Origin of the sequence: Aeromonas sp. L_1B5_3 (assembly GCF_963866575.1) — a bacterium.
GTDB lineage: Bacteria > Pseudomonadota > Gammaproteobacteria > Enterobacterales > Aeromonadaceae > Aeromonas > Aeromonas jandaei.
Window position 1 is genome coordinate 1 of record NZ_CAWMDN010000139.1, and the last position, 56,675, is coordinate 56,675.

A 56,675-nucleotide genomic window follows, 5' to 3' on the forward strand; every position below is an offset into this window, starting at 1 on the left:
TTCGAAGTTGAATTCGCGGTTTACCCAGGGCTTTGCCGAGCAGGAGACCCGCAGCGGTACTGCCGTGCTCAGCTTCAAGCCTGACGACCATAACCGCTTCGATCTGGAAGCCAGCCGCAGCTTGCAGGATCGGGATCGCACGGCAGGCAACTCGCTGGATGCCAAGGCGAAGGATAGCCTTAACCGCTACGAGCGAACCAACTATGCGCTGACCCATGATGGCCAGTATGATTTTGGCTCTTCCAGCAGCTATCTGCAGCAGGAGACCAACACCAACCCCGGCCGCAAGATGGAGCTCACCAACACCATCGCCGATACCCACACCCAGTTCATTCTCGGTGATCACTACCTGAGCGTCGGTGGGCAGTATCGTTATGAGGATCTGCATGATCAGGGTAATAACCTGAAAGTGGCCAACCCTGCCGAGCAGCTTACCCGCTGGAGCTGGGCGATGTTTGTCGAGGATGAGTGGTCACTCACTGACAGCTTTGCCCTGACAGGGGGCGCCCGCATGGATCGGGATCAGAACTACGGCTCTCACTGGAGCCCGCGCCTCTACGGTGTCTGGCATCTGGATGATAGCTGGACTCTGAAAGGGGGGGTATCGACCGGTTATCGCTCGCCGGACTTGCGGATGTCTGCGGCCAACTGGGGTCAGGTTACCGGCGGTGGCAGTCTGGATGGGATGCTGGTTGGCAACCCGGAGCTCAAACCCGAGACCAGCGTGAGTGAAGAGATTGGCCTGCTGTGGAATGGCCATCAGGGCTTCAATGCCGGGGTGACCCTGTTCAACACCGACTTCAAGAACAAGATCTCCGAAGTTCGTCGCTGCACCAGCAAGAGCGATCCGGCCTGTACTCTCAATGGCCACAGCTATGACTTCATCAGTGATCGGGTCAACGTCGACAAGGCTAACATGCGTGGCGTCGAGAGCATGATGGATTGGGCGATCAACGATAAGTGGTCGGTCAGCGGCAGCTATACCTTTACCCAGTCCGAGCAGAAGAGTGGCCCGCTGGCGGGTAATGCCCTCAACCAGATGCCACGCCACATGGTCAACGGCAGCGTCGACTGGCAGACCACCGAGGATCTCAACCTCTGGTCGCGGGTCAACTTCCGTGGCGAGACTTCCGAGTACCTGAGCCGGGTCAAGATGGCGGAGGGGACTCCTTCCTACACCTTCTTTGACATGGGGCTGGTCTACAAGGCCAACAAGCATCTGGATCTGACCGCCGGGGTCTACAACCTGTTCGACAAGACGGTGGATTACAGCAGCTATGGCACAGTGCTGGATGGTCGCCGCTACAATCTGGGTGTCACCTACAACTTCTGACAGACATAATGCCTCACGGCCGCCATCATCCGATGGCGGCCGTTTTTATTGGGCATCCATCGGGTTGGCCGTTGCCTGATATTGTGCCGCCTGCCAGGTGTTGCGACCATTGGCTTTGGCTTGATACATCAGCTGGTCTGCCTGTCGCAGCAGCTGATCGGTGTCGATACTCTCCCCGGCTGAAATCCAGACTGCTCCTGTGCTGATGGAGAGGGTGACCTCACCAAGTGTGGTCTCCAGCCGCTCTTTATTGGCTTCCTGACAGAGGCATGCCGCCCACAATCCGGTCGCCTGCAGGTTATCGCTCGGCAGCAGGACGCAAAACTCCTCACCGCCAATGCGTGCAAACAGACTCTGCTCCGGCAAGATGATGGCTATGCTTTCGGCCAGTTTTTCCAGCAGTTTGTCGCCCACGTTGTGGCCAAATTTATCGTTGGTCTCCTTGAAATGATCCACGTCGAACAGCAGCAGAGCGCAGGGTGTGCCGCTGGTCAGCCGCTGTTCCAGTGACGGGATAAAGGCGCGCCGGTTGAGGAGGCCCGTCAGCGGATCAGTGCTGGCCAGCTTTTCGAGCCGGGCATTGGCGCGGCTCAGCTCTGCCGTGCGATTGGCGACGGCCCGGCGCAGCTGCACGATATAGGCCACCATGACGAGGCCCGCCGCCAGCAGTAGCCAGGGGCCGAGATGGATGGGGTAGACGGTCTCGACATGCATCCATTTGCGGATGATCCGCTCCCGGTCACTCTCCTTTATCCTGGCGAATCCCTCTTCGAGCTTGGCCAGCAGGGCGAGATCCCCTTTCTTGACGGCAAAGCGGATCTGGTCGGTATAGAGGTGGCGCACCGGAATGAAGCGGGTCGGATCTGCCGAGGTATAGATGTAGAAGTTGGCGACCTGCAGATCGGCGATAAAGGCCTTTATATCGCCCCGAAAGGCCGCTGCCAGCAGGGTGTCGTTGTCATCGAAGGTCTGCAGTTTGGTGCTCGGGAAGTAGCGCTTGGCGTAGTACTCTTCATAACCGCCAGCGACGACGCCGACGGTCTCATGGAGCAGGTAGTAGTGGACATCGGTGCCACGCAGCTCGTTGGAGAAGAAGAGTTGGGAGTCGAGCTGGGCGAGGGGCAGGCCATAGTCGAACAGCTTGTCGCGCTCCGGTGACCAGAGCAGCCCGGCATGCACATCGGTCTTCCCTTCGTGCAGCAGATCGAGGGAGTGTTGCCAGTCGACCAGCCGGAATTCGATCTTCTGACCGGTGACGCGAGCATATTCGCGCCAGAGGTCGATCAGCAGGCCATCTGGCTGGCCCGACTCATTGATATAGGAGAAGGGCTGCCACGCCTTGGAGTTGGTGATGACGAGGGGCCTTTCAGGCTCTTTTCCCGAGGCGTGCAGGGCAATAATGAGCAGCAGAAAACCGCACCCTGCCCTGAACGTTTGTCCAATCCGAGAAGAAGCCATCCCTGCTCCAATCCATTGCCAGCCACTGTCTGTAGACGCCGATTATTACTGCCTTCAACGAGGAAGAACAAGGGATCTGGCGATGAAGTTTACATGATGGCAGCATTGCCGTAACGAGCAGGACTCATACTGTGACGGCTTACAGCGGCAGGCTGATTTTGGCCTCCAGTCCGCCCTCAGGCCGGTTGAGCAGGGTGAGCTCACCGCCGTGTTGATGTACCAGAGTGCGGGCGATGGAGAGGCCCAGCCCAACGCTGCCAGACTCGGTATTGCGCGCCTCGTCGAGCCGCACGAACGGCTTGAAAACATCCTCCAGTCGCGCCGGATCGATCCCCGGGCCGCGGTCGCAGACCCGGATCAGCAGCTCGCTGCGGGTGCGTTCCAGCGAGACCTCGGCGCTGCCGGCGTATTTGATGGCGTTGCCGATGAGGTTCTGCAGTACCCGGCGCAGGGTGTTGGCGCGGCAGGCGTAGACCTCTTTTCCTTCCGCCAGACAGGTGACCGGCTGGCCGGTATCGGCATAGTCATCGCACAGACTGACCAACAGGCTGACCAGATCCAGTTCCCGCGTTGCCTCCTGTTGCCCCTCTTCGCGGGCAAAGCTGAGGGTGGCGGCCAGCATCTGTTCCATCTGTTGCAGGGTCTGCTGGATGCGATCCTTGTCCTCGCCATCGGCCAGAAACTCGCTGCGCAGGCGCAGGCTGGTGATGGGGGTACGCAGATCGTGGGAGATGGCGGCCAACATCCGGGTTCGGTCCTGCACGAAGCGGTCGAGCCGGGTGTGCATCCGGTTGAAGGCCTGGATTGATTCGCGGATCTCGGTCGGCCCCTCCTCTTTCAGGGGCTCGATATCTTCCCCTCGCCCCAGTCGTTCGGCATTGCCTGCCAGTTGCTTGAGGGGGCGGGTGGCGCGACGAAACAGCAGCACCATCAGCCCGATCACCAGACTGGCGACCAGCATCAGGTTGAAGGTGGTTTGCCATGACCAGCTGCCGGCCTCCTTGTCGACCAGCGAGCTGAACTGCAGCCAGCCACCCTGTGGCAGTTCGATGGATCCGTAGAGCCGCATGTCCCGCGGTGGCGGCGGCCCCTTGCGATCCCGCATCATGCGGGCATGGTGCTCCCAGGCCTTGCTGCGCTGGGCATCCTCTTTCAGCTCGGCACTGATCTCGATAGTGAGCGCGGGGGGATAGCCAAGGCGCGAGCGCACCAGCTGCTCGAAGCGGGGGCTGCGGTTGTCGGGCTGCATCGGCTCGTCTTCAATTCGCAGCAGCAGGGTTTCGCTGCGGCTCGCCTTGAGGATCTCGTCGTAGAGCGAGGGGGGAGAGAGGGAGAGCAGCCGCACCACCGAGATGATCCGCTGCATGGCGTTGCGGCTATTGACGAAGCCGAGAGCCTCCTCCCGATCCGAGCGGTAGATCTGGATGCTGAGCAGCTGGATCAGGATCAAGCCCGCCAGCGCCACCAGAATGATCTGGCCGGTCAGCCCCTTGGGCCACATGCGAGCCCATAGCCGTTTCAATGCATTCACCGCTTATACCTGCGTCACATCGGCCGAGAACATATAGCCGCCACCCCAGATGGTCTTGATCAGCTCCGGGTTCTTGGGATCCCGCTCCAGCTTGCGGCGCAGCCGGCTCACCAGGGTATCGATGGCGCGATCGAAGGCCACCGCCTCGCGGCCGCGTGCCAGATCCAGCAGTTGATCCCGGCTCAGCACCCGCTGCGGGCGTTCCAGAAAGACCTTGAGCAGATCGAATTCAGCGGTGGAGAGGCTCAGACCCACCCCATCCTCATCGACCAACTCGCGGCGATTGATATCGAGCAGCCAGCGATCGAAGCGCAGATCCCGGGTCAGGGTCTCGGCGGCGGGTTGGTTATCCGCCTGGGTGCGGCGCATCACCGCCTTGATCCGCGCCAGCAGCTCGCGCGGGTTGAAGGGTTTGGCCAGATAGTCATCGGCCCCCATCTCCAGCCCTATGATGCGGTCGGTCTCTTCCCCCATGGCGGTGAGCATAATGATGGGCAGGCTCGATTTGGCGCGTAGTTCGCGGCAGAGAGTCAGACCGTCCTCGCCCGGCATCATCAGATCCAGTACCAGCAGATCGAACTCCCGCTCCTCCAGCAGCCGTTTCATCTCCTTGCCATCCCGGGCGCAGCTGACCCGCAGGCCGTGCTGTTCCAGAAAGCGCTTCAAGAGATCGCGGATCTCGCTGTGGTCGTCGACCACCAGAATGTGGGTGCTGCCCTGATTCATGAATACCTCCCCTGCTTGGCGTTGGCACGAGTATACGAAAATACGCTGCGTGGTTTGTGTCAAAGTGTGCCAGATCCGCCTGATGCCACACTCTGCTACAAAAAAGGGCGATGCTGGCAAAGTTCAGACACCGGTCGGGTGTTTACTTGAGGGCAAGGCGAGAGAGCCGAACCCGAATCATCCGACAGGAGATAGACCATGAAAAAGCTGACCAAAACTCTGATGACCGCCACCCTGATCCTTGGCCTGCCGCTGGGCGCCTATGCCGCCACGCAAACTGCCCCGGCTCCCGAGCCCGGTGCCATGGTGGATTGCCCGATGGATGGTGGCATGATGGGCGGCAAACACCACGGTGGCCGTCACGACAAGATGGCGCGCATGAAGGATATGACGCCGGAACAGATCGAAGCCAACCTGAAGCAACGCTATGATCGCATTCAGGATCCGGCTAAAAAAGCAGAGTTCATCAAGAACCTCAACGAGCGTGCCGACGGCATGACCAAACACGCAGAGGCGATGAAGAAGTTTGCCGAAGCGAACCAGTAAGCCATACCTGACAAGGTGTGCCGAAGATGAGAGAGGGGGAGCATGTAGCTCCCCCTCTTTTTTTGTCATGGCGAATGGCGCTGGCAAAACGACGCTTATTCATTGCCGCTGTTTTGAAACAGCTTTGGGATTTCCCGCACCAGCCAGCTTTTGGCCTTGCCCATGGTATCGCGGCGCCAAGCCAGCACCACCTGCAGCTGATGACGGTACTCGGGGCTGATCACCTTGAGCCGACCGGCCTTGATGTCCTCCTCAATCCAGCTCTGCGGCATGGTGCCGATGCCTAGCCCGGCCAGCAGGGCATCGCGCTTCTCCGCCATGGTGCTGACGGTGAGGCGTGGCTGCTTGTCGAGCAGGCGGTAGGTCAGCACCGGCTTGCGCAGGGCGGTATCGGCGACGGCGATGGCGCGATAGCGGCGCAGGGTCTCGTCGGCGAGGGGCTCCGGCTCCTGATGGAGAGGGTGGTCGGGGTGGGCGACATAGAGCATCACCTCCTCTTTCAGCACCTGATGCTTGATGCCGGTCATCACAATATCCGGGTTGAGGGAGGAGATGAGCAGGTCGGCGCGGCCATCCTCCAGACACTCCCAGCTGCCCGCCAGCACTTCGGCGCGCAGTCTGAGCCGGGTATCGGTCTGCTCGGCCAGCCGATCTACCAGCGGGTAGAGCGCCTGCAAGGGCACCAGCGCATCGACGGCGATGGTGATGTCGGTCTCCCAGCCGCGGGCCAGCGCCCGGGTCTCGCCCACCAGATGTTCGGCTGCCTCCAGCAGCACCCGCCCGCGTTCCAGCAGCATGCGCCCCGCCGGGGTGAACTTGGTGCGGTGGCCGCTGCGGTCAAACAGCATGGCGTCCAGCTCGTCTTCCAGCTTTTGTACCGTGTAGCTCAATGCCGAAGGTACCTTGCCCAGCTCGTCGGCCGCCGCCGCGAAGCTGCCACGGCGGTCGATGGCATCCAGCACCCGGATTGCCTCCAGGGTGAGTGCGCGTTCCTTGTTCGACTCCTTGGCCATCTTTCACCTTCAATTTTTTTGAATATGTTCGCCAGATTATCTCGCTAACAAGTTAAGCCAAGCACCTTTAATATTCAATCATCGCTTAGGCAGGAACGTCTGGCGGCCAAATATGCGGGAAGTTCCGCACTGTGACAGGCCAAATCGGCATGTCTGATGTCGGTGAAAGAACAACACACTATTTGAATGACCTCTTGCATGGATGCATTGATTCTGGCCGAGCTGGCCTTGGCAATGACATATAAAACAAGAGAGTGAATGAACATGAAAAACGTAATCAAGATGCTGGCCGTTGCAGGCCTGATGACCACAGGTTTCGCCCACGCTGCCGTACCGGCTGACTTCAACGCCACCCCGGGTGTGCTGTTTGTGAAGTGGCACTCCACCGCAGCGCTGGATGGCAAAGCCAACCCGATGCTGGAAGTGCGCGACGAGTCTGGCGATCTGCTGGCATCGGTCCACGCCAACCTGATGGGCACCCAGCAGGTGAAGATCCCGGGTCGCACCCAGGGCAACCTGACTGTCAGCCTGGCTGGCGAGAGCAGCGAGTATCGCATTCCGTTCGGTCTCGGCGGTGGTAAAGATCGCTAAACCGAACCCCGGATAGATGAGGAGCACACCATGATGAAATTGAGAGCCGCAGAGGCGCGAGGCAAGGCCAACTTCGGCTGGCTGGACGCACGCCACAGTTTCTCCTTCGGTCACTACTACGACCCGGAGTGGATGGGACACTCGGTGCTGCGGGTGATCAATCAGGATCTGGTTGCGCCGGGTGGCGGATTCGCCACCCATCCTCACGCCAATATGGAGATCCTCACTTGCGTGCTGCAAGGCACCATTGAGCACAAGGACAGTCTCGGCCATGTCGAGCAGATCCCGGCAGGGGATTTCCAGCTGATGAGTGCAGGCAGCGGGATCCGTCACAGCGAGTACAACCCCTCGCAGACGGAACCCCTCTCCCTGTTGCAGATCTGGATCGAGCCGAATGAAGTCGGCACGCCACCCGGATATCAGCAGAAGAAAATTGAGTCCAGACCGGGTATGACGCTGGTGGCGTCACCGGATGGCGAGGCGGGATCCTTCGTGATCCGCCAGCAGGCCCGCGTATGGCGGCTGGAACTGGCCCCGGGCGAAACGCTCGACTGGGCACTGGCTGGCCGACACGGCTACCTGCAGATGATTTCAGGGGAGCTGACCGCCAACGGTCTGGCTGCCCGACCCGGCGACGGGGTACTCAGTCGTGATGAATACCGGTGGGAGTTGGTTGCGACAAGTGCCACTCAGGCCCTGTTATTTGACCTGCCCTGATTGGTCAGTGGCGATACGAGTTAAACGAGGAAAGTGAAATGGACAAGATGAAAGATGTAGCGCTGCTGGCGGGTCGTGTACTGCTGGCGCTGATGTTCGTGATTGCGGGCTGGGGCAAGATCGGTGGTTACGCCGGCACCCAGGGCTATATGGAAGCGATGGGGGTGCCGGGTTTTATCCTGCCGCTGGTGATCCTGCTTGAGCTGGGTGGTGGCCTCGCCATCATGCTGGGCCTCTTTACCCGCAGCCTGTCGGTACTGATGGCCGGTTTCACCCTGATGGCCGCCTTTATTTTCCACTACCAGCCTGCCGAACAGATGCAGATCCTGATGTTTATGAAGAACGTCTCCGTCGCCGGTGGTTTCCTGGCGCTGGCAGCAGCCGGAGCAGGGGCTTTCAGTGTGGATGCCCGTCTCGGCAAAAACTGGTAACAGCCAGTCAGTTTGAGTTTTCCAATGCCTTTTGGCCGGTGCCCTGCACCGGCTTTTTTCTGTCTGCGTTTTCCGGGTCGATGAGGCTGCTGCACAAATCTGCGGCCCCCCTCATGGTTCAGCGGTTTGCCCACCAGCTGGCCACAAGTGCCTTTTGCATCTTATCCCCCGATCCCCGACAATTCCCTCTCTTGTGAAGTGACGGAAATGGCTCGCCTTTTCCCTCGCCCCCTCTCATCCACAGGCGGGAATTGCTCATGTTTACCCTCTACCACTCCAATCAGCTGGATCTGCTCAAAGAGCTGCTGGTGAGCCGCATCCGGCAGGCCCCTCTCTCTCACCCCTTCGATCGGGAGCAGATCCTGGTGCAGAGTCCGGGCATGGCCCAGTGGCTCAAGCTGGAGCTGGCCAAAGCCTTCGGCGTCGCCGCCAATATCGACTTTCCGCTGCCCGCCAGCTTTATCTGGGAGATGTTCACCCGGGTACTGGCGGACGTGCCGCGCCAGAGCCCCTACAACAAGGGATCCATGAGCTGGCAGCTGATGACCATTCTGCCTGCCTTGCTGGATCGCCCCGCCTTTGCCCCGCTCGCCGCCTATCTGGGCGGTGGAGAGGACGAGGATCCCGCCCAGGATCCAGAGCAGGTGCGGCTGTGGCAGCTCTGCCAGAAGGTGGCGGACCTCTTTGACCAGTATCTGGTCTATCGGCCGGACTGGATCGCCCGTTGGGAAGAGGGGGAAGGATTGAGTCAGGAGCTGGCTGGGGTGAGCGGTCAGGATTGGCAGCCCGAGCTGTGGCGCGAGCTGGTGGCCTGCACCCTGGCGCTCTCTCCGAGCGGCTACCACCGCGCCAACCTCTATGAGGAGTTTATCCACGAGCTGGAGCGTACCGCCGATCTGCCGGGCAAGCTGCCGCAGCGGGTCTTTGTGTTCGGTATCTCGGCGCTGCCGCCGCGCTATGTGGAGGCGCTGCTGGCCCTCGGCAGCCGGCCGGAGGTGGAGGTGCACCTGTTCGTCACCAACCCCTGCCGCTACTACTGGGGGGATCTGCTGGATCGCAAGACCCTGGCGCGCCTCGAAAACAAGCTCAAACCCGGCACCGATATCGAGACATTGCAGGGCCCCGCCAACCCGCTGCTCGCCTCCATGGGCAAGCTGGGGCGCGACTACCTGCATCAGCTGATGGAGCTGGAGGTGCCGCAAATCGAGGCCTTCGTCGATATCGACGAGGTGGATGGCAAGGGCAATATCAAGCTGCTGCATGCCATCCAGAAGGATGTGCTGGAGCTGGCAGAACGGGGTGCCGGCCAGTTCGATCTCGACAGCAGCCATCACAAGAGCCCGATCGATCCGGCGGATGGATCCTTGCAGATCCACGCCTGCCACGGCCCGATGCGCGAACTCGAGGTGCTGCACGATCGGCTGCTGGCGCTGTTCGAGCAGGACCCGACCCTCACCCCGAAAGATGTGGTGGTGATGATGCCGGATGTGAACAGCTACGGCCCCTACATTCAGGCGGTGTTTGGCGCGCGCGGCCAGATCCCGTTTGCGGTATCGGATCGGGCGGCGAGTCAGGAGAGCCCGCTGCTGCAAAGCTTCCTCGCCCTGCTCAGGCTGCCCAACGCCCGTTTCGGGGCAGGGGAGCTGCTCGCCATTCTCGAGGTGCCCGCCGTGCTGCGCCGCTTCGAGCTGGATGACGACGAGTTCAACCAGCTGCGGGTCTGGGTGCAGGAGACCGGCATCCGCTGGGGGCTGGATGACGGCTACCCCGTCCGTTTCGATCTGCCGCCCATGTCCGGCAACAGCTGGCTGTTCGGCCTGCGCCGCATGCTGCTCGGTTTTGCCATGGGGGATGGCGAGCCGGTGGCGGGCATTCTGCCCTATGCCGATATCGAGGGTCAGCAGGGCTTGGCGCTCGGCAAGCTCGCCTGGTTCGTCGATTCGCTGGCCGAGTTTTTGCCCCGCCTGCAACAGGCGCAGCCGCTAGCCGAGTGGAACGCCTGCCTGCTGGCGCTGCTGGAGCGCTTCTATCTGGCCGACGAGGATGAAGAGCGTCAGCTCCAGCTGATTCGCAGCCAGCTGGCCGAGTGGCAGACCCGGCTCTGCGAGGCCCGCTTCGAGCAGCCCATCACCGCCGATCTGCTGCAGGATTACCTCGGCAGCGTGCTGGGGGAGTCCCGCTCCAGCCAGCGCTTCCTCGCCGGTCAGGTCAACTTCTGCACCCTGATGCCGATGCGCTCCATCCCCTTCAAGCAGGTCTGCCTGCTCGGCATGAACGACGGCGTCTACCCGCGCACCCTGGCCCCCATGGGGTTCGACCTGATGGCGGTAGCTTCGCGGCGTGGGGATCGCTCCCGTCGCGATGATGACCGCTACCTCTTCCTCGAGGCGCTGCTCAGCGCCCAGCAGGGGCTCTATATCAGCTATCAGGGCTTCAGCGCGCAGGACAACAGCGACAAGGTGCCGTCTGTACTGCTGGCGGAGCTGATCGACTATGTGCGGCAGGGCTTCGTGCTGGCGGGGGATGAGGCTCTGGACGATGAAACCTCCGGCAAGCGGTTGCTCAACCACCTGATGGTGGCGCATCCGCTCACCCCCTACAGCCGCAACTACTTCTACCCGGAGGCGGGTTCGCGCCTCTTTACCTATGCCGCCGACTGGTTGCCCGCCCTCAATCCGGTGCGTGGCGCGGCCAACTTCCAGAGCGGCGAGCTGCCGCTGCCTCCCGAATGGGGCAAGGAGCAGGGGCTGGAGCTGGCGGAGCTGCTGCGCTTCTATCGCCAGCCCACCAAATATTTCCTCAACCGCCGCCTCAAGGTGTGGTTTGAGCTGAACGAAGCCAACATCGAGGACAGCGAGCCGTTCGAGCTGGATGGCCTGCAACATTATCAGCTGAAAGATCTGCTGCTCGATGCCCATCTGGCGGAAGGTGAAAGTACCGAGCGTCGCGAGCGGTTGCAGCTCACCGGCCTGTTGCCGCAAGGGTGGTTCGGCAGCCTGCTGCTGGACGATCTGGATGCCGAGATGGGCAAGCTGGCGGATCGGCTGCGGCCATGGGTTGCGGCCAATGAGTCAGAAAAGCAGGCGGTGGAGATCGATATCTCCCTCACTCAGGGCCAGCTGCAAGGGTGGATCGACACCCAGAAGGGGCGCTTGCTGGTGGTCAAACCCGGCAGCTTCAACGGCAAGGATCTGCTGCTGGGCTGGATCCAGCACCTCTGCCTCTCATTGAGCGGCGCCCCCGGCGACACCCTGCTGTTCGATGCCAAACAGAGTCTGCGACTGCCTGCGCTCGCTGCCGACGAGGCGCGGCCCAAGCTGGCGGCGCTGGTGGCGTGTTGGGCACAGGGGATGAAGCGGCCGCTGCCCTTCTTCCCCAACACCGCCTGGGATTGGCTCAAGGCGATCGAGAAGGATCCCGACAAGCCGGAGGCGGCCGACAAGGCGGCCCTCACCCGTTTCAACGGCGGCTGGATGATCAACGGGGAGGGGCAAGACGTTTATGTTGCCCGCTGCTTCCCCGAACTTGATGACGAGGTGCTGGGGCAGTTGCAGGCGCTGGCCCGCGAACACCTGACCCCGCTGCTCAAGACCCTGGAGGAGCTGAAATAATGGCTAACCCGCTCAATACCTTGCGTTTTCCCCTCCATGGTGAACGACTGATCGAGGCCTCCGCCGGTACCGGCAAGACCTACACCATCGCCGGTCTCTACCTGCGCCTGCTGCTGGGCCACGGCCCGCTCATTGAAGAGGGTGCCGATGCCGGTCAGCCGAGCGCCCATGAACGGCCGTTGTCAGTGACCGAAATTCTGGTGGTGACCTTTACCGAAGCTGCCACCGCCGAGCTGCGCGGGCGGATCCGCGGTCGCATCCACGAGGCGCGCCTCGCCTTTATGCGCGGCCATAGCAATGATGACTTGCTGGCCCAATTGCTGGCCGAGGTGGATGATCACGAGCTGGCGGCCCGCCGCTTGCTGGCCGCCGAGCGGCAGATGGACGAGGCGGCGGTCTTTACCATCCACGGCTTCTGCCAGCGGATGCTGAAACAGAACGCCTTCGAGTCGGGCGCCCTCTTTGAAACCGAATTTCTTACCGACGATAGCCAGCTCAGGCTGCAGGCGGTGAGCGACTACTGGCGATCCGAGTTCTATCCGGTGGATAAAGCTCTTGCCAGCGCGGTGCGCGCGCTCTGGCCGAGCCCCGCCGCCCTGCTGCGGGAGATGGGCAGCTGGCTCGACAACAGCGAGCTGGAGATCCACCCCGTGCTGGGGGACGAGACCCTTGCCGCCCGCCATCAGGCGGCCATGAGCCGCATCGCGGCGGTGAAGAGCGAATGGCTGGCGCAGGTGGACGAGATCCGCCGCCAGACCGACGGCCAGATCAGCCGCTACACCGGCAAGAACTACGAAGGGTGGCTTGCCAAGATAGCCGACTGGGCGCAGGACGAGGGCAGCGGCTACGCCATTCCCAAGGAGCTGGAGCGCTTCGGCCAGACGGTGCTGGAGGAGAACCTCAAGAAGGGGGGCGTTGTGCCGACCCTGCCGTTGTTCAGCCAAATCGATGAACTGCTGGCGAGCCGCCCCAGTATTCGCGATCTCATCCTGCAACGGGCGGCCAAGGTGGTACGCAGCCGGATGCAGGCCAGCAAGCGGCAAGCCCATCAGCTCTCGTTCGATGACCTGCTCAAAGATCTCGACGGGGCGCTCGGCTCAAGCCTTGGCGAGCGGCTGTGCGAGCGCATTCGCGCCACCTACCGGGTGGCGATGATCGATGAATTTCAGGATACCGATCCCCAGCAGTACCGCATCTTCCATCGTCTCTACGGCGGCCACACAGACACGGCGCTGCTGATGATCGGTGACCCCAAGCAGGCCATCTACGGCTTTCGCGGCGCCGACATTTTTACCTACATTCAGGCGCGGCGAAATGTGAGCGCCCACTACACCCTCGGGCGCAACTGGCGCTCCAGCAGTGCGCTGGTGGGGGCGGTCAACGGCTTGTTCGAGCGAGCCAAGGATCCCTTTATCTACGAGGCGGATATCCCCTTCCTGCCGGTGGAGGCGCAGGGCAAGAGCAAGGCGCTGCTGCTCGATGGCGCTACTGCGCCGGTGCTCCACTGCTGGCAGCTGACCGGCCAGCCCACCTTCAATCGGGGGGATTACCAGAGCAAGATGGCCCGCGCCACCGCCGCCGAGATCCACCGCCTGCTGACGCTGGCCCGCGAGGGCAAGGCATTGATCGGTGACAAGGCGGTGAAGGCTGGGGATATCGCCGTGCTGGTGCGCACCGGCGCCGAGGGCAAGCTGGTGCAGCAGGAGCTGGCACGGCTTGCCATCGCCTCCGTCTATCTGTCGAACCGTGAGAGCGTGCTGGAGCAGACGGAGGCGCGGGAGATTTTGCTGATTTTGCACGCCTGCCAGAACCCGAGCGAAGAGCGCAGCCTGCGGGCGGCGCTGGCGACCGGGCTGTTTGATCTCGACGCCAAGGCGCTTGATGGGCTGGCCAGCGACGAGCGAGCGTGGGAGAGCGCGGTGCAGGAGTTTATGGAGTACCGCAAGATCTGGCACCGCCGCGGCGTGCTGGCGATGCTGCGGGCCCTGCTGCACCGGCGCAATCTCGCCTCTTCGCTGTTGGCGAGTCCCTATGGCGAGCGGCGGCTGACCAACTTCCTCCATCTTGGCGAGCTGCTGCAACAGGTGAGCAGCGAGCTGGACGGGGAGTATGCCCTGCTGCGCTGGCTGGGGGAGGCGGTGAGCCGCCCCAACGGGCAGGATGCTGAGCAGGTACTGCGGCTCGAATCCGAGCGGAAATTGGTGCAGATCGTCACCATCCACAAATCCAAGGGGCTGGAGTACCCGCTGGTATTCCTGCCCTTTATCTGCAGCCACAGAACCGCCGAGACCCCGCTCTATCACGAGGCGGACGAGGCGGGCAATCGCACCATTCTCGATCTGACCGGCGCCGACTCGTCGCTCGCCGAAGCGGACAGGGAGCGCCTTGCCGAAGATTTGCGGCTGCTCTATGTGGCGCTGACCCGGGGTGTCTACGCCACCTGGCTGGGGCTGGCGCCGGTGCGGGCGGGGGCGGGCAAGTCGGAGAAGACCGACCTGCACCACACCGCCATCGGTTACCTGCTGCAAAAGGGCGAAGAGGGGGATGCACAGACGCTGGCGACCGCGCTGACCGAGCTGGCGCAGGCGCTGCCCGGAGTGGCCGTCGGTGAGCCCTCGCTCACCCGTCCGGCCCCGTTGCCGCCAGAGGAGGAGCAGTTGGGCGAGCCGCAGGTGCGCCACTTTACCGGTTCCCTTGAGCGGGACTGGTGGATCAGCTCCTACTCCGGGCTGGCGGCGCAGGGTCACGGCCACAGCAAGGGGGTCTTGGCCAATCCCGGCTTCGATGACGAGGTGGTGACCGAGGCGGCTGCGCTGGCGGCGGAACAACCGGACGAGGCGCCCCAGCCCTCCATCTTCACCTTCCCGAAAGGGGCGCGCCCCGGCACCCTGCTGCACAGCCTGTTCGAGACCATCGACTTTCAAAGCGCCGCTGGCGAGCCGCTGGCAGAGCATATCGCCAGTTTGTTGCTGCAAGACGGCTTCGACGAGAGTTGGGCTCCCGTGCTGCAACAGCAGGTGGAGGCGGTGCTGGATACCCCGCTGGAGACTGGCTTTGGCGAGCCGGTGCGGCTACGGGACTTGAGTGCCGAGCGCAAACAGGTGGAGCTGGAGTTCTTCCTGCCCATGGGGCGGGTGACGGCACCGGCGCTGACCGCCCTCTGCCAGCAGCACGACCCGTTGTCGCGGGGCAACAAGCCGCTCAGTTTTGCCACCGTGCAGGGGATGCTCAAGGGCTTTATCGATCTGGTGTTCGAGTGGCAGGGGCGCTGGTATCTGCTCGACTACAAATCCAACCACCTCGGCATGAGCCCCGCCGATTACAGTCGTCCGGCGCTGGAGCGGGCGATGGCCGAGCACCGCTACGACCTGCAATACCAGCTCTACTCGCTGGCGCTGCACCGGCTGCTCACCCTGCGCCTGCCGGGTTACGACTTCGAGCAGCACTTTGGCGGCGTTTTCTATCTGTTCCTGCGCGGCATGCCACAGGGGGGGATTTTCCATACCCGCCCGAGCCGTGAACTGGTGCTGGGGCTGGATGAGTTGTTTAGAAACGGTGATCGCTCAGGCGGTGTTTCATCAACAGAATTAAACGAGGTAGAGGCATGAGCGGCACCATGATCAGCACCGCAGCCAGCGCAATGATGGTTGAACGGTTGAAAACACTGGCGCTGGCTGGCCGCATCCGCCAGCTGGATCTGCAATTTGCCCGGCTGGTGGCCGACCTTGGCGGCAGCCCCGAGCTGGTGCTGGGGGCGGCGCTCACCTGCTTCGAACTGGGGCGCGGCCATGTCTGTCTGCCGCTGGAGATGCTCGCTGCCGGATCACTGCGCCCGTTCGGGCTGGATCCCCAGCAGAGCCGGGAGCTGTTGCTGGATCTGGCGGATCCTGCCCGCTGGCCCGCCTTGTTTGCTGCAAGCCCGCTCGTGGGTACGGAACAGGATGAGGGGCTTGCCCCGCGCTGGCCGCTGCGGCTGTGGCACGGGCGGCTCTACCTCACCCGCTACCACGATCATGAGCAGGGGGTAGCCCGCCATCTGCGCGCGTTGAGCGAGCGAGCCGAATGGCCGGAGATAGCCCCGGCTCTGTCGCGGCTGTTTGCCCGCGACTACGGGCTGGTGTTCGCGGCGCTGCTCAAAGCCCGCCTCGCCCCCGACTTCTCGGCTCGCCACTTTATCGAAAAGTATCTGGATCTGGTGTTCCCCAATGAAGTGGATTGGCTCGCTATCGAGGGGCTACTGGCCAGCGCCCAGGCTGCGAGCGACTTAAGCAAGCTGGATACGCTGGTGCCCGAGGCGCTCTGCTGCAACGGCCAGAAGCTGGCGGCGGCCACCGCGGCAGCGCGCCCCTTTGCGGTGATTTCGGGTGGCCCCGGCACCGGCAAGACCACCACGGTCGCCAAACTGCTCGCCATTCTGGTGGAGACCGGCCTGCAAGCGGGCAAGGCGCCAGCGATCCGGCTGGTGGCCCCCACCGGCAAGGCGGCGGCGCGCCTCACAGAGAGTATCGGCTCTGCCCTGCAGGCCCTCGATCTGCCCCCCGAGTGGGTCGAAGCGATCCCGACCGAAGCGGGCACTCTGCATCGGCTGCTCGGGGTCATTCCGGGACGCAGCCAGTTCCGCCACCACGCGGGCAACCCGCTGCACCTCGACTTGCTGGTAGTGGATGAGGCCTCCATGGTTGACCTGCCGATGATGGCGCGGCTGCTCGATGCACTGCCGAGCCACGCCCGCCTGATCCTGCTCGGCGATAAGGATCAGCTCGCCTCGGTGGAGGCGGGGGCCGTGCTCGGCGATATCTGCAGCTTTATCGAACAGGGGATCAGCCCAGCGCAGGCGGATTGGCTCTCCCGTCAGACCGGTTACCGCTTGCAGGGCACGCCCGCGGGGGCACCGGTGCGTGACAGCCTCTGTTTGCTGGCCAAGAGCTGGCGCTTTGATCAGCACTCTGGCATCGGTCAGCTGGCGCGCGCCTGCAACAGCGGCGATGCCACGGCGGTGGAATCGGTCTGGGGTATGGGCTTTGCCGATATCAGCCTGCACCCCTGGGCGGGGGAGGCCTACGACGCCCTGATTGCCCAGGGGGTCGCCGGTTACGGCAGTTACCTGACGGCGGCCCGCGCGGGTGAAGCGCCCGCCGCCGTGTTCAAGGCATTCAACAGCTTCCAGATCCTCTGCGCCCTGCGCGATGGCCCGTTCGGGGTGCTGGGTCTTAACGAACGGCTGGAACTGGCCCTGTCACGGGCCGGGCTGATTGCCCGCGATGGCGACTGGTATGCCGGTCGCCCGGTGATGGTGGTTCGCAACGACCACGGGGTCGGCCTCTACAACGGCGATATGGGGCTCTGCCTGCCCGACGAAACTGGCCGGTTAAAGGTATGGTTTGAGCAGCCGGACGGCACATTGCGCGCCCTGTTGCCCAGTCGGCTGCCTCCCCACGAGACGGTTTACGCCATGACCATCCACAAATCCCAGGGCTCCGAGTTTGCCCATACCGTGCTGGTGCTGCCCGACAGCCCCAGCCCGCTGCTGACCCGCGAGCTGGTCTATACCGGCATCACCCGCGCCAAGGCCCGGCTCGATCTCTATGGCGATCGCGCCCTGCTGGCACAAGCGGTCAGGAAAAAGACCGAGCGTTATTCCGGATTGGCGGAGAGGTTGGGAGAGTGAGCGATGGCGGCGGTAAGGTGATGGCTAAGTTTTTATGGGTTTAATCCTTTAGGGGAAATTTTTACTGGGTTGGGTTATTTATAATTTTTGTTGGTTGGTGGGGGGTTAAATATGGTCGAATTATCTCATATAGGTGAGGGGTTAATTTGCACATTATTAAACAAAAATGTGGCCATGCAGGCTATTTTAAAAGAAATCTCCGGGGTGGATATTGAATTCTCTATAGCTATACCAGAACTTCGCCTTAATCCTTGTGCCGGTTTGATTTTTGATGGTGTTCATAAGGTCGATATATCTATATTAGATTTAAAGTCCATGAGATGCTTTCCTATTGAGGCTAAGCTAGGGCTGGATCGGCTATCCAAAAACGAATTTACGAAACGGTTTACTCAAACTTGCACAACTTCTCATTCAGGTAGACGAATTGCTGGTAGTATGATTTCAATTTTGGACAGAAAACTGCCGTCTCAGTGTGTTGGTGAGCCACTATCAGTCACTTACCAAGACCAGGAATTCACTCTTTCTAAAGAATGGGGATTAATATCTCGCCAAAGAGTAAAAGCAAACTGGCATCAACATGGTTATCCAACGCTCACAAAATACTGTAAGCATCTTTGCTTTGAGGAATTAGTAAGCTCATGTTGCTCAAAAACTGAATTCAATGAGTTGGTTGGACAGCTGTTAACCATTGACTACTATGAATGTTGGGTCAATGATAAGAAGTAATAATACTGGATGGACTTAATTGAAAAGTGTCAAACATTTAACCACATAATATCTTTTCTATTCCCTTCTATCTGGCAATGGGAGAAGGGGGGCTTTTTATATTTCACACTACTGATTTATTGGGCGTTGGTAGATACCGTCTGTGTTAGTAAGATACTTGGCTTTAGTCTTTGTTATACGGCTGGCGGTTTTTAATTACGTCAAAGCACAGGTGTACCTGTTTGCACATTGCCGCACCTAATGCCGACATTTTGCTTTTTCCTTCCCCTCATCCCCGACCCTTCTCCCGCAAGGGGAGAAGGGAGATTTGGTCCCGTGGATATACACTCGATTGCCAACGCCATATCCCCGATGCTGCTTTATTCCCTCTCCCTCCGGGAGAGGGCTGGGTGAGGGGAGCATTCAGCGGGTAGGGTGCAAAGAACGAAGTGAATTGCACCGCTTATATTGAGCTGGCAAAAGGTGTAATGCGCTTCGCTTATTACACCCTGCGCAGACGCTCTGCCTATTTCCCTTCTGTCTCTTCCCCATCACGGCTGCCTCTGGGTATTGGTCAGCAAATGGGCTGCACTTGAGCCACACTTGCTGACGCCCTGAACGGCCCATTTATCATGCAGAGCGAGCAGCCGATAACCGGACAGCAGGGGGAGAGTGGCATTCTGGCTGACAGGATTTTCGCCGTGTGCCAAGGTAGCGCTTCACGCCGACTCGACAACGCCGTTTGGTGGGCAAGCAAGAGTGACGCAGGCAAGAAGAGAGGATGACCTCATATGGGCAAAGAGAGTGATCCGGTCAGGATTTCAGACCTCAGCGAGTCTGTGGTACACGGGATTCTGGAGGTGATCAGCGACGGCATCTGGGATTGGAATGCCAATACCGGCTTTGTCTATCGCAATCCCGGCTGGTATCAGATGCTGGGCTATGAACCGCACTCCCTCGGCAATACCGTCTTTACCTGGGAGAGCGTGATCCATCCCGACGATATGGCGGCGGTGATGGCGAAGTTCGATCTCTGCCTCAATGGCAGCGCCCATGAGTATCGCGCCGAGTATCGTTGCCGCACCCGCGATGGCGATTACCTCTGGATTGAGGATTGCGGCCACATTATTGCCCGCAATCCCGATGGCTCGGTGGCGCGGATGATCGGCGCCCATCGCAATATCCACGCCAGCAAGCTGCTGCAGGAGCAGCTGGAGCGGCGCAACCACTCGCTGGAGCAGCTGATCGCCGAGCGCACCGCCGAGCTGGCGCGGCTCAACGAGGAGTTGCAACGCAAAGTGGACGAGAATCGCCTGCTGGCGGAGACCGATGCGCTGACCGGCGCCGCCAGCCGTTATCGGCTGGAGCGGGCGTTGCAGCTGGAGTGCGAGCGGGCACGCCGCTTCCATCAGCCCTTCACGGTGATCGCCATGGATGTGGACAACTTCAAGCAGATCAACGACAGCTATGGCCACCACACCGGGGATCAGACCCTGATCAACATAGTGGCGCTGATCCGCCGCCATATTCGCGAGATCGATCTGCTGGCCCGCTGGGGCGGTGACGAGTTTATGGTGGTGCTGCCCAATACTCGCCATGCCGAGGCGCAACTGGTGGCGAGCAAGTTCCAGCTGCTGTTGCAGCGCGAGACGATCTGCCCTCACGGCCCGGCGACCCTGAGTTTCGGGCTGGCGGAGTATGAGCAGGATGAGCAGAAGGAGAGCCTGATGGTGCGCGCCGATCGGGCGCTCTATCAGGCCAAGCTGCAGGGCAAGAACCGGATCTGCTGAGGGCGGGATGGCAAATGGAAAGGGCCGCAGGCGTGAAACCTGCGGCCCTTTTGCATAGGAACGCGGCCGCTTTAGAAGTGGTAGCGAATGCCCAGCTTGAGGGTGTCGAGGGAGTAGTGATCGTCACCCAGGGTCATGGCGTTGAACTGGCGCTCGTAACCAATCCCGGCGGAGATATGGTCGTTGAAGGCGTAGTCGATGCCCACTTCCAGATTGGGGTGAACGGTGCCCTTGGTCTCGCTGCGGCGACCCTGAACACTCATGCCGAGGATGGTGCCGTTGCCGATCATCTCGACTTCGGTGCTGGTGTAAGCCACGCCCGGCTTGGCGTAGGCGCTGAAGCCCCAGGCCAGCGGCTGGCTCAGCTTGGCGGCCAGGCTGATGCTGCGGGTGTCGATGGTGGTGTCGGTGAAGCCGGTCAGGCCCGGGCTGGTGATCCACATCAGCTGGCTCATGCGCTGGGCATGCAGACCGCTTTCGATGGCCAGCCAGTCGTTGAGGTGGTAGCCGACGATCAGGCTGCCACCGTCGAGCTGGTCGTCGATGATGTTGGCGTCGTGCGCTCGCTGGGCCACGCCATCCAGATCCATTTTGGAGGTGGTGAGATCCAGACCGAGATACCAGCCCTCGGCACACGCGGCGCCGCTGAGGGTGAGACCGAGCAGGGAGAGGGCAACTGCACTGTTAAACTTGTTCATGGATTATCTGTCCTGATGTGTGAACTGCGTGTGATTGAACTCTTTCATCCATGAAAGTTATTAATATTTCCTGCACTCCTGTATTCGAGGCGGCGCAGTATAGTCAGCTCGTTTTTCAATAACAACCCGTGTGCCGGCTGTGATTTGCTGCAAATAAAAATCGGCACAAACAATAACTTGGTAATTAATGATTAATTTAGAGTTATCACTTTATTTATAAATTACCAAAATAAACGAAATAACCGTAACCGGGCTATTTGCTGGCCGATCGGCCGGAGGGGGTTGATATCCCTTGGGTTTCTTTTTCGCTCCGCAAGGGGCATCTGATTGCAAACTGAATGATGATTAATCAGTTGTAAATGAGGCCGATTGCCAACTTTTTGTTGTTATTTTGACCGGTCTGATCTCGTCGCTGGTGGCCAAAATTTTTTGGCTGGTTGCATTTTTTATCTGCAAAAGGCGATGTTTGACTCTCTTTGTTGCTGTCTTTTTGCTCGCTAATGGTCGCTTTTGCTGCAGGTCGTTCATCTGCGCTCTGGCTGCCCCGGGAGGAACAAGGGACGACCGGGCTGAACCCGACCGGCCGGTTGGCCACGGCGCCGTTTGCCGATGGGTGAGACGAAAAAAGGGGGCGGGCAGGGTGAGTCGCTATTTTATGAGGGGGCGCACAGCGGCCTGACGACAACTTTGAAGGGCTCCACATTCTGATTATCCGGAGTGTGTTAGGGCAATATTTTTTCGAGCGATTCGCTATTGATTAAATCTTTATTATTGCGGTGTTGGTCACACCGACCAATTCAATTTGCCGGGGGCGGCTGATACGCTGCCGAATCCCGATTATGAGAAATAACAATCAGATGTAATCGGGTCGTCACGGGTGCTGCAACAAGGATAATAAATATGTCGACAATATTGATTCTGGTGGTGGTGGGGCTGGTCGCCTACGCCATGCTCAAGCGGTTCAATCCGCAGGCGACCTTGCTGACCGCGGGTCTGGTGCTGCTGGCGTATGCCCAGTGGGCGGGGATCAATCCGATCCTGCCCGCCGAGAACAGTCAGGGCTTCTGGTTCTTCGATCTGTGGGAGAAGTTCGCCATGGTGACCAACTCCCGCCTCGCCTCCACCGGTCTGACCCTGGTGGCGATTGCCGGGGTGGCCACCTACCTCAACCAGATCGGCGCCTCGGCGGCGCTGGTGAAGGCCACTTCCCGCCCCATCATGGCACTGAAGAACCCCTATGTATTGCTGGCGATCATCCTGCTGCTGGTCTCCATCCTCTATGTCTTTATCACCGGGGCGACCTCGCTCTCCCTGCTGTTGATGGGCACCCTCTATCCGCTGCTGCGCAACGCCGGGATCAGCGCCAAGACGGCGGTGGCGACCATCGTCATCCCCACCGCGTGGGAGTTTGGCCCCGGCCAGATCAATGCGGTGATCGGTGCCAAGGCGATCAATATCGAGGTGATGCCGTTCGTGGTGAACCATCAGCTGCTGTTCCAGATCGCGCTGCTGGTGATCATCCCCTTCGTCAATATCGCGTGGCAGCGCTACTGCGACCGCAAGGATGGCCATGATACCGCCGCCGAGCGGGGCAAATATCTGCACGAGCTGGAGGCAAAACACGAGAACACCCCGGGCTACTACGCCCTGCTGCCGGTGATCCCCTTCGTCTTTTTGTTCGGCTTCTCCGAGCTGTTTGTCAGCGCCATCAAGATGACCATTCCGGTGGCCATGATGTCGACCATGACCCTCTGCATCATCATCGAGGCGCTGCGCTACCGCTCCCTCAACAAGGCGTTCGCCAACTTCGAGGCCTGGCTGACCGGCACCGGGATGATCTTCGGCAGCGTGCTGACCCTGATGCTGGCGGCAGAGTTCTTCTCCGCCGGTCTCACCAATATCGGCGCCATCACCCAGCTGATCGATCTGGCCAAGTCGTTCGAGCTCAACCCGCTCGGGCTGTCGCTGGTCTTCTCGCTCTTTATCCTGCTGACCGCCTTTATCACCGGCTCGGGCAACGCCCCGGTGATGGCGTTTATTCCCATCGTGCCGCTGGTCTCCAGCCAGTTCGACATCAACCCGCTGTTGCTGCTGGTGCCGATCCTGTTCGCGGCCGGCATTGGCCGCACCATCTCGCCGGTGGCGGGGGTGATCATCACGGTCTCCGGCATCGCCAACCTGAGCCCGGTGGATGTGGTGAAGCGCACTTTCGTCCCCATGATGGCGAGCATGGCGGTGGTGATGGCGCTGACGGCCATTCGCTATATCTGATTGGGTTGCCATCTGCTGACGCCTGCCCTGTGGCAGGCGTTTTTCATGGCGCAAAAAAGAGTAGAGCGGTGCTTTTGCAAGCGCCGCTCAAGATCAGGAAAAAGGAAAAACCTTGCGGTTTAAAAAATACAAATTTGGAAGCAAACAATCGATTTCTAAACCAGGAAGGGTCTTGAATTCGATACGACAAAAGTATGCGTGATGAGCTATGCAGCACTAGCAAAATGTTTTCCGGTTCAAGGATATGCGCTGGCAGGTATCAGATTTTGCGACCGTTGACCGGAACTGGTCAGGCCTCGGCGCCATTTCAGCCGGTTATGGGCGACCACCATCTTTTTGGTGTCAATATCTGAGCCTTGGCGGTAAAAATAGAGGCGACCCCGCTGCGGCATAACCATGCAGTCACGATGCAACTACAAGGATGAGTCCCGTGAGCTACAGCCAGACCCTGGCCACCCAGATCCTCGATACCCTGAAGAAGACCCTGACCGACAAGGGGATCCGCTATCAAACGCTGGCGGAGGCGATGGGGGTCTCCATTGCCACCATCAAACGGATGATGAACAAGCCCTCCCTGCCGTTCGATACCCTGCTGGAGATCTGCCATCTGGTGGGGCTCTCGTTCGAGGAGCTGCTGGAGCGCACTCAGGATGCCCAGAGCCGGCGCGCCGTCTTCACTCAGGAGCAGGACGAGGCGTTTCACAACGAGCCGGGCCTCTACGCCTTTCTGGCCAACATCTTCTGGCGCGACAAGACGTTGATCGATCTCAAGAGGGAGTACGGCCTGACCGATGCCTCCTGCTACCTCTATCTGCGCAAGCTGGAGAAGCTCGGCATCCTGCAGCTTGGCATCGACAACAGCTACCACTTCCTCATCAGCGAGCGGATCAGCTTCGAGCAGCACAGCCGCTTCGCCCGCCAGCAGGCGCGCCAGGCGATGTCGATGCTGGGGGAGTATCTGGTGGAGAACATGCACAAGTCGAACAACTATCTGGCGCTCTGCCAGCTCCATCTCAACGAGAGCGAGGCGATGGGGTTGATCGAGCGGATGAAGGAGTACTGGCATCAGGAGCTCAAGCTCAACCGCCCCGCCATCGGCCAGCAGGAGCACCGCAAGACCTACACCATGTCGCTGCAACTGGCCGACTGCGGCTATCAGAGCTTTGACGACATGATCCCCAATATCGACAACTGATCCCAGCGGATCCTGCGGGATCCGCTCTGTTGATGTCTGGTTATTCCGTGAATTGAACGGTCTGCGATCTGCTTGTGGCCGGTTGCAATGCCCGGGTATCGAGGCAGATACGGATCGCATCCGGCCGCCAGTGTTCGATATCGCAGTCCACCAGAGCGCCCCGCTCGTCATAGTTGACCCGCACCAGCCGCAGCACCGCGCTCCCCTCCGCCAGATTGAGGGCGCGGGCGATGGCGCCGCGCGCCGCCGAGGGGGTGATCTCGAGACTCGCCCCGCCCTGGCCTATGCCATAGCGCTGCTGATAGAGCTCGGTGAGGGAGCTGGCCAGCGGTGCGCTGGCGATATCGGGAAAGCGGCTGGCCAGCAGATGGTGGCTGACGTGGAGCACCGGGCGACCGTCGATCAGGCGCAGGCGGCGAATTTCATACAGCGGCGTAAAAGGATCCAGCCCCATCCAGCGGCAGAGCTCGCTGCTGGCGAGCTCACTGCCGTGGGCCAGCACCCGGGTTTCGGCGGTGCGCTGCTGCTCGCCGATCCACTGGTGAAAGTGGGTGTGGATGGCGGGATCGTAGGTGAGGCGGGGTGGGGCCACGAACCAGCCACGCCGCTCGGCCCGGTAGATAAGGCCATCCGCCTCGAGGCTGGATAGCGCCTCCTTGATGGTGATGCGGGTGGTGGCAAAACGCTCGCTCAGGGCCCGTTCGGCGGGCAACTGCTGCCCCGCCGCCAGCTGGCCGCTGCCGATATAGCGGCGCAGGGTCTGGCAAATCTGTTCACACTTGGAGGCGCGGCCCTCAGCCGCTAGCCGTTCGCTCAATCTCGGTTCAATCACGCTCATGTCCCTGTCGCTCATTCTGGCTGTGCGGGCTGGCCTGGCCCTTGTTGGTTCAACCCTTGCTGGAGTAGTCCAGCTTCACTTGGGTTCAGAGTTGTAACCGCTGCGGATGACAGCGACATGACAGGGAAATTGTCATCAAACTGCCATCAAAGCGCCCCGCGACCGTCATATTTCCCCTCTAGCATCCCTCTCGAACCTTAACTGACCTAGTCCAGAGGGATGGGATGATGAAAAGCGTGATCGCAAGTGCACTGGCTCTGGTGGCCATCAGCCAACCGCTGTTTGCTGCCGAAAATATCGCAGATCTTGAGAAGGCCGCTCGCGGTGAAGGGCAGCTCAGCAGTATCGGCATGCCCGACAGCTGGGCCAACTGGAAGGATACCTGGCAGCAGCTGGGCAACATCTACGGCATCAAGCATCAGGATACCGACATGAGCTCGGCGCAGGAGATCGCCAAGTTCGCCGCCGAGAAGGCCAACGCCACCGCCGATATCGGCGACGTGGGCGGCGCCTTCGGCCCGGTTGCGGTCAAGCAGGGGGTCACCCAGCCCTACAAGCCCTCCACCTGGGCTGATATTCCCAACTGGGCGAAGGATGCGGACGGTCACTGGATGCTGGCCTATACCGGCACCATCGCCTTCCTGATCAACAAGGATCTGGTCAAGGCGGCCCCCACCAGCTGGCAATCCCTGCTGGGTGGCGACTACAAGGTGACCCTGGGTGATGTGGGCGTAGCCTCCCAGGCCAACAACGGCGTGCTGGCGGCGGCCTATGCCACCGGCGGCAGCGAGAAGAATCTGAAACCTGCACTGGAGCTGTTCGGCCAGCTGGCCAAGCAGGGTCGTCTCTCCCTGAACGATCCGACCATCGCCAACATCGAGAAGGGCGAGGTGGAAGTGGGTGTGCTGTGGGACTTCAACGCATTGAACTACCGCGACCAGATCGACCCCAAGAAGTTTGATGTGGTGATCCCGAGCGACGGCTCCGTCATCGCCGGTTATACCACCATCATCAACAAGTGGGCCAAGAACCCCAACGCCGCCAAGCTGGCGCGGGAATATATCCTCTCCGATGCCGGTCAGATCAACCTGGCCCGTGGCTACGCTCGCCCCATCCGCAGCAACGTTGCGCTGCCGGATGACGTGAAGGCCAAGCTGCTGCCGGCCGAGCAGTACGCCAATGCCAAGCCGGTGCAAGATCACGCCGCCTGGGAGCAGAGCTCCAAAGCCCTGCCGCGTCAGTGGCAAGAAACCGTCATGATCAACATGCAGTAAGGGAATCCAGTGCAACACAAGGTGATAGTGGTACTTGTGGATGGTCTGGCAGCCGAGGTAGCCCACACCATGGGCTACCTCGGTGGCATGGTGGAGGCGGGGCGTGGCCTGCATACGACCCTGAATGCTGCCCTGCCGTCTCTCTCCCGACCCCTCTACGAGTGCATCCTGACCGGCGTGCCGCCGGTGATGAGCGGCATCACCCACAACGGGGTGAGTCGCCTCAGTCTGCATGATTCCATCTTCCATCTGGCCCGCGCCGCGGGTAAACGCACCGCAGCGGCGGCCTACTACTGGGTGAGCGAGCTTTACAACAAGAGCCCCTGGCTGGCGGCCCGCGATCGCTTTACCCACGATGAGCAGCTGCCGATCCAGCACGGCTGCTTCTACTGGGATGACAACTACCCCGACAGCCATCTGCTGATGGATGGCGAGTGGCTGCGCAGCCAGTACGATCCTGATTTTCTGCTGATCCACCCGATGGGGGTGGACGATGCGGGCCACAAGTTTGGCTTCGACTCCCGCCAGTACCGCAATCAGGCGCGCCGCATGGACAGCCTGCTGGCCGACCTGCTGCCCCAGTGGCTGGCGGAGGGGTATCAGGTGGTAGTCACCTCGGATCACGGCATGAACAACGACCTGAGCCACGGCGGCACCCTGCCGGAAGAGCGCACCGTGCCGCTCTGGCTGTTTGGCGATGCCTTCGTCGAGCGCTGGCCGGATGGGGTGGTGATCGCCCAGACCCAGCTCTGCGCCCTGATGGCCGATCTGCTGGGCATTTCCCACGACAAGCCGGCAGCGCCGCCGCTGCTCAAGGCGGCCTTTATGCGCGAGGTGCACTGATGATGCCTGCAACCACCGAGATCCTCGAGGATCAACCTGTGGCAACCAAGCAGAAGGTGCGTCGCCACTGGCTGCCCGCGCTGGTGTTGCTGCCCTTTATCCTCTTGATGATCCTGTTCCAGCTTGCCCCCATGGTGTGGGTGCTGGTGGGCAGTTTCCAAACCACGGATGGCTGGGGCATCGACTACTACCGGGAGATTTTGAGCTCCCCCTTCTACCTGCAATCGTTCGGCAACTCGTTGCGCATCGCTGGTATCGCCAGTCTGGCGGGGCTTGCCATCGGCACCCTCGGGGCGGCGGCGCTGCGCCACAGCGGCGAGCGGGTCAAGCGGGTGCTGCTGGCCTTTGTCACCATGACCGGCAACTTCAGCGGTGTGCCGCTGGCATTCGCCTTCATCATCATTCTCGGCATCAACGGTGCTGTGACCCTGCTGCTGAAATCCTGGGGATTGATCGACGGCTTCAACCTCTACTCGGGCAGCGGCCTTATCCTCATCTACACCTACTTCCAGATCCCGCTCGCCCTGCTGCTGCTCTATCCGGCCTTCGATGCGCTGCAGGATGAGTGGCCGCAAGCGGCCGCGTTGCTCGGCGCGAGCAAGGGGCAGTATGTCTGGCACGTGGCGCTGCCGGTGCTGACTCCAGCCCTGCTCGGCACCCTGATCATCCTGTTTGCCAACGCGGTGGGGGCCTATGCCTCCGCCTATGCCCTCACCACCGGCAACTTCAATCTGGTGACCATCCGGGTGGCCAGTCTGGTCTCCGGCGATATCTTCCTCGAGCCCAATATGGCGGCGGCGCTGGCGGTGATCCTGATGGTGCTGCTGGGGGTAGTGACGGCCGCCAACCAGTGGCTGCTGAAAAAGAGCTATGTGAACAAGGGGCAATCCCATGCATGATTTGACGCCGCGCTGGCCCAAGTGGGTGCTGGGTGGGCTGGTCGCCACCCTGCTGCTGCCGCTGTTGGCCACGTTTCTCTACTCCATCTCCACCCGCTGGGGGGCGACCCTGCTGCCGGACGGCTTCACCCTCGACTGGTATCTCAAACTGTGGGGCGATCCGCGCTTTCTGGCAGCGTTTGGCCGCAGCCTCCTGGTCTGCTTCGCCACCCTGCTGCTGGGGACCCTGGTGCTGGTGCCGACTGTGCTGGTGGTGGCCTACTACTTCCCCAAGCTGGATCCCTGGATGAACCTGTTGATCCTGCTCCCCTTCGCGGTGCCGCCTGTGGTCTCCTCAGTCGGGCTGCTGCAGATCTATGCCGACGGTGTTCTGCCCATTATCGGCACGCCGTGGATCCTGATCGGCACCTGGTTTACCGTGGTGCTCCCCTTCATGTACCGGGCGCTGGCCAACAGCCTGCAAGGAGTGCCGCTGAAAGATCTGATGGATGCCGCCCACCTGCTGGGGGCGAGCAGTCGGCGCGCCTTTCTGCTGGTGGTGATCCCCTGCCTGCGCAAGGGATTGCTGGCGGCGCTGTTTCTCTCCCTCTCCTTCCTGCTCGGCGAGTTCGTGTTTGCCAACATGCTGGTGGGCACCCGCTACGAGACCCTGCAGGTCTACCTCTACAACATGCGCGCCACCTCGGGCCACTTCACCAGTGCGCTGGTGATGAGCTACTTCCTGCTGACCCTGCTGCTCACCTGGGCGGCCAACAGATTTCATCGGTGAATCAACATGTTCCATCTAGAAGTGAATCAACTGCACAAATCCTACGGCGATACCAGAGTGTTCGAGGGGATCGAATTCGGCATTCGCAAGGGGGAGCTGGTGACCCTGCTCGGCCCCTCCGGCTGCGGCAAATCCACCCTGCTGCGGGCGCTGGCCGGGCTCACCCCGGTGGATGGCGGTCAGGTGCGGGTGGCCGGTGAAGATATCACCTGGCAGGAGCCCCAGAAGCGGGGCATCGGCATGGTGTTCCAGAGCTATGCGCTCTTCCCCAACATGACGGTGTGGGACAACGTTGCCTTCGGCCTCAAGATGAAGCCCCAGCCGGGGCGGGATCTCGCCGCCAGCGTGCAGGAGGCGCTTGAGCTGGTGGAGCTGACCGGTTTCGAGCGCCGCTATCCGGCCGAGCTCTCCGGTGGCCAGCGCCAGCGGGTAGCGCTGGCCCGGGCGTTGGTGGTGCAGCCGCGGATCCTGCTGCTGGATGAGCCGCTCTCGGCGCTGGATGCCCGCATCCGCCGCAGCCTGCGCCAGCAGATCCGCGAGATCCAGCAGCGCCTCGAGCTCACCACCATCTTCGTGACCCACGATCAGGAGGAGGCGTTGACCATGTCGGACAGGATCTTCCTGATGAACAAGGGATCCATCGTCCAGAGCGGTACACCGGAGGAGATCTATACCCGTCCCGCCAGCGAGTTTGTAGCGAGCTTTATCGGCAACTACAACCTGCTTGGCGCCGAGCAGGGCAAGTCGCTGTTTGGCCCCCGTTTTCAGGGCAAGCTGGCGCTGCGACCCGAATCCCTCTCCCTGCTGCCGGCCGGCGCTCACAGCGACGAGCCGAACCTGCCGGGGGTGATCAGCGGGCAACAGCTGCTTGGTAACGTCATCCGCTATCAAGTGACCTGCGAGGCAGGCGTACTGACGGTAGATTGCCTCAACCGCTCGGCCCGCGAGCTGCTGCCGGTGGGGCGCGCCGTGACGCTGGTGGTGGCCCGGGATCAGCTCTGTGAGGTAGCATGAGGCGGCATTTCATTTCCATTTTCACTGCGAGGAGCGCCCATGGCACTGGCACTGTTTGATCTGGACGAGACCCTGATTGCCGGGGATTCCGCCAGCCTCTGGCTGGCGTACATGGTGGCCGAGGAGCTGGCCCCCGCCAGCATGATTGCCGAGGAGCAGGGGATGATGTCCCTCTACCATCAGGGCAAGATGGACATGCACCAGTACATGGCCTTCACCCTGCAACCGCTGGCGGGCAAGACGCGCCAGTGGCTCGACTCGCTCTGTAGCCGCTTTGCCGAGCAGGTGCTGCGCGAGCGCATCTATCCAGAGGGGCTGGCACGTATCGAGTGGCACCGCCAGCGTGGCGACGAGCTGGTGCTCATCTCCGCCTCCGGCGAACATCTGGTGGCCCCCATGGCGCGGATGCTGGGGATGGAGCACTGTGTCGCCATCCTGCTCGATGAAGAGTCCGGCATGCTGACCGGCCAGACCCGTGGCACCCTCAGTTTTCGCGAGGGCAAGGTGGCCCGCATCAACCAGCTGTTTGCCGGGCGGGAACAGCTCTGGCAGGGGAGCTTTGGTTACAGCGACTCCCACAATGATCTGCCCATGCTGCGGGCGGTGAGCCATCCCCATGCGGTCAATCCGGCCCCTGCGCTGCGCCAGCAGGCCGAGGAGCTGGGCTGGCCCGTGCTGGAGTGGCAGCGCCAGCTTTGAGTGCCAGTTGGTGGTGATGAAAAAGTGGTGATGAAAACAGAGAGAGGCCGGAAGGCCTCTTTCTTGTTATCTGAGCGCTGCTGTTGGCTGTCATGCCTCGTTGGCGCGTAGCGGCTCCTCATCAGACGCCTTGTCTGCGGGACGCGGTTCATCCGGCTGCGCTGTCTGTTCGCCGTTTTGCGGGAAGCAGATGCGGTTTTTCCCCTCCCGCTTGGCACGATAAACGGCGTTGTCTGCCAGCTCGATCAGATCTTTGCCAGACATACCGGGTTTGCTGAAGGCGACGCCGCCGCTGATGGTGATGGTGAGATCCACCTCGCGCCACTCCAGCTGCTCCACCCCGATCCTGAAGGTCTCCAGCAGGGAGGGGAGCATGGGTTGATCCTCGCCGTAGCGGAAGATGAGCACCAGCTCCTCGCCACCATAGCGGCAGAACCAGCCCCAGTCGTGGAACAGTCGCATGCCGAGTTTGCCCACCCGCTTGAGCACCACGTCACCGGTCTGGTGGCCGAAGGTGTCGTTGACCCGTTTGAAGTTGTCGAGATCGAACATCACCAGCCCGAAGGGTTGGCCCTGCTTGATCTGCTGTTGCAGGCACTCGTCGAAGAAGCGGCGGTTGTAGAGGCCGGTGAGCTTGTCCTGATTGGCTTGCAGCCGGATCTGGGCGAAGTCCTGGCTGGCGGCATCCATCTCTTCGTAGACCTTGGCCAGCTCCAGCATGCGGCGGCCGTTGTAGGCGATACCGCCGGAGCGGCTGGCCCGGATCAGCAGGGTGATCTCGCCCAGCATGCGGCGGAAGTAGCGTGACCAGAGCATGGCGAGCAGCAGATAGAGTACGCAGGCAACGCCGATCATCAGCTGCACGTTGACGGAGACGCTGTCGATGACCCTTTCCATGCTGGCGGTAGGCTCGACGCTGAGCAGAACCCAGCGCTGCTCGGGAATGCGGTTGTAGGCGACCATCTGGCCGCTCGCCTCATCGAGGAAGAAGCCCTGATCGCCCTTCATCCGTGTCAGCCATGCGGGGTCGGCCAGCGGTTTGAAGACGCGGGCGCGATCCGGGTGAGCCAGCACCAGCCCCTCGTGGTTGATCAGCATCTGATAACCCCGCCCGTCGTGATAATCCACACCGCGTTTGTTGTTGAGCCAGCTGGCGAGCGGAGTGAGCTGGGTATCGAGGGAGAGCACACCGACCCGTTTGCCGTCCGGGGTCAGGATGACCCGTGCCAGCGCCATGGTGAGGGTGCCGAGGGTGTAGTCGTAGTAGGGGTCGGTAAAGACAATCTGGCCGGGGTGGCTGGCCGCCAGCTTGTACCAGGGGCGAACCCGGGGATCGAACCTTTCGTCAGCCTGCCATGCAGGGTGGATCAGCATCTTGCGATACTCGGTGCCGACATAGACATAGTCGAGCTCCATCACCTTGTGATAGGCCCGCCACGCCTGCAGATAGTGCTCGCCGTTGCGAATGGTCGGCTCAATGAAGTCCTGATAATTTACCTGCTGGTAAATCAGCGTAAACTGGCGTTTGAGCGTCTCCAGATAGGGTTCGAGCAGGGTGTGCAGATATTGGGTATTGCGGGCCACCAGGTTTTGTTCCTGCTCGTTGCGCAGGGTGCGCTCCATATGCAGGTAGTAGATGCTGCCCAGCAGTAAAACAGGGATAAAGAGCAGGAGGAGGCCCAACCGCATGCGGGAGATTAATGACCACGTATTCCTGGACGTACCGCGGGGCATGAAGAGATCCTTTTCAGCTCGAGTGAGACCAGCATATATGATGCCGCTCTGCTCGTCTAAAGGCAGAAAGTGAGAATTTGCTGATGCTCAATCATTCTCTGCTCTGCCATCTCCATGACGGCAGCATTATTCTGCTGCTGCTCGCCCTGTGCATCGAATACCTCATTTTTCGCCGAGGGCTCAACATGGTGCGAGTGCGCCGTCTGCTGGTGGTGGACGGGGTCTCGGCACTGGCCCTGTTCGGCATCTTTGCCACCGGTTGTCTGCTGGCGCTCGAACATGCCGGCTCGCTGGCGGCTCTCTTTGCCCACCCGGCTCACGGCATGCAGACCCTGCTTTTTCTGGTGATCGTCGGGTCGCTCGATTACCCCAGCCGTCTCTTCTACCGCTGGCGCCGCTCCCTGCGGCTGGGTCGCGCGCCGATGATCTCCATCCAGCAGCAATTCCGGGTGATCTGGATCCTGCGTGGCAACATGTTGCTGGTGCTGCTCTTCGCCCTGTTGGTAAAACATCCACTGCCATAAAGACAAGAGGGTGGGGAGACGGGTATCTTGGATCAGATAACCCGCAAAACGCTGATTTAAGGATGAATCATCATGCGTTCCAATCTGATGTTGCTGATGGCTGCCACCATCTGGGGCATGGGCTTTGTCGCCCAGCGTCTCGGGATGGATCATATGGGACCATACACCTTCAATGGCCTGCGCTTTCTGCTCGGCGCCTTCTCTCTGCTGCCGCTGCTCTGGTGGCTCAAATCCCGACAACCTGTTGCCGTCACGGGCGATCATCGCCAACTGCTGACCGGTGGTGTGCTGGCCGGACTGGTGCTGTTCTGCGCCGCCTCCCTGCAACAGGTGGGGCTGCTCTACACTACGGCCGCCAAGGCCGGTTTTATCACCGGGCTCTACATCATTCTGGTGCCTGTGCTGGGGTTGCTGCTGCACCACAAGACCGGCACCAACACCTGGATTGGCGCGCTTATCGCGCTGGCCGGTCTCTATCTGCTGAGCGTGACGGATGACTTTTCCATCGGCTTTGGCGATCTGCTGCAGGTGATTGGCGCCCTGTTCTGGGCGATCCATCTGCTGCTGGTTGATCACTACTCCAATCGGGTGGCCCCCATCAAGCTGGCTTGCGTGCAGTTTGTGGTGTGCGGTCTGCTCAGCCTCGTGACCGCCTTCATCATCGAGACGCCGACGGTGGCCGGGGCGGTTGCCGGTTGGCAGGCGCTGCTCTACGCCGGTCTGGTCTCGGTGGGGGTTGGCTATACCCTGCAGGTGCTGGGGCAGCGCGGTGCCCATCCGGCCCATGCCGCCATCATTCTCAGTCTGGAGACCGTCTTCGCCGCCGTGGGTGGCGTGTTGCTGCTGGGCGAAACGCTGGATGAGCAGACGGTGGCGGGCTGTTCGCTGATGCTGGCGGGGATGCTGATCTCCCAGATCCGGCTGCGCTGGTGGTGGAAGTCGCGCCGCGACAAGGTGCCGCTGGCCAAGTAAACCGCGCTCTGCCTGCATAACAAAAACGCCCCGACTGTCGGGGCGTTTTACATGGTGGCTGTTCGGTCAGGGGCGTTGATCCAGCTCGCGTTCCAGCTCCATGGCCTTCTGGCGGGCAGGATGGGTATTGAGGCGCTGCCAGTAGGCTTGCAGGTGCGGGAAGTGGGCCAGCTGGCCGCTTTGTGCCAGCAGATCCACCAGGAAGGAGTTCATGATGTCGGCGCCGGAGAGGCGATCCCCCACCAGATAGTGGCGATTCGCCATCACATCGTTGAGATAGCCCAGCACCTTGGCACACTCCGCCTTGGCGTAGTCCGGCAGGAAGCGCATCGGGCTGCCATCCTTGCGCACGAACATATCCAGCAGCAGCGGCAGGATGCCCGAGCTCTCGGCGAAGTGGAGCCACTGCAGATATTCGGCATACTCCGTGCTGTCGGTGGCCGGAGCCAGCCGTTCCGGAGCGTGGCGGGCAATCAGGTATTCGGTGATGGCGCCCGATTCTGCCAGCACCCGGCCGTCGAACTCGATGACCGGCGACTTGCCGAGGGGGTGAATGGCTTTTAGCTCGGGCGGTGCCAGAAAGGTGGTGGCATCGCGCTGATACGCCTTGATCTCATAGGGCTGGCCCAGCTCTTCGAGCAGCCAGATGATGCGTTGGGAGCGGGATTTGTTCAGGTGGTGCAGAACTATCATAACGACCTCGATTCGATGGCAGGATCGGGTATACGAGCGGGCGAGGGGGGCGGTTCACCGGCAGTAAAAAAGAGCGGGCTGATGCCCGCTCTCTCTCGTTGACTGACTTATGCCTCCAGCGCCTGATCCAGATCCGCCAGTATGTCCTCGATCGCCTCAATCCCGACCGACAGCCGGATCATCTCGGGTTTGACTCCTGCCTTGGCCTGCTCCTCCTCGCTCAGCTGGCGATGGGTGGTGGAGGCGGGGTGGCAGGCCAGCGACTTGGCATCGCCGATGTTGACCAGCCGTTTGAAGATCTTGAGCGCATCGTAGAAACGCACGCCTGCTTCATAACCCTCCTTCAGGCCGAACGAGAGAATCGCCGAGGGGCGACCGGCCATGTACTTCTCCGCCAGCAGATAGTGCGGGTGACCCGGCAGACCTGCATAGCTGACCCATGCCACCTTGGGGTGATGCTTGAGGTGGTTGGCGACCCGCAGGGCGTTGTCGACGTGGCGCTCCATGCGCAGGCTCAGGGTCTCCAACCCCTGCAGCAGCAGGAAGGCGTTCATCGGCGCCAGCGCTGCGCCGGTATTGCGCAGCGGCACTGTGCGTACCCGCCCGATAAAGGCAGCCGGGCCAAAGGCCTCGGTATAGACCACTCCGTGGTAGGAGGGCTCGGGTTTGGTCAGCTGCGGGAAGCGCTCGGCGTGATCCGCCCAGGGGAACTTGCCCGAGTCGACGATGACGCCACCCAGCGAGTTGCCGTGGCCGCCGACATATTTGGTCAGGCTGTGGACGACGATGTCAGCGCCATGTTCGATCGGTTTGCAGAGCACCGGGGTGGCGACCGTGTTGTCGACGATGAGCGGCACGCCGCGGGCATGGGCTGCCTTGGCCAGCGCGGCCAGATCGACGATGTTGCCCGCCGGATTGCCGATGCTCTCGCAGTAGACCGCCTTGGTCTTGTCGTCGATGAGGGCGGCGATGGCTTCGGCGCTGTCATCCCTGGCGAAGCGCACCTCGACCCCGAAACTCGGCAGCATGTGGGCGAACAAGGTGTAGGTGCCGCCATAGAGCTGGGGAGTGGAGACGATGTTGTCACCGGCTGCGGTCAGCGCCTGAATGGCATAGGTGATGGCGGCAGAACCTGCCGAGACTACCAGTGCGGCGATCCCCCCTTCCAGCGCGGCCATCCGCTGCTCCAGCACATCGTTGGTGGGGTTCATGATGCGGGTGTAGATATTGCCCGGCACCGCCAGATTGAACAGATCCGCCCCGTGCTGGGCGCTCTCGAACTCGTAGGCCACCGTCTGGTAGATGGGGACGGCAACGGCCTTGGTGGTGGGGTCGTTGGTAAAGCCGTGGTGCAGGGCCAGGGTCGCATCTTTCATCACACACTCCTTGTTGGATGTTGCTTATGGCAGTTATAGATGGATAGACGTCCAATCTATCAGGCCCGTGGCCGATGTAAACAGCAAGATCCGGCAAAGCAATTGCTCCCGCAGGGGATGCGCATCCCGATTGGCTGGCACGGCTCGCACTCAGAGACGGCGGCGATACTCCTTGTCGTCGATCTGGTTCATATCCCACTGCATCAGGCGGTTGAGCTGCTGCATGGGATCTTCGATAAGTGGCAGCGGGCGCGGCAGGATCCGCTTGAAGTAACGGCGCAGGATCTGCTGGATCCGGTTCGGTTTGGGCTCGATGTGATGGTTCATGGTGAGGCTCCTTATGTTGTTGCTCAGCGTCATCGTCAGTATTGAGTTAAAATGCGGAAGTAAAAACTGATGACTTTTGAATGAATGATTTCCTCTTTTATGCCGACCGGTCGCCTCTACCAGCAATTTCAACGGCTCGCCCAGCAGCTTGGCTGCGATGAGCGGGAGCTCAGCCTCGCCGAGGTGGCGGATCTGCTCTGCTGCACCCCGCGCAACGCCCGTCTGCTGCTGCGGCGGATGCAGGATCAGGGCTGGCTCAACTGGACGGCGGAAGCGGGGCGGGGGCGGCGCTCCCGACTCACCCTGCTCGACAGTCAGGAGAGCCTGACCCGGCGCCGCTTGCGGGATCTGCTCAGTGAGGGCCAGCTGGCGCAGGCGGTACGACTGGCCGAAGATCGCCTCGATCTGCTCACCCCGCTGCTGCTCGAACAGCTCGGTCAGGCCACCCGCGAGGGGCGTCAGATCCTGCGGGTGCCCTACTACCGGCCGCTGCCGCAGCTGCTGCCTACCGGCCCGATGCGCCGCTCGGAGGTGCATCTCAGCCGCCAGATCTTCAACGGCCTCACCCGGCGAAATGAGGAAAATGGGGAAATCGAGGGCGATCTGGCTCACCACTGGGAGCAGGTCGGCCCTTGTCACTGGCGCTTCTACCTGCGCCCGGCGGTGCGCTTTCACCACGGTCGAGAGCTGGTGGTGGAGGATGTGATGGAGAGTCTGCTGGCCCTGCGGGATCGCCCGCTGTTCGCCCATCTGGCGCGGCTGGAGAGCCCCTGGCCGCGCACTCTGGATCTCTATCTCGACAGCCCGGATCCTCTGCTGCCCGACCTGCTGGCCGAGCCGGTGGCGGCCATTTTGCCGCGCGAGCTCAAGGAAGAGGGGGGGTTTGCCCTGCAACCGGTGGGCACCGGCCCCTATCGGGTGATCGCCAACGATCCGCTGCAGCTGCGCCTCGCCGCTTTTGACGACTACTTCGGCCTGCGCGCCCTGCTCGACGAGATCGACATCTGGATGTTGCCGGAGCTGGCGGAGCGGCTGGAGAGCCACCTGCAGCTGGGTCGTGATAGCCCCGAGCTTGGCTCCATGCGTGGCGAGTCGGAGCTCGAATCGGGCTGCTACTTCCTGCTGCAGGACGAGCGCTCCCGTGCCTTGCAGGATCCTGCTCTGCGCTACTGGATCATTCAGCTGCTCAGTCCGGTGGCCCTGATGGCACGGGTTGCCCCCGAGCTACAACGAGGCTGGACCAGCGCCCTCGGCATGCTGCCCCACTGGCGTGAGACGCTGCCACCGCCGCAGCCTCGGCCACAGAGCCTGCCACAGCGGCTGGTGCTCGCCTGTTTCAACCAGCATATCGAGTTCAATGAGTGTGCCGGTGCCATGGCCGATCTGCTAGGGGCGCAGGGAATTGAGCTGGAAGTGCGCACCCTTGATTACGGTCGCTGGGTGAGTGGCGAGGATGAGGATGTGGATCTCTGGCTTGGTACCCTCAACCTTGAACATGAGGGGCCCTTTGCCCCCTACGGCTGGTTGCAGGGCACTCCGCTGCTGCGCCGGGTGTGGGGCAGCCAGCTGCCGTTGTGGCAGGGGTTGACGCAGTGGCGCGCCAGCGGCGCCGAACCCGGCCCGCGCGCCCTGATGGCCAGGGTGCAGCAGCAGGGCTGGTTTGTGCCGCTGTTTCACCACTGGCTTGAGCTGGAGAGCCGTACCGGCGTGCACGGGGTGCGGATGACGGCGCTCGGCTGGTTCGATTTTCGCAGCGCCTGGCTGCGACCCGAGCTGGTTGGTCAGGCACAGGGCGATGGCGGGGAGCTTGAGTCCTGATGCGGGGCGCGTTAGCCTGAGCGCGGTTCAACGACAAGGAGTCACCAGCCATGCTGGAAATGCAGATCCAACCCCGCTTTCAGGAGACAGATGCCCTCGGCCATATCAACAATACGGTGCCGGCGGTCTGGTTTGAGTCGGCGCGGGATCCCCTGTTCCGGATCTTTTCGCCCGAGCTGGATGTGCATGACTGGCACCTGATCATCGCGGGCTACACGGTGCAGTTCAAACGGGAGCTGTTCTACGGCCAGCCGGTCACCATCAAGACCGGCGTGCGCCGCATTGGCAGCAGCTCCTTCACCATCTGGCAGGAAGCCTGGCAGCAGGGGGAGCTGGCCGTCACCGGCGAGACGACCCTGATCCATTTTGACTATCGGGCACGCCAATCCATCCCTCTGAGCGAGACTCACCGGGAGGGGCTGCGGGCCTGGTTGATAGAGAGTTAACCCGGGCCTTTCGGCCAACACACAGGACACATATGCGCAATACCGTGATCGCTCTGAGCCTCGGCTTGGGGCTGGGGCTCTGCTCCCTGCCGTCTCTGGCGGCAACTCTTGCCGAACAGTTCTCCCTGATGGAAAAGGGGGCCGCCAGTGCCCTCGATACCCGTCTCTTCAGCCACGACGGCGTCGACATCAAGGCCTGGGTCGATGGCGCCCCCGTCATCATCGCCGTGCCCATCATGAACGAGCTGGGCAAGCTGGAGGGGGAGAGCCGCTACTACTTCAAAGGGGGCAAGCTGTTCGGGGTCAAAGAGCCCGCCGCCCAGTTCGCCTTTGACGACAGTGGCAAGCTGACCCAATGGCTGGACGAAAAGGGTCAGCCAGCCGAGTTCGTCAGCAAGATGAGCATGCAGCAGCGTCAGGAGTGGCTAACCAAACGGGCCGCCGAGCTGAGCAAGCTCTTTGCTCCCGGCGCTGCCGAACAGAAGGCCGCCAAGGGCAGCGTCAAGCTCAAGGGGGCGGAGCTCGCCCACAGGCTCTGCAACGGCAAGCTGATGGAGCTGGCTGGTGGCGACAAGGTGATCTTCGAGCAGGAGAAGCTGAAGATTGGCGAGCAGGGCATCGCGGGCGATGTCTCCTTGCGTCAGGAGAAGGGTTGGCAGGAGCTGAGCCTCAAGTGCGAGGTGCAGGGCAATCAGGTGACTCGCCTCACCTGGCAGCCGTTGCCGGCGACCAACAAGCCGCAATAAACGCACCACAACAAGGGGCCCATCGCGGGCCCCTTGTCATTGGCTTACTACTCCCCCAGCTTCATCCGGGTGAGCGCTTCGACCCGTCGCCACTGCTGTGGCTCGAACCAGCGGGCCAGCAGCTCCTGCTGCTGTTCGGTTCTGGCGCTGGCGGGTAATTGCCCCAGCTCGGCCAGATAGCCATTGAGCTGCTCCTTGAATCCCTGCCGATCCTGTTCGAGTTGATGGATCCTATCCACCGCTTCCGGCCCTGCCTTCTCCAGCAACAGGGCATCCCGTCTGGCTGGCTCCATCTGCTCCAGCGCCTGCAGCTCGCCCAGCAGGCGGCCGTTGGCTTCGGCCTCCTGAAACCACCGGGGCTGCGCCGCCAGCCAGAGCTCCAGCTCGCTGGCCAACTCCTGCTTGTCGGCATCGCTTGCTTCAGCCAGCGCCTTGCGGCGCAGGGTCCACTGCTCCATCAGCCGATCTTCGGCAAACAGCTGCTCCTGCTCGGTCGGGGTGAAGCTCTGTTGGCGCAGTTGCTCCCGCTCGTCGAAGAGGATTTGCAGGCTGGCGAGGGTGATATCGGTGGGCACGGTCAGGCTGCTTTGGGCCGAGATAAAGGTGCGATAACGCCCCTGCAGCTCGTCGGCGGCCTCCTGCACGGGATCGTGGTGATGGTTGCTGGCGGTAGGTACGCCTTGCTGGCGTGCCACCTGCGCAGTCGGGGCTGCCGGCCAGAGCAGCACGCCGCCGATCAGCAGGGCGATGGCGCAGGGGACGGCGAGCAGGGTGACGATCCTCATAGTCCCAGCTCCTTGAGGCGGTGGGCATGGTCGCGATAGAGGGTGACCGGGTCGGTTTCAAACAGGTGGTGGATGCCGAAGGACTGGTTCACCTCATCCAGATGGTTCATCCGGTAGTCGGTGCCGATCACCTTGCCGAGGTGGCTGCTGCAGACGCCGACCAGCCCGTCATTGGGCTCCTTGAAGAAGGTACCGGTCAGCGCCAGCGCCGGATCCACCGGATCCAGAATATTGGTCATGTTGCCGCGTCCGCTCCAGGAGAAGTAGTAGACGCCGTTGGTCGCCTGCATCGGCCCTTCGCCGCAATACTGGCTGGGCAGCCCTTCCGGATAGCGCTGGTTGAACTGGTTGGCTCCCTTGCTGGTGAGGGCATCGAGCGCGGCGACCGGATCCTGCGGCAGCTGACTTCCCCCCGAGAGGAGAGAGATGACGCCGGAGAGCGCGTGGGCAGCGGCGGCCGCCAGCTTCTCGGCGGCCGAGCCGGGCGCCGCATTGGTGCGCACCAGATCGGCGATGTCGGAGCCGTAGTTCACCCCACCCACGCTGGTAGCGGAGGCGACCAGCTCGGGGGCGACCGAGGCGACATAACGAATGGTGGGGCCGCCGTGGGAGTGGCCGATCAGATTAACCTTCTCGGCACCGGTGGCGGCCAGCAGCAGTTCGATCTGGGCGAGCAACTGCTCCCCCCGCTGCTCGGAGCTGGCGGTTGCAGATACCTGAGCCACGTAGACCTTGGCGCCATCGCGGCTCAGGGCCTGCGGAATGCCGTAGAAGTAGTCGACCCCGAGCAGCTTGTCGAAGCCGAACAGGCCGTGCACCAGCACTATGGGGTAGCGGGTCTGGGTATATCCGCTGGCTTGCGCCAGCATGGGCAGGGTGCAGAGCAGCACCAGAAGCCATCTCTTCATCATCAGCATCCTTGTCGATTTGTAAGGGGTTGTGAGGTGGGGCGGACTCCATGTTCGCCGGTGCCAGTATGGTGGCTGCTTGAGAAGCGGGCTGTGAGGGGGATCGCAAGTTGGGATTCAAAAGAGATTGTGGCCATCCCTGGCCAGCGGTTGAGGCGGGGAGGCGACCTTGTGATGCCTCCCCAACCAAGCGGGAATCAGTGCCACATCACCAGCCGGTACTGCTTCTTGCCCCGGCGTAGCAGCAGGTAGCAGCCGAACAGCCGGTCAGCCGTCGTCAGTGGCTCATCCCGGCGGATCTCGCCGTTGAGGCTGATGGCCCCCGCCGCCAGCAGCTCGCGGGCGATCCGCTTCGAGTTGGCCAGACCGCTCTCTACCAACAGGGTCACCAGATCGGTTTCCCCCTCGATACGGCAGCTTGGCATGCCATCTTGTGCCAACTGGGCCAGATCGCTCTCGCCAAGGCGGGCCACCTCGCCGCTAAACAGCAGCTCGCTGATGCGCTGCGCTGCTGCCAGCGCCCCCTTACCATGCACCAGCTCGGTCAGCTCATCGGCCAACACCTGCTGGGCCAGTTTGCGCCCTTGCCGCTTTGCATCCTCCGCCTCCAGTGCATCAATCTCGCTCAGCGGCATAAAGCTGTAGTAGCGTAGGAAGCGGTAGACATCCTCGTCCGCCGTGCCGAGCCAGAACTGGTAGAAGGCGTAGGGTGAGGTGAGCGCCGGGTCGAGCCAGATAGCGCCGCCTTCGGTCTTGCCAAACTTGGTGCCGTCAGCCTTGGTGATGAGCGGCAGCGTCATGCCATACACCTGGGCCTGATTGAGGCGGCGGGTGAGATCCATGCCGCTGGTGATGTTGCCCCACTGGTCGTTGCCGCCGATCTGCAGGGTGCAGCCGAGGCGCTGGTTGAGCACCGCGAAGTCTTGGGATTGCAGCAGGGCGTAGGAGAACTCGGTGAACGAGATGCCCTGATCCGGGCGGGCCAACCGCTGGCGCACCGATTCGCGGGCCAGCATGGCGTTGACCGAGAAGTGCTTGCCGATGTCGCGCAGAAAATCGAGGGCGGACATCTGCCCCATCCAGTCGGCGTTGTTGACCAGTTGCGGCGCCGCCAGCCCTTCGCTCGCTGGCAGCAGCGCTTTGATCTGGGCCGACAGACTTGCTACCCAGCCCTGCACCGTCTCGGCGCTGTTGAGGTTACGCTCGGTCGCCTTGAAGCTGGGATCGCCGATAAGTCCGGTGGCACCGCCCACCAGTGCCACCGGAGTGTGACCCGCCAGCTGGAAGCGGCGCAGCATCAGCAGTGGCACCAGATGGCCGATGTGCAGGCTGCCAGCGGTGGGATCGAACCCGCAGTAGACGGTGCGCGGGGTGGCAAGATGGTCGGCCAGCGCCGCCGGGTCGGAGTTCTGGGCCACCAGGCCGCGTCGGGTCAGCTCATCGAGCAGGTGGGGGTTGATCATGGGTTCTCCAACAGCAAGGGGAAAAGCCCACATCCTCGCCGCTCCGGCCTGCGCCGAATATGTCCCCCAGGGGACAGTTTTGCCACTCTCGTGCTAGCATCCGGCTATCGTGTGACCATCGCACAACCATAGCGGGAAGCCTGCCCGCCACCCGGAAGCCATCGCCATGAACCAGCGCCCATGATCCAGACTCTTGCCACAGATGCCCTGACCCGCAGCATGACCGAGGTGGTCGATGCCCTGCACGGCAGCGCCTTTCCGGCGGCACTGGTGCGTCTCATCCAGCAGCAGGTGGCGTTCGACTGTGCCCTGCTGCTCGGGGTGGGGCAGCGCCCCGTTTACCTCTATGACAACCTGCACCACCAGCGGGCGCTGCTGTTTGATCGCTACCTCACCCGCCACTTCAGCCAGGATCCCTTTATGCAGGCGCTGGAACAGGGTCTGGAGGCCGGGGTCTGGACGCTGGCGCAGGTGTCGCGGGGGCGGCTAGATCCCGAGTATCGCCACCACTTCTATCAGGCCACCGGCTGGCAGGAGGAGGTAGGATTGATCCTGCCGGTGCGGGACGGGTTCACCCTGATGCTGTTTCTGGGGCGACTCGACAAGCGCAGCCCCCTCAGCCGTGACGAGTTGGCCAGGCTGGAGGCGCTGTTTCCGCTGGTGCATTCGCTGTGCCGCCAGCACTGGCGGGAGGGAGCCGCGTTGCTGGCCCAGAGTCCGGCGCTGCCGGGTGGCGCCGATCTCAAGGCGACCGTGGAGCAGGCCATCGCCAGCGTGGGGGGGGCAAGCCTCACCCGCCGCGAGCGTCAGGTGGCGGGATTGCTGTTGCAGGGGCTCGACACCGAGGCCATTGCCGGTGCGCTCGGCATCGGCAGCGGCACGGTGAAGAATCACCGCAAGCACCTCTATGCCAAGTTGCATCTGCGCTCGCGGGCCGAGTTGTTCCGCTTCTTCCTCAATCACCTCATTACGGCGCCTGCGGCTGTCAGCAAAGAGGGGTAAAGGGAAGTAAAGAGCCCGCCAGGTGGCGGGCTGCGGGGCTATTCGATGTGGGTAGGCTGGCTGTCGGCGCTGTGGGGGGGGTTAAGGTGTTCATAGCGGGCGATCAGCCGCTTGAACTCATCCCCCTGTCTGACCTTGTCGAGCGCCTGCTGGATTCTGGCAACCTCGTTTTTGTCGGCTTGCGGGTTGAAGGCAAAGCAGTTGTCCTGCTCTTCCAGTACCGCCACGGTAACAAAATCATCGGGTTTAAAGCCCAGCTCTTTCAGCTGGTGAAACAGCATCACCTCGTTGCCGGCCACCAGATCGGTACGGGCCATGATGAGCTGGCGCACCACCTGATCCATCCGTTCCACCGACATCAGATTGAGCGGACTGACTCCCCGGTTGAGCAGCAGCTGCTCACCTACATCCGCCTGCATCACCCCGATCTGCAGCTTGGCGAGATCCGCCTTGCCGCTCACTTTTGGGGCATCCTTCTTGCGGCCGAGCAGTGCTACCCGGGAGTAGCTGATGGGGCAGACCCAGAGGAAGTGGGGATCCCGCTCTTTGGTGTGAGCCGTGGTGAAAAGAACCGCCTCCGGCTGTTGGGTCAGCAGATACCAGCCCCGTGCCCAGGGCATAAAATGGATCGGCTGAACAGGTTCGCCCAGCTCGCGCCAGATGAGACGAAGCAGTTCGACAGCCATCCCCACCGGTTGGCCATTTTTGTCCTGCCCGTTGAGGGGCATGTTCTGCTCCGAGTAGTAGATAAAGGCATGGGCAGGGAGCGCGACAAGCAGGGCAAAACCGAGCAGAGCAGAGAGCAGACAACGCATGACACACTCCTTGTGCGGATAAGACCGTGATTAACTAACAGTCTATGTGGCCTTTGCCACAACTTCATGATCAGATTGCACGATATTGCTACCCGGTATGGCAGAAAGTAACAGGCCACCTTGCGGTGGCCTGTGGCATTACTTGAGCAGGGCTTCCATTTCGGCTTCTGCCTTGGCGCGGGCCTTGGCCTCTGCCTCTTTGGCAGCATCGGCTACGCTCTCGCCCGCTGTATGGCCAGCGGCACTCACCTGCTGTGTGGCGGTAGCAGCAGCGCTGCTGACCGCTTGTTTGGCGGGCTCGACAGCGGCCTTGGTTGCTGCTGGTGTTGCGGTCGAGACGGCATTGCTGACGGCCTGTTTGGCGGGTTCGACAGCGGCCTTGGTGGCTGCCGGTACTGCGGTAGCGACAGCGCTGCTGACGGCCTGCTTGGCGGGTTCGACAGCGGCTTTGGTTGCTGCCGGTACTGCGGTAGCGACAGCGTTGCTGGCCGCCAGTTTGGCGGGCTCGGCGGCAGCCTTGGCTGCTGCCGGTGTTGTGGTAGCGACAGCGTTGCTGACCGCCTGTTTGGCGGGCTCGACTGCTGCTTTGGTGGCTGCTGGTGTTGCGGTAGCGACAGCACTGCTGACTGCCTGTTTGGCGGGCTCGACAGCAGCTTTGGTGGCTGCTGGTACTGTGGTGGCCGCGGCACTGCTCGCAGCCTGGCTGGTTTGGGCCACTGCCGCTTTGGTTTCCTGAACGGTCGCGGTGGTGTTGGCGACAGCCTGTTTGGCTGGAGCGACCGCGGTCGTGGCACTCTTGGCTGCACTGGTGGCGCCAGTGGTTGCGGCCTGAGTGGCTTGTCCGGTCAGCTTGTTGGTGGTGCCGCTGATCGCTTGCGTGGCGCTATTGGTCAGGGAGCCGGTGACGCTGCGGGTGGCGTTGCCGATCGCACTGCCCAGCGAGAAGGGGGAGGCGGCACTCGAGCTGGTACTGCTACCCGTCAGCGCATTGCCGGTGGTGGCAAGCGGCGTGGTTGCAGCCTGCCAGCCCTGCATGGCGGTTGGCCAGACCGGAGTAGTGCCCGCCAGATTTTCGCCGAAGGTCTGGGTGGTGCCATCCCCTTTTTGCAGCAGCACGGACATCTGGTTGGTCTGCGAGTTCCAGACCATACCCGCCTGTTTGGCGATGTCGGGTACGGGGGCATACTCGGAGAGCACGTAGAAGAGCGGCCCCTCCTGCTGCAGCTTGTTGGCAGTCTTGAGCAGCTGCATGGTGGTGTCGTAGTTGGGGCCAAGGATGGCAGTCATCCGATCCTTGACGAGAGGCTGTTCGAACAGGTTCGCCTCATTGGGATCGAAGCCGACCAGTGGCTTGAGCAGGGCCCACATCAACTGGCTGGTGGGGCTCATCATCAGCAGAGGGGCAACACAGGCGGACAACATCAGGCTCAGGCAGGCCGCCTTGAGCAACGGCATGATACGCATTGGGATAATATCCAAATAACGATTTGATAAATAAGGTTATATTTTGTCTTGAACGGACAAATTCACCGGAATTTGACGGCTGACGACAAGAGATAGTCAGCGGGCGCAGGCAGGCTACCATATTGGTTCCGGAATACCAGTCAGCCTTGCATTTGCCGGTAAAGTAAACACGCGGTATGGTCGCTCCCTATTGGCTGAGCTCACCGAAGTAAAGGAAGAGTCCATGAAAAATCGAGTTCTTTGGCTGCTGGCATCCTGCTGGTTGTTACCCGTTCATGCAGCTACCGATACCAGGGTGGCAGGCGAGGCTAGCAGTACCCAGCTGGTATTGCCGCTCGGCTCCCTGCCGGAGCGGGTTTGCTGGTTTCAAGATCAGAAGTTCTCGCAGGGCGCCCGTATTCTGCAGGGGGATATCTGGCTGGAGTGCGGCCCCCAGAACGATCTGGAGAGCAATGGCCCGCTGGTCTGGCGTTCGGCGGCGACCGTATTGCCGGCGACCCGCGATGATCGACAACAAAAAACGATTTCGGTTGGTCAGTGACCCATTTCTTGATCCAGCTAAAGACAAGGGCGTGATCCCTGTCGCATAATGCAGCTCCTTCTTCTCATGGCTGGAACCTAAGAAATGGCTCGTCGCTCTTCCAATGCACAACGTCGTCGCAGTAGCTGGTGGTACAAACGCCTGTTGGCAAGGGAGCGGCAAGAGCGCGAAGCGCGTTCTGTCCGTGATTGATACAGAAGTGAAAAAACGGAGCCTCGGCTCCGTTTTTGTTATGTGTTGCCGTCAAATCCGGCCAGCTTTCCCTATTGCCAATGGCTTGATGCCACGTATCCCCCAAGAGCAGATGCCGTGAAAGTCGAAGTTGTTCCCTACCGTCCCCAATGGCCAGCCCTCTTCCAGGCAGAAGCAGACCAACTGCGCAGCCTGCTGGATGAGTGTCTGCTCGCAGTGCACCATATCGGCAGCACCTCGGTCAGCGGGCTGGCGGCCAAGCCCATCATAGATATCCTGCTGGAGGTCTCCTCGCTGGAGCGGCTGGATCAGCAAAACGGTCTGCTGGAAGTCATGGGGTACGAAGCGATGGGAGAGTGCGGCATCTCGCGGCGTCGCTATTTTCGCAAAGGGGGTGATGAGAGGACGCACCAGATCCATGCCTTCTTGCAGGGGGATCCCCATGTCGTTCGTCATCTGGCTTTTCGTGATTATCTCAGGGCTCATCCTGCCATCTGCCGGGAGTATGCCGCTCTGAAAGAGACGGTTGCAGCGCAGTGTGAGAACCGGATCGAGCGCTATTGCGAGGGCAAGAACGACTTTGTGAAAGAGCACGAGGCGAGAGCGCTGAGCTGGCTGGCCAGCAGGCGTTAGAAACCTCAGCCACGGCCAGGCGAATAAGTGGGCTGGGGGGATGTGCAAATCAGCCGGATATTGCATGATGGGGGTTTCGAGAAGGAGCCTCATATGTCGATTACCATCCGTCATGCCGAACCCGCCGATGCCCCCGCCTTGCGGGATCTCTACGCCATGCCCAATGCCCAGGCGGGCACTCTGCACCTGCCCACACCTCCCCTTAGCCAGTGGCAAAAGCGGTTGGAGAACGGTGATGTGGTCGCCTTGGTGGCGGAGGCCGATGGGAGGCTGGTGGGTCAGATCTCATTGCATGTGGAGCCCAATCCCAGACGCAAGCATGTGGCCGGGATTGGCATGGGAGTGCGAGATGACTGGGCCGGCAAGGGGGTTGGCTCTGCCCTGATGGCCGCGGCGCTGGATCTGGCCGATAACTGGCTCAACCTGCACCGGATTGAGCTGACGGTTTTTGTCGATAACGAAGCGGCGCTGGCGCTCTATCGCAAGTTCGGCTTTGTGGAGGAGGGGCGGGCCCGCGATTATGCCTTCCGCCAAGGGCGCTATGTGGATGTGTTCTATATGGCCAGAGTCGCGGGGGGCGCCAGTCGCTAACGGCATGGTCGATTATCAGGACAGATTGCGCCCGGTGATCCGGGCGCTGGAGCAGAATCCCGAGCTCTGTCTCAGCGAGGCGGCCAGCCTGGCTTCACTCTCCAGCTATCACTTTCACCGGGTCTTTACCGCCGTCACCGGTGAAACCCCGGCCGAGATGCAGCGTCGCTTGCGGTTGGAGCGGGCTGCTCGCTCTCTCTGCTACAGTCGCGACCCGATCACCGAGATTGCCTTCTCGGCCGGTTTTGCCAGCTCACAGGCCTTTGCCAAAGCGTTTCGCAAGCAGTTTGCCATGGCGCCGGGGATGTTGCGCCGCCAGCCGTCACTCTTGCAACTGAGCAAGAATGGACACGCGGCTGCCCGGGTCTCTGATTATGCTGAAGGCCGTTCCAGTGAAAGGAGGCTACAGATGAAAACCGAACAGATGGCTGCGCGCACTCTGGCCTATATCCGGGTCACCGGCCCTTACGGCGCAGGCTATGAGCCGGTGTGTGACCAGCTCTATCAGTGGGTTGCCGGGTTGGGCTTGGCCGAAGGAGAGTGGATCTTCATCTACCACGACAACCCCGAAGTGACGGCTCCCCAGCAGTGCCGCACCGATATCTGCGTCACCGTGCCGGCGGGCACCAGGGGAAGTGGCAATGTGGAGATCCAGCAGCTGGCGGGCGGCCGCTATGGCCTGTCACGCATGACGGTCACCGATCCGGCCCAGTACCCCGCACTCTGGCAGCAACATATTGGCGAGGTGGTGGCGGCCGGTTGGGAATTTGACGATCGCCCCTGCTTCGAGCTCTATCACAGCTTTGATCCGGTGACCAAGGTGGCCGATGTGAGCTTCTGCTCCAGCCTGAAGGGCTAGCCAAAAACCAGCGGGATCCTGCAGAAACGAGAGAGCCGGACAGTGTCCGGCTCTTTTTATATCGGTTGGCGTGATTAGCGCTGCAGGCTCTTCTGGGCGAACTTGGGGCGGGCATTCATGATCTGCTCCACCTGCTCGTCGCTCATCTTGCCACGCGACAGCCCCAGCACCTTGTAGGTGAGCAGCGGTCGGGCGGGCAGGGCGATCATCAGGGCGCGGATCTGGTTCTCGTCCTCTTTCTCCCGCGTCGGTTTGCCGTAGGCGTAGGTGAGGACGCCGGCATCCATCAGGTTTTTGACGGCGGGCTCGGTGATCGGCAGGTTTATGACGCTTTTGCGCTGCAGTACGAACTCGCGCAGCACCGCCTTCTCGTTGAAATCGAGGAAGCTGATCATCTGGGCCAGCTGATCCTGCTGGCGGCGTGCCTGCCACTCGTCACAGGCCCACTCCCAGGCGATCAGGAAGCCCTGACTGCAGAAGTAGGAGATGGCGATCAGCATGCCGACACCCAGCCAGGCCGCGTGGGTCGTGGCCCACTGGCTGACGGCCCCCTTCATCAGTCCGGCCGGAAACAGCAAAATGATGCTGCAACAGAGCAACAACCAGACCATCATCCAGTTGAGGCGGTTCAGTTGATAGAAATGTTGGATCCACCGTTTCATTGTTCATCCTTCCCAAACTGTTGTGGATAGTGAACTACCTACAGCAATCGGTGTGCCAACAGCGCAATGGCAGCGGGGAGGGGAGGCTGGCGAGGTTACATTCCCTTACAACTTATTGAATGAGTTGTCATTAATTTGCCTTGTGAGGCGGCGGTCGAGTTGGTAAAACGTCCCCTCAGTCATTGGGGAGTAGCAACCCGCCCGCATTCCGGGCCGGGCCCATGTCAACACTCTTGGATCCTCGTATCCATGGCATGGGCGGCGATAGGCACTATCGCTCTGCAAGACCTTTGGCCTCGATATGCACGCCAGCCGGGCGAGCCATGTCGGGTCCATCGGTTACTCTGCTCGCCTGGCGGTATCTATTATGTTGATTACCCTGCTGTTATTTCTCGTCTCTGCGGTCACCATCTACCTTGCCTGCGAATACTTCGTCAACGGCATCGAGTGGACCGGCCACCACTTCAAACTATCCCAAAGCGCCACCGGCTCCCTGCTGGCGGCATTGGGTACGGCGCTGCCCGAGTGCATCGTCACCCTGACCGCTCTGCTGATGGGCAACACGACCGCCCAGCAGGAGATCGGCATTGGCGCCGCTCTTGGCGGGCCGCTGGTGCTGGCGACCATCGGCTATGCGGCGGTCGGCCTCACCCTGCTGCTTTGCATGGGGCGTACCGAACGGGCCATCGACGGCGAGGTGCAGCGCGAGATTGGCCGGGATCAGCGCTGGTTTATCGGCATCTTTCTGGTGGCAACCGCGCTGGGGCTGGTCGCTTTCACCGGCAAGAGCTGGCTGGCCCCGCTCTTCCTGCTGGTCTACCTCGTCTATGTAAGGCGCGAGCTGAAACAGGCTGACAGCCACGAAGTCGAATTGCCGGAGCCCCTCAAGCTGGCTCCAAATGCTGGGATCCCGCCCCTTGGCAAGGTGTTGCTGCAGACGCTGGCTGCGCTGGTGGTGGTGGCGCTGGCGGCCCAGCTGTTTGTCCATCAGCTGGAGAGCATGGGCGAGCTTTTTGGCCTCTCGCCGGTGCTGGCGGCCCTGCTGTTGAGTCCGGTGGCGACCGAGATGCCGGAGCTGATGAACGTGCTGATCTGGGTGCGGCAGGGCAAGAACCGGTTGGCGCTGGCCAATATCTCCGGGGCCATGATGATCCAGGGCACTATCCCCAAGGCGTTCTGCTTGCTCTTTACCCCCTGGTTGCTGGATGGCGCCATGATGGCCTCCTCGCTGGTCACGCTGCTGGCGGTGGGGCTGCTCTGGTGGGGGTTCAGAAAGGGAACCATGACCGCCGAGCGGCTGGCGCTGGTCGGTCTGCTCTATCTCGGTTTTTGCGGCTGGCTGCTGGTGAGCTGAAGCGGGAAGCGCGGATATGAAAAAGCCCCCTTGGCAGGGGGCTTTGTTGTATCGGTTGAGGCGGTGCTTACAGCGCGGCGATCTCGGCCTGCTGGGCTTCCAGCTTGGTCAGCTGGAGACGGTAATCTTCCAGCTTCTCGCGCTCTTTGGCGATGACCGCTTCCGGCGCCTTGGCGACGAAGGCTTCGTTGCCGAGCTTGCCTTCGATGCGACCACACTCGCCCACCAGACGGGCAACCTCTTTGGCCAGACGGGCCAGTTCGGCATCCTTGTCGATGAGACCAGCCATCGGGATCATCAGCTCGGTAGCGCCGATCAGCTTCTTCACTGACAGCGGGGCAGTTTCACCGTTCGCCAGTACGCGGATGGATTCCAGACGGGCCAGCGACTTGAGGAAGGCCTCGTTGTCAGCAGCGCGCTGGGCATCCTTGGCATCGCACTGGAGCAGCACGTTGAGGGGCACGCTCGGCGCCACGTTCATCTCGGCACGGATGTTGCGGATACTGACGATGAACTCCTTCACCCACTCCTGATCCGCCATCGCGGCTTCGTCCACCTTGGCGGCGTCGAACTCCGGGAAGGCCTGAATCATGATGGTGTCGGCGTGTACGCCAGCCAGCGGGGCGACCGATTTCCAGATGGTCTCGGTGATGAACGGGATGATCGGGTGCGCCAGACGCAGCAGGGTTTCCAGCACGGTCACCAGGGTATGGCGGGCAGCGCGCTGCTCGGCCTCGGAGCCCTTGGTCAGCACCGGCTTGGTCAGCTCCAGATACCAGTCACAGAACTGGTTCCAGATAAATTCGTACAGCACGCCAGCCGCGATGTCGAAGCGGTAGGTATCGAGGGCGGTACGGAAGTCACGGATGGCCACTTGCAGCTGGGACTGGATCCAGCGATCCGCCAGACTGAACTGCATTTCGCCACCGGCAAAACCGCAATCCTGATCTTCGGTGTTCATCAGCACATAGCGGGAGGCGTTCCACAGCTTGTTGCAGAAGTTGTTGTAGCCGTCCAGGCGCTTCATGTCCCAGTTGATGTCACGACCGGTAGAGGCCAGCGCCGCCAGGGTGAAGCGCAGAGCGTCGGTACCGTGGGCATCGATCCCTTCCGGGAACTGCTTGGCGGTACGCTTGGCGATCTTCTCGGCCATCTGCGGCTGCATCATGTTGCCGGTGCGCTTCTCCAGCAGATCTTCCAGCGAGATGCCGTCGATCATGTCGAGCGGGTCCAGCACGTTGCCCTTGGACTTGGACATCTTCTGGCCCTCTTCGTCACGGATCAGACCAGTGATGTAGACGGTCTTGAACGGGACTTGCGGCTGGCCGTTTTCGTCCTTGATGAAGTGCATGGTCATCATGATCATCCGGGCAATCCAGAAGAAGATGATGTCGAAGCCGCTCATCAGCACGTCGGTCGGGTGGAAGGTCTTGAGTGCCTCGGTGTTGTTCGGCCAGCCCAGAGTGGAGAAGGTCCACAGGGCGGAGCTGAACCAGGTGTCGAGCACGTCTTCGTCCTGACGCAGGGTAGTCACGGACGGGATGCTGTGCTTGGCACGCACTTCATCTTCGCTGCGGCCAACGTAGACGTTGCCGGCGTCGTCATACCATGCCGGGATGCGGTGACCCCACCACAGCTGACGGGAGACGCACCAGTCCTGAATGTCGCGCATCCAGGAGAAGTACATGTTTTCGTACTGCTTCGGCACGAACTGGATGCGGCCATCTTCCACCGCTTCGATAGCGGTCTTGGCCATCGGTGCTACGCGCACGTACCACTGGTCGGTCAGCATCGGCTCGATGGGCACGCCACCGCGATCGCCGTAAGGCTGTTGCAGCACGTGATCCTTGATCTCGTCCAGCAGACCCAGCTCTTCCAGCTTGGCCAGAATCGCCTTACGAGCGGCGAAGCGCTCCAGACCGGCGAACTCGGCCGGCAGGGCGGCGTCGTAGGCAGTGCTCGGGTTGCCGTTGGTGTCGACCACTTCGGCCTCGGCACGCACGTGGGCGTCCAGAGTGAAGATGTTGATCATCGGCAGGCTGTGGCGCTTGCCCACTTCGTTATCGTTGAAGTCGTGGGCCGGTGTGATCTTCACGCAACCGGTACCCTTCTCCATGTCGGCGTGTTCGTCGGCAACGATGGGGATCAGACGGTTCACCAGCGGCAGCAGGATGTGCTGGCCGATCAGCGCCTTGTAGCGCGGGTCTTCTGGGTTCACGGCCACGGCGGTATCGCCCAGCATGGTCTCCGGACGGGTGGTGGCTACGATCAGGTAATCCTTGCCTTCAGCGGTCTTGGCGCCGTTGGCCAGCGGATAGCGCAGGTGCCACATGTGGCCCTTAATCTCGCGGTTCTCCACTTCCAGATCGGAGATGGCGGTGTTGAGTTTCGGATCCCAGTTCACCAGACGCTTGCCGCGGTACATCAGGCCATCTTCGTAAAGACGTACAAACACTTCCTGCACGGCGGCGGAGAGACCCTCATCCATGGTGAAGCGCTCGCGCTCCCAATCCACGGAGTCGCCCAGACGGCGCATCTGGCGGGTGATGGTACCGCCGGACTCTTCCTTCCACTGCCAAATCTTGTCGATGAAGGCATCACGGCCGTAATCGTGGCGCGTCTTGCCCTCTTCTGCCGCGATCTTGCGCTCAACTACCATCTGGGTGGCGATACCGGCATGGTCGGTACCTGCCTGCCACAGGGTGTTCTTGCCCTGCATGCGGTTGTAGCGGATCAGGGTATCCATCAGGGTTTGCTGGAAGGCGTGACCCATGTGCAGGCTGCCGGTGACGTTCGGCGGCGGGATCATGATGCAGAAGGAGTCTTTGCTGGTGTCGCCGTGGGGCTTGAAGTAGCCCTGAGCTTCCCAGTGCTGGTAGAGCGCCTGTTCGATGGCGTTGTGATTAAAAGTCTTTTCCATGGTCTCGCCGTAATCTGGATGGATGGATTCTGGTGTTGATTCGTCGTGGATCACAGGCGGCGCAGTCAGGGCTGCGCCGGATCCGGTGCGGCAAGGACGGGCTGATCCCTCATCTCGAGGGCATGGCCTGCCTGGCGATAGTGCTTGTAGCGCTCGCGGGCTTGCTGCTTTTGTGTTTCGTCAGTGGGGACAAAATCTACCACTTGAGCGAAGTGTCCTGCAAACAAAGGTGTCTGTTTGGCCAGATTGATGAGTCGGGCGTAGCGCCGCCGTGGCGGCTGGTGGCCGATCTCCACCGGTGCCTGACCGCTTTCGCCCTGCAGCTGGTGCGGCACGAAGCGCTCCGGCGGCAGTTGCCACAGCAGTTCGTCGAGGCGCAGAGCCTGCGCTTCGTCGTCGCAGAACAGGTAGATATGGCCCGCCCCCCAGCTATCGGCTACGAGCTGGCAGGCGAGCCGTTCGATGGCCGAAGCCTGCTCGTCATCCTGTTCGCTCATCAGGTAAAAGGTCACTTGGCTCATCAGGTTGATCCCGTGTTGCAGTGACGGACTATTGACCGCCTCATGAGGCTCGCGGGGTGTTTCTCCGCTCGCAACTCACTGATTCAAGAATGAAACAAGGAAGAGGCGGGCCTCTTCCTTGTGATTCAGGGTAACGCCAACCCCGTTGATGCACGCATCAGACAGGGTGGGAGAGTTACTCTTTCTCTTCGATATCCACGCCAGCCCGGTTCAGCAGGAACTGGGTCAGCAGGGGCACCGGACGACCGGTGGAGCCTTTGTCCTTGCCACTCTTCCAGGCGGTTCCGGCGATGTCCAGGTGAGCCCAGTTGTACTTCTTGGTGAAGCGTGACAGGAAGGCGGCCGCAGTAATGGTACCGGCCGGACGACCGCCGATGTTGGCCATGTCGGCGAACGGGCTGTCGATCTGCTCCTGATACTCGTCGAACAGCGGCAGACGCCAGGCGCGATCACCCGCCTGCTCGGAGGCGTTGAGCAGCTCGTGGGCCAGCGGGTTGTGGTTGGCCAGCAGACCCGAGGTGTGGTGACCCAGCGCGATGACGCAGGCACCGGTCAGGGTTGCCACGTCGATCACGGTGTCCGGCTCGAAGCGGTCCACATAGGTGAGGGCATCGCACAGCACCAGACGGCCTTCCGCATCGGTGTTGAGCACTTCGATGGTCTGGCCGGACATGGATGTGAGGATGTCACCCGGACGATAGGCGTTGCCACCCGGCATGTTCTCGCAGCCTGCCAGCACGCCAACCACGTTGATCGGCAATTGCAACAGGGCCAGCGCATGCATGGTACCGAGCACGGAGGCGGCGCCACCCATGTCGTACTTCATCTCGTCCATGCCGTCAGCAGGCTTGATGGAGATGCCGCCGGAATCAAAGGTCAGACCCTTGCCGACCAAGACGATGGGCTTGGCGTCCGGATGACCCTTGTACTCGATGATGGCCATCATGGCTTCGTTGTCGGAGCCGCGAGCCACCGCCAGATAGGAGTTCATGCCGAGCTCGGCCATCTCCTGCTCGCCCACCACCTTGGTAGTGATGTTGTCGTAGGCATCGGCCAGACGACGGGCCTGAGAGGCGAGATAGGCCGGATTGCAGACGTTGGGCGGCATGTTCGCCACGTCGCGGCAGACCCGCACACCTTTGGCCACGGCCAAGCCGTGAGCGATGGCTTTTTCACCAATGGTCAGTTCCCGACGCGTCGGCACGTTGAATACCAGCTTGCGCAGCGGGCGACGTGGCTCGGCCTTGTTGGTCTTGAACTGATCAAAGCTGTAGAGGCCCGCCTTGGTGGTTTCTACCGCCTGACGCACCTTCCAATAGGTATCCCGACCCTTGACGTGCAGCTCGGTCAGGAAGCAGACCGCTTCCATGGAGCCGGTTTCGTTCAGGGTGGTGATGGTCTTGTTGATGATCTGCTTGTACTGGCGTTCGTCGAGTTCCCGCTCCTTGCCGCATCCGACCAGCAGTACGCGCTCGCTGAGCACGCCCGGTACTTGATGCAGCAGCAGCATCTGGCCTGGTTTCCCTTCCAGGTCGCCACGGCGCAGCAGCGAACTGATATAGCCATCGCTGATCTTGTCCAGTTGTTCGGCAACCGGAGAGAGGCGACGAGGCTCAAATACGCCGACTACGACGCAGGCGCTCCGTTGCTTCTCAGGACTGCCACTCTTTACACTGAACTCCATGGAATCTCCTACATCCTAAAGACAAAAGGCACCTTTTATTGAATAATGCGGTGCTTGTTGGGGTATCAGAGGCGGAGCGAACAGCCACTGGCTCCGCAGTTTAAACTGGTAAAAATCCAATATACGGCCCTATTTTTCAGGCATTCGACTAAAAACACAAGTTTACTTGGGAATGACTGTGATCGTTTTCCGATATTTGTTCAGGGAAACCCTGAAAACCCAGCTGGCAGTGTTATTCGTGTTGCTGCTTATCTTTGTCAGCCAGCAATTTATCCAGATTATTGGCGACGCTGCCGACGGCGAGGTACCGACACGTCTGGTCTCCACCCTGCTGCTGCTCAACCTGCCCAACATGGCGCTGTTGATGCTGCCAATCAGCCTGTTTTTGGCCATCTTGTTCGCTCACGGACGCCTCTATGCCGAAAGCGAGATGACGGTGATGCATGCGGTTGGTTTCAGCCACCGTTTCGTGATGCGCAATGCCATGTTTCTGGCGCTGCTCACCGCCGCTGTCGCAGCCTTCAATACCGGCTGGATCGCCCCGCAGGCGAAGGAGCGCGAGTATCAGGTGATCGATGATTTCAAGGCCGACCCCGGCATCTCGTTCCTGCAGGCGGGTCGCTTTATGGAGCTCGACAAGGGGCGTCTGGTTGCCTACATCCAGGATTTGAATGATAACGGCTCCAAACTGCACAAAATCTTCGTGCTGCAGCGACCCGAAGGGAACAATCCTCCCTCTGTGGTGGTGGCATCCGAAGGGGCGGTGACGGTGGATGCCAACGGTTTGCAGTGGCTGACCCTGACCGATGGCTCCCGCTACGAGGGCAACTTCTCTGGCAAGCAGTTCCAAGTCTCCGATTTTCGCGAGTACGGCCTGATCATTCGCCAGCAGGAGATGGAGCGCTCCAACCGCAAGGCGGCAGCCAAGCCGACCATGGAATTGTTCGGTACCCAGGACAACTCCATGATGGCGGAGCTGCAGTGGCGTCTCTCGTTGCCGCTTTCGATTCCGGTGCTGACCCTGC

The 56,675-nt window shown here is 61.4% G+C and carries 50 protein-coding genes and 1 riboswitch (1 of these 51 running past the window's edge); of the genes, 30 read left to right on the forward strand and 20 right to left on the reverse strand.

Annotated features, from left to right (window positions below; all coding sequences use genetic code 11):
* The coding region (locus tag AACR93_RS18390; protein ID WP_043849725.1) for a TonB-dependent receptor domain-containing protein at positions 1 to 1,333 on the forward strand (1,333 nt) is incomplete at its 5' end.
* A 45-nt stretch (positions 1,334 to 1,378) separates the two neighbouring features.
* Here the strand turns inward: AACR93_RS18390 and AACR93_RS18395 are convergent.
* From AACR93_RS18395 to AACR93_RS18405, 3 genes are all read right to left on the reverse strand, one after another.
* The gene (locus AACR93_RS18395) at positions 1,379 to 2,791 is read right to left on the reverse strand and encodes a transporter substrate-binding domain-containing diguanylate cyclase (protein ID WP_043849726.1); all 1,413 of its coding nucleotides are present in this window, start codon (positions 2,789 to 2,791) and stop codon (positions 1,379 to 1,381) included.
* A gap of 139 nt (positions 2,792 to 2,930) precedes the next feature.
* Positions 2,931 to 4,292: an ATP-binding protein gene (locus tag AACR93_RS18400; protein ID WP_042030205.1), complete on the reverse strand. Its 1,362-nt coding sequence runs from the start codon at positions 4,290 to 4,292 to the stop codon at positions 2,931 to 2,933.
* A gap of 33 nt (positions 4,293 to 4,325) precedes the next feature.
* Positions 4,326 to 5,048 carry a response regulator gene (locus AACR93_RS18405; protein ID WP_041210048.1) on the reverse strand — a complete coding sequence of 241 codons (723 nt, stop codon included), beginning with the start codon at positions 5,046 to 5,048 and terminating at the stop codon, positions 4,326 to 4,328.
* A 198-nt stretch (positions 5,049 to 5,246) separates the two neighbouring features.
* Between AACR93_RS18405 and AACR93_RS18410 the strand changes: the two genes are divergently transcribed.
* Positions 5,247 to 5,594, forward strand: coding sequence for a hypothetical protein (locus AACR93_RS18410; RefSeq protein WP_043849727.1), 348 nt, complete (start codon positions 5,247 to 5,249; stop codon positions 5,592 to 5,594).
* Between the two features lie 95 nt (positions 5,595 to 5,689).
* Here AACR93_RS18410 and AACR93_RS18415 read toward each other — a convergent pair whose 3' ends face one another.
* A complete protein-coding gene (locus tag AACR93_RS18415; protein ID WP_043849728.1) occupies positions 5,690 to 6,607 on the reverse strand; it encodes a LysR family transcriptional regulator in 918 nt (305 codons plus the stop codon).
* A gap of 258 nt (positions 6,608 to 6,865) precedes the next feature.
* Between AACR93_RS18415 and AACR93_RS18420 the strand changes: the two genes are divergently transcribed.
* The 8 genes from AACR93_RS18420 (at position 6,866) to AACR93_RS18455 (ending at position 20,120) form a co-directional block, all read left to right on the forward strand.
* Positions 6,866 to 7,198, forward strand: a complete 333-nt coding sequence (locus tag AACR93_RS18420) for a hypothetical protein (protein WP_041210051.1) — start codon at positions 6,866 to 6,868, stop codon at positions 7,196 to 7,198.
* 30 nt (positions 7,199 to 7,228) lie between these two features.
* Complete coding sequence (locus AACR93_RS18425; RefSeq protein WP_041210052.1) at positions 7,229 to 7,915, forward strand: pirin family protein; 687 nt, start codon at positions 7,229 to 7,231, stop codon at positions 7,913 to 7,915.
* 38 nt (positions 7,916 to 7,953) lie between these two features.
* On the forward strand, positions 7,954 to 8,346 hold the full coding sequence (locus tag AACR93_RS18430; RefSeq protein WP_043849729.1) for a DoxX family protein: 393 nt from the start codon (positions 7,954 to 7,956) through the stop codon (positions 8,344 to 8,346).
* Positions 8,347 to 8,603: 257 nt separating this feature from the next.
* Positions 8,604 to 11,957 (forward strand): exodeoxyribonuclease V subunit gamma, encoded by a 3,354-nt coding sequence (gene recC / locus AACR93_RS18435; protein WP_043849730.1) that lies wholly within the window; start codon positions 8,604 to 8,606, stop codon positions 11,955 to 11,957.
* Entirely contained in the window at positions 11,957 to 15,565 is a 3,609-nt protein-coding gene (recB, locus tag AACR93_RS18440; RefSeq protein ID WP_043849731.1) for an exodeoxyribonuclease V subunit beta, read from the forward strand. The genes recC and recB overlap by 1 nt, the downstream gene beginning before the upstream one ends.
* On the forward strand, positions 15,562 to 17,625 hold the full coding sequence (gene recD, locus AACR93_RS18445) for an exodeoxyribonuclease V subunit alpha (RefSeq protein ID WP_043849732.1): 2,064 nt from the start codon (positions 15,562 to 15,564) through the stop codon (positions 17,623 to 17,625). Before recB ends, recD begins: the two co-directional genes overlap by 4 nt.
* A 111-nt stretch (positions 17,626 to 17,736) precedes the next feature.
* Complete coding sequence (locus AACR93_RS18450; protein ID WP_082044043.1) at positions 17,737 to 18,351, forward strand: hypothetical protein; 615 nt, start codon at positions 17,737 to 17,739, stop codon at positions 18,349 to 18,351.
* Positions 18,352 to 19,121: 770 nt separating this feature from the next.
* Positions 19,122 to 20,120, forward strand: coding sequence for a sensor domain-containing diguanylate cyclase (locus AACR93_RS18455; protein ID WP_043849733.1), 999 nt, complete (start codon positions 19,122 to 19,124; stop codon positions 20,118 to 20,120).
* A 71-nt stretch (positions 20,121 to 20,191) separates the two neighbouring features.
* On the opposite strand, the gene AACR93_RS18460 is transcribed toward AACR93_RS18455, so the two are convergent.
* Both AACR93_RS18460 and AACR93_RS18465 read right to left on the reverse strand, forming a co-directional pair.
* Complete coding sequence (locus AACR93_RS18460) at positions 20,192 to 20,818, reverse strand: porin family protein (protein ID WP_042030191.1); 627 nt, start codon at positions 20,816 to 20,818, stop codon at positions 20,192 to 20,194.
* A gap of 345 nt (positions 20,819 to 21,163) precedes the next feature.
* Positions 21,164 to 21,346, reverse strand: a complete 183-nt coding sequence (locus AACR93_RS18465) for a hypothetical protein (RefSeq protein WP_156152870.1) — start codon at positions 21,344 to 21,346, stop codon at positions 21,164 to 21,166.
* 372 nt (positions 21,347 to 21,718) lie between these two features.
* Between AACR93_RS18465 and dcuC the strand changes: the two genes are divergently transcribed.
* Positions 21,719 to 23,089: a C4-dicarboxylate transporter DcuC gene (dcuC, locus tag AACR93_RS18470; RefSeq protein WP_033115529.1), complete on the forward strand. Its 1,371-nt coding sequence runs from the start codon at positions 21,719 to 21,721 to the stop codon at positions 23,087 to 23,089.
* 430 nt (positions 23,090 to 23,519) lie between these two features.
* Positions 23,520 to 24,284 (forward strand): helix-turn-helix domain-containing protein, encoded by a 765-nt coding sequence (locus AACR93_RS18475; RefSeq protein ID WP_041210060.1) that lies wholly within the window; start codon positions 23,520 to 23,522, stop codon positions 24,282 to 24,284.
* A 40-nt stretch (positions 24,285 to 24,324) separates the two neighbouring features.
* Here AACR93_RS18475 and AACR93_RS18480 read toward each other — a convergent pair whose 3' ends face one another.
* Positions 24,325 to 25,137, reverse strand: coding sequence for a UTRA domain-containing protein (locus AACR93_RS18480; protein WP_043849734.1), 813 nt, complete (start codon positions 25,135 to 25,137; stop codon positions 24,325 to 24,327).
* 212 nt (positions 25,138 to 25,349) lie between these two features.
* Between AACR93_RS18480 and AACR93_RS18485 the strand changes: the two genes are divergently transcribed.
* The 6 genes from AACR93_RS18485 to AACR93_RS18510 are packed head-to-tail and all read left to right on the forward strand — an operon-like array spanning position 25,350 to position 30,620.
* Entirely contained in the window at positions 25,350 to 26,396 is a 1,047-nt protein-coding gene (locus tag AACR93_RS18485; RefSeq protein WP_043849735.1) for an ABC transporter substrate-binding protein, read from the forward strand.
* Positions 26,397 to 26,405: 9 nt separating this feature from the next.
* A complete protein-coding gene (locus tag AACR93_RS18490; RefSeq protein ID WP_043849736.1) occupies positions 26,406 to 27,239 on the forward strand; it encodes an alkaline phosphatase family protein in 834 nt (277 codons plus the stop codon).
* Positions 27,239 to 28,138 carry an ABC transporter permease gene (locus AACR93_RS18495; protein WP_043849737.1) on the forward strand — a complete coding sequence of 300 codons (900 nt, stop codon included), beginning with the start codon at positions 27,239 to 27,241 and terminating at the stop codon, positions 28,136 to 28,138. The genes AACR93_RS18490 and AACR93_RS18495 overlap by 1 nt, the downstream gene beginning before the upstream one ends.
* Positions 28,131 to 28,907: an ABC transporter permease gene (locus tag AACR93_RS18500; protein ID WP_042648076.1), complete on the forward strand. Its 777-nt coding sequence runs from the start codon at positions 28,131 to 28,133 to the stop codon at positions 28,905 to 28,907. The genes AACR93_RS18495 and AACR93_RS18500 overlap by 8 nt, the downstream gene beginning before the upstream one ends.
* A gap of 6 nt (positions 28,908 to 28,913) precedes the next feature.
* A complete protein-coding gene (locus AACR93_RS18505; protein ID WP_043849738.1) occupies positions 28,914 to 29,921 on the forward strand; it encodes an ABC transporter ATP-binding protein in 1,008 nt (335 codons plus the stop codon).
* Positions 29,922 to 29,960: 39 nt separating this feature from the next.
* Entirely contained in the window at positions 29,961 to 30,620 is a 660-nt protein-coding gene (locus AACR93_RS18510; RefSeq protein WP_043849739.1) for an HAD family hydrolase, read from the forward strand.
* Between the two features lie 90 nt (positions 30,621 to 30,710).
* On the opposite strand, the gene AACR93_RS18515 is transcribed toward AACR93_RS18510, so the two are convergent.
* Positions 30,711 to 32,309 (reverse strand): sensor domain-containing diguanylate cyclase, encoded by a 1,599-nt coding sequence (locus AACR93_RS18515; protein WP_231556880.1) that lies wholly within the window; start codon positions 32,307 to 32,309, stop codon positions 30,711 to 30,713.
* 128 nt (positions 32,310 to 32,437) lie between these two features.
* Here AACR93_RS18515 and AACR93_RS18520 point away from each other — a divergent pair, with 128 nt between their 5' ends.
* Together AACR93_RS18520 and AACR93_RS18525 are read left to right on the forward strand one after the other, a co-directional pair.
* Entirely contained in the window at positions 32,438 to 32,878 is a 441-nt protein-coding gene (locus AACR93_RS18520; RefSeq protein ID WP_033115539.1) for a DUF2214 family protein, read from the forward strand.
* Positions 32,879 to 32,950: 72 nt separating this feature from the next.
* Complete coding sequence (locus tag AACR93_RS18525; RefSeq protein ID WP_043849741.1) at positions 32,951 to 33,850, forward strand: DMT family transporter; 900 nt, start codon at positions 32,951 to 32,953, stop codon at positions 33,848 to 33,850.
* 66 nt (positions 33,851 to 33,916) lie between these two features.
* Here the strand turns inward: AACR93_RS18525 and AACR93_RS18530 are convergent, their stop codons facing one another.
* From AACR93_RS18530 to AACR93_RS18540, 3 genes are all read right to left on the reverse strand, one after another.
* Positions 33,917 to 34,543: a glutathione S-transferase family protein gene (locus AACR93_RS18530; RefSeq protein WP_043849742.1), complete on the reverse strand. Its 627-nt coding sequence runs from the start codon at positions 34,541 to 34,543 to the stop codon at positions 33,917 to 33,919.
* Between the two features lie 107 nt (positions 34,544 to 34,650).
* Positions 34,651 to 35,919: an O-acetylhomoserine aminocarboxypropyltransferase/cysteine synthase family protein gene (locus tag AACR93_RS18535; protein WP_043849743.1), complete on the reverse strand. Its 1,269-nt coding sequence runs from the start codon at positions 35,917 to 35,919 to the stop codon at positions 34,651 to 34,653.
* A 150-nt stretch (positions 35,920 to 36,069) separates the two neighbouring features.
* The gene (locus AACR93_RS18540; protein ID WP_104015927.1) at positions 36,070 to 36,246 is read right to left on the reverse strand and encodes a hypothetical protein; all 177 of its coding nucleotides are present in this window, start codon (positions 36,244 to 36,246) and stop codon (positions 36,070 to 36,072) included.
* Positions 36,247 to 36,345: 99 nt separating this feature from the next.
* Here AACR93_RS18540 and sgrR point away from each other — a divergent pair, with 99 nt between their 5' ends.
* Genes sgrR through AACR93_RS18555 form a run of 3 tightly spaced genes read left to right on the forward strand, consistent with a single transcriptional unit; the run spans position 36,346 to position 39,256 of the window.
* Complete coding sequence (gene sgrR, locus AACR93_RS18545; RefSeq protein ID WP_043849744.1) at positions 36,346 to 38,064, forward strand: HTH-type transcriptional regulator SgrR; 1,719 nt, start codon at positions 36,346 to 36,348, stop codon at positions 38,062 to 38,064.
* A 50-nt stretch (positions 38,065 to 38,114) separates the two neighbouring features.
* Positions 38,115 to 38,510: an acyl-CoA thioesterase gene (locus AACR93_RS18550; protein ID WP_033115515.1), complete on the forward strand. Its 396-nt coding sequence runs from the start codon at positions 38,115 to 38,117 to the stop codon at positions 38,508 to 38,510.
* Between the two features lie 32 nt (positions 38,511 to 38,542).
* Positions 38,543 to 39,256, forward strand: coding sequence for a hypothetical protein (locus AACR93_RS18555; RefSeq protein WP_043849745.1), 714 nt, complete (start codon positions 38,543 to 38,545; stop codon positions 39,254 to 39,256).
* Between the two features lie 47 nt (positions 39,257 to 39,303).
* Here the strand turns inward: AACR93_RS18555 and AACR93_RS18560 are convergent, their stop codons facing one another.
* The 3 genes from AACR93_RS18560 to tyrS all read right to left on the reverse strand — a co-directional run bounded on the left by AACR93_RS18560 (position 39,304) and on the right by tyrS (position 42,412).
* Positions 39,304 to 40,041 carry a lipase secretion chaperone gene (locus tag AACR93_RS18560; protein ID WP_043849746.1) on the reverse strand — a complete coding sequence of 246 codons (738 nt, stop codon included), beginning with the start codon at positions 40,039 to 40,041 and terminating at the stop codon, positions 39,304 to 39,306.
* Positions 40,038 to 40,949 carry a lipase family alpha/beta hydrolase gene (locus tag AACR93_RS18565; protein ID WP_043849747.1) on the reverse strand — a complete coding sequence of 304 codons (912 nt, stop codon included), beginning with the start codon at positions 40,947 to 40,949 and terminating at the stop codon, positions 40,038 to 40,040. Before AACR93_RS18565 ends, AACR93_RS18560 begins: the two co-directional genes overlap by 4 nt.
* Positions 40,950 to 41,146: 197 nt before the next feature.
* On the reverse strand, positions 41,147 to 42,412 hold the full coding sequence (gene tyrS, locus AACR93_RS18570) for a tyrosine--tRNA ligase (RefSeq protein ID WP_043849748.1): 1,266 nt from the start codon (positions 42,410 to 42,412) through the stop codon (positions 41,147 to 41,149).
* Positions 42,413 to 42,592: 180 nt separating this feature from the next.
* Between tyrS and AACR93_RS18575 the strand changes: the two genes are divergently transcribed.
* A complete protein-coding gene (locus AACR93_RS18575; protein ID WP_043849749.1) occupies positions 42,593 to 43,414 on the forward strand; it encodes a helix-turn-helix transcriptional regulator in 822 nt (273 codons plus the stop codon).
* 38 nt (positions 43,415 to 43,452) lie between these two features.
* Here AACR93_RS18575 and AACR93_RS18580 read toward each other — a convergent pair whose 3' ends face one another.
* Together AACR93_RS18580 and AACR93_RS18585 are read right to left on the reverse strand one after the other, a co-directional pair.
* Positions 43,453 to 44,229, reverse strand: coding sequence for a substrate-binding periplasmic protein (locus AACR93_RS18580; RefSeq protein ID WP_043849750.1), 777 nt, complete (start codon positions 44,227 to 44,229; stop codon positions 43,453 to 43,455).
* A 138-nt stretch (positions 44,230 to 44,367) separates the two neighbouring features.
* Positions 44,368 to 45,693, reverse strand: a complete 1,326-nt coding sequence (locus AACR93_RS18585) for a hypothetical protein (protein ID WP_043849751.1) — start codon at positions 45,691 to 45,693, stop codon at positions 44,368 to 44,370.
* 223 nt (positions 45,694 to 45,916) lie between these two features.
* Here AACR93_RS18585 and AACR93_RS18590 point away from each other — a divergent pair, with 223 nt between their 5' ends.
* From AACR93_RS18590 to AACR93_RS18605, 4 genes are all read left to right on the forward strand, one after another.
* Positions 45,917 to 46,234 (forward strand): DUF1496 domain-containing protein, encoded by a 318-nt coding sequence (locus AACR93_RS18590; protein ID WP_052497041.1) that lies wholly within the window; start codon positions 45,917 to 45,919, stop codon positions 46,232 to 46,234.
* Positions 46,235 to 46,543: 309 nt separating this feature from the next.
* On the forward strand, positions 46,544 to 47,059 hold the full coding sequence (locus AACR93_RS18595) for a GrpB family protein (RefSeq protein ID WP_041210082.1): 516 nt from the start codon (positions 46,544 to 46,546) through the stop codon (positions 47,057 to 47,059).
* A 93-nt stretch (positions 47,060 to 47,152) separates the two neighbouring features.
* Complete coding sequence (locus AACR93_RS18600) at positions 47,153 to 47,650, forward strand: GNAT family N-acetyltransferase (protein WP_041210083.1); 498 nt, start codon at positions 47,153 to 47,155, stop codon at positions 47,648 to 47,650.
* 4 nt (positions 47,651 to 47,654) lie between these two features.
* Positions 47,655 to 48,509, forward strand: a complete 855-nt coding sequence (locus tag AACR93_RS18605) for an AraC family transcriptional regulator (RefSeq protein ID WP_043849752.1) — start codon at positions 47,655 to 47,657, stop codon at positions 48,507 to 48,509.
* Positions 48,510 to 48,583: 74 nt separating this feature from the next.
* Here the strand turns inward: AACR93_RS18605 and AACR93_RS18610 are convergent, their stop codons facing one another.
* Positions 48,584 to 49,171 (reverse strand): superinfection exclusion B family protein, encoded by a 588-nt coding sequence (locus tag AACR93_RS18610; RefSeq protein ID WP_041210085.1) that lies wholly within the window; start codon positions 49,169 to 49,171, stop codon positions 48,584 to 48,586.
* A gap of 172 nt (positions 49,172 to 49,343) precedes the next feature.
* A riboswitch (yybP-ykoY riboswitch) is annotated at positions 49,344 to 49,451 on the forward strand.
* Positions 49,452 to 49,538: 87 nt separating this feature from the next.
* Between AACR93_RS18610 and AACR93_RS18615 the strand changes: the two genes are divergently transcribed.
* Complete coding sequence (locus AACR93_RS18615; protein ID WP_043849763.1) at positions 49,539 to 50,525, forward strand: sodium:calcium antiporter; 987 nt, start codon at positions 49,539 to 49,541, stop codon at positions 50,523 to 50,525.
* A 67-nt stretch (positions 50,526 to 50,592) separates the two neighbouring features.
* On the opposite strand, the gene AACR93_RS18620 is transcribed toward AACR93_RS18615, so the two are convergent.
* The 3 genes from AACR93_RS18620 to pepA all read right to left on the reverse strand — a co-directional run bounded on the left by AACR93_RS18620 (position 50,593) and on the right by pepA (position 55,650).
* Positions 50,593 to 53,445, reverse strand: a complete 2,853-nt coding sequence (locus AACR93_RS18620) for a valine--tRNA ligase (protein ID WP_043849753.1) — start codon at positions 53,443 to 53,445, stop codon at positions 50,593 to 50,595.
* A 65-nt stretch (positions 53,446 to 53,510) separates the two neighbouring features.
* Positions 53,511 to 53,966, reverse strand: coding sequence for a DNA polymerase III subunit chi (locus tag AACR93_RS18625; RefSeq protein WP_043849754.1), 456 nt, complete (start codon positions 53,964 to 53,966; stop codon positions 53,511 to 53,513).
* Positions 53,967 to 54,141: 175 nt separating this feature from the next.
* Complete coding sequence (gene pepA, locus AACR93_RS18630) at positions 54,142 to 55,650, reverse strand: leucyl aminopeptidase (RefSeq protein ID WP_033115499.1); 1,509 nt, start codon at positions 55,648 to 55,650, stop codon at positions 54,142 to 54,144.
* 172 nt (positions 55,651 to 55,822) lie between these two features.
* On the opposite strand from pepA, the gene lptF reads away from it, so the two are divergent.
* A protein-coding gene (gene lptF, locus AACR93_RS18635) for an LPS export ABC transporter permease LptF (protein WP_043849755.1) crosses the window boundary here: on the forward strand, positions 55,823 to 56,675 show its 5' portion. The gene runs 260 nt beyond the window's last position; 853 of the gene's 1,113 nt are visible here — the first part of the coding sequence; the start codon lies at positions 55,823 to 55,825; the stop codon falls past the right edge of the window.

Coding starts and splice junctions, on each gene's coding strand:
- AACR93_RS18395 (WP_043849726.1), bottom strand. CDS start 2,791: ATGGCTTCTTCTCGGATTGGACAAACGTTCAGGGCAGGGTGCGGTTTT.
- AACR93_RS18400 (WP_042030205.1), bottom strand. CDS start 4,292: ATGTGGCCCAAGGGGCTGACCGGCCAGATCATTCTGGTGGCGCTGGCG.
- AACR93_RS18405 (WP_041210048.1), bottom strand. CDS start 5,048: ATGAATCAGGGCAGCACCCACATTCTGGTGGTCGACGACCACAGCGAG.
- AACR93_RS18410 (WP_043849727.1), top strand. CDS start 5,247: ATGAAAAAGCTGACCAAAACTCTGATGACCGCCACCCTGATCCTTGGC.
- AACR93_RS18415 (WP_043849728.1), bottom strand. CDS start 6,607: ATGGCCAAGGAGTCGAACAAGGAACGCGCACTCACCCTGGAGGCAATC.
- AACR93_RS18420 (WP_041210051.1), top strand. CDS start 6,866: ATGAACATGAAAAACGTAATCAAGATGCTGGCCGTTGCAGGCCTGATG.
- AACR93_RS18425 (WP_041210052.1), top strand. CDS start 7,229: ATGATGAAATTGAGAGCCGCAGAGGCGCGAGGCAAGGCCAACTTCGGC.
- AACR93_RS18430 (WP_043849729.1), top strand. CDS start 7,954: ATGGACAAGATGAAAGATGTAGCGCTGCTGGCGGGTCGTGTACTGCTG.
- recC (WP_043849730.1), top strand. CDS start 8,604: ATGTTTACCCTCTACCACTCCAATCAGCTGGATCTGCTCAAAGAGCTG.
- recB (WP_043849731.1), top strand. CDS start 11,957: ATGGCTAACCCGCTCAATACCTTGCGTTTTCCCCTCCATGGTGAACGA.
- recD (WP_043849732.1), top strand. CDS start 15,562: ATGAGCGGCACCATGATCAGCACCGCAGCCAGCGCAATGATGGTTGAA.
- AACR93_RS18450 (WP_082044043.1), top strand. CDS start 17,737: ATGGTCGAATTATCTCATATAGGTGAGGGGTTAATTTGCACATTATTA.
- AACR93_RS18455 (WP_043849733.1), top strand. CDS start 19,122: ATGGGCAAAGAGAGTGATCCGGTCAGGATTTCAGACCTCAGCGAGTCT.
- AACR93_RS18460 (WP_042030191.1), bottom strand. CDS start 20,818: ATGAACAAGTTTAACAGTGCAGTTGCCCTCTCCCTGCTCGGTCTCACC.
- AACR93_RS18465 (WP_156152870.1), bottom strand. CDS start 21,346: ATGAACGACCTGCAGCAAAAGCGACCATTAGCGAGCAAAAAGACAGCA.
- dcuC (WP_033115529.1), top strand. CDS start 21,719: ATGTCGACAATATTGATTCTGGTGGTGGTGGGGCTGGTCGCCTACGCC.
- AACR93_RS18480 (WP_043849734.1), bottom strand. CDS start 25,137: ATGAGCGACAGGGACATGAGCGTGATTGAACCGAGATTGAGCGAACGG.
- AACR93_RS18485 (WP_043849735.1), top strand. CDS start 25,350: ATGAAAAGCGTGATCGCAAGTGCACTGGCTCTGGTGGCCATCAGCCAA.
- AACR93_RS18495 (WP_043849737.1), top strand. CDS start 27,239: ATGATGCCTGCAACCACCGAGATCCTCGAGGATCAACCTGTGGCAACC.
- AACR93_RS18500 (WP_042648076.1), top strand. CDS start 28,131: ATGCATGATTTGACGCCGCGCTGGCCCAAGTGGGTGCTGGGTGGGCTG.
- AACR93_RS18505 (WP_043849738.1), top strand. CDS start 28,914: ATGTTCCATCTAGAAGTGAATCAACTGCACAAATCCTACGGCGATACC.
- AACR93_RS18510 (WP_043849739.1), top strand. CDS start 29,961: ATGGCACTGGCACTGTTTGATCTGGACGAGACCCTGATTGCCGGGGAT.
- AACR93_RS18515 (WP_231556880.1), bottom strand. CDS start 32,309: ATGCGGTTGGGCCTCCTCCTGCTCTTTATCCCTGTTTTACTGCTGGGC.
- AACR93_RS18520 (WP_033115539.1), top strand. CDS start 32,438: ATGCTCAATCATTCTCTGCTCTGCCATCTCCATGACGGCAGCATTATT.
- AACR93_RS18525 (WP_043849741.1), top strand. CDS start 32,951: ATGCGTTCCAATCTGATGTTGCTGATGGCTGCCACCATCTGGGGCATG.
- AACR93_RS18530 (WP_043849742.1), bottom strand. CDS start 34,543: ATGATAGTTCTGCACCACCTGAACAAATCCCGCTCCCAACGCATCATC.
- AACR93_RS18535 (WP_043849743.1), bottom strand. CDS start 35,919: ATGAAAGATGCGACCCTGGCCCTGCACCACGGCTTTACCAACGACCCC.
- AACR93_RS18540 (WP_104015927.1), bottom strand. CDS start 36,246: ATGAACCATCACATCGAGCCCAAACCGAACCGGATCCAGCAGATCCTG.
- sgrR (WP_043849744.1), top strand. CDS start 36,346: ATGCCGACCGGTCGCCTCTACCAGCAATTTCAACGGCTCGCCCAGCAG.
- AACR93_RS18550 (WP_033115515.1), top strand. CDS start 38,115: ATGCTGGAAATGCAGATCCAACCCCGCTTTCAGGAGACAGATGCCCTC.
- AACR93_RS18555 (WP_043849745.1), top strand. CDS start 38,543: ATGCGCAATACCGTGATCGCTCTGAGCCTCGGCTTGGGGCTGGGGCTC.
- AACR93_RS18560 (WP_043849746.1), bottom strand. CDS start 40,041: ATGAGGATCGTCACCCTGCTCGCCGTCCCCTGCGCCATCGCCCTGCTG.
- AACR93_RS18565 (WP_043849747.1), bottom strand. CDS start 40,949: ATGAAGAGATGGCTTCTGGTGCTGCTCTGCACCCTGCCCATGCTGGCG.
- tyrS (WP_043849748.1), bottom strand. CDS start 42,412: ATGATCAACCCCCACCTGCTCGATGAGCTGACCCGACGCGGCCTGGTG.
- AACR93_RS18575 (WP_043849749.1), top strand. CDS start 42,593: ATGATCCAGACTCTTGCCACAGATGCCCTGACCCGCAGCATGACCGAG.
- AACR93_RS18580 (WP_043849750.1), bottom strand. CDS start 44,229: ATGCGTTGTCTGCTCTCTGCTCTGCTCGGTTTTGCCCTGCTTGTCGCG.
- AACR93_RS18585 (WP_043849751.1), bottom strand. CDS start 45,693: ATGCGTATCATGCCGTTGCTCAAGGCGGCCTGCCTGAGCCTGATGTTG.
- AACR93_RS18590 (WP_052497041.1), top strand. CDS start 45,917: ATGAAAAATCGAGTTCTTTGGCTGCTGGCATCCTGCTGGTTGTTACCC.
- AACR93_RS18600 (WP_041210083.1), top strand. CDS start 47,153: ATGTCGATTACCATCCGTCATGCCGAACCCGCCGATGCCCCCGCCTTG.
- AACR93_RS18605 (WP_043849752.1), top strand. CDS start 47,655: ATGGTCGATTATCAGGACAGATTGCGCCCGGTGATCCGGGCGCTGGAG.
- AACR93_RS18610 (WP_041210085.1), bottom strand. CDS start 49,171: ATGAAACGGTGGATCCAACATTTCTATCAACTGAACCGCCTCAACTGG.
- AACR93_RS18615 (WP_043849763.1), top strand. CDS start 49,539: ATGTTGATTACCCTGCTGTTATTTCTCGTCTCTGCGGTCACCATCTAC.
- AACR93_RS18620 (WP_043849753.1), bottom strand. CDS start 53,445: ATGGAAAAGACTTTTAATCACAACGCCATCGAACAGGCGCTCTACCAG.
- AACR93_RS18625 (WP_043849754.1), bottom strand. CDS start 53,966: ATGAGCCAAGTGACCTTTTACCTGATGAGCGAACAGGATGACGAGCAG.
- pepA (WP_033115499.1), bottom strand. CDS start 55,650: ATGGAGTTCAGTGTAAAGAGTGGCAGTCCTGAGAAGCAACGGAGCGCC.